Source organism: Nocardia cyriacigeorgica NBRC 100375, assembly GCF_000308555.1.
Taxonomy (GTDB): domain Bacteria; phylum Actinomycetota; class Actinomycetes; order Mycobacteriales; family Mycobacteriaceae; genus Nocardia; species Nocardia cyriacigeorgica.
In genome coordinates, this window is record NZ_BAFY01000078.1 from 1 (window position 1) to 50,701 (window position 50,701).

The window sequence follows — 50,701 nt, forward strand, 5'->3', positions numbered from 1 at the left end:
CCGGCGCTCGTCATCCGGCGGGCGCGCCGCGTGCGGGCCGGCCTCGCTACGACCGGGTCACCGTGTTCCATCCGGAGAATCCCGATGACGTGTACGTGCGCACCCTGGTCGCCGATGTGCTCGATGAGCTGGGTGCCCGTGGCATACCTTCCGGTACGTTCAGCTGGTCGAGGCAGCAGGAGCTCTACGGTTTTCCGCCGCCGTGCGCCGACAGCGTCTCCAGCGAGGGGGAACTGCTGTTCTTCGCGGGGCGCAACAATGATTTCGGTGCCTTCGTCAACGCCGTCACCCGAGAATGTCACGCCACCGAATCACCTCCGATTCTCGGCAACGACGCGGTCACCCGCTTCATCGCCGATCCCGTCGGCAGACAGGCGATACCGGCCGGGCTCTCGATTCGCTATGTGGCCAAGGGTGTTCCGGTGATGCTCGCCGGACCGGGCTGCGTCCGCGGCCGCGGGGTGCTCGGCGATGAGCGGGTCGGACTCGAATTCCAGGATCTGTGCGCCTCACTCGCGGAACTGATCGAGGACCTGGACCTGTATCGCACGCCGTGGCCGGGCGACCGGACCGGTCTGTCCTACGACGTGGCCGGTGCGTTCCTGCAAGCTGTGCGGGCCAATCGTGCGCGGCCGGAACAATCCTCGGGCGACATCGCGCTCAGCCGCACCGCTATCGCGTTGGAGTTACGCGGCGCCGATTACACCGGCATCACCGGGGTCCTGCGCCTGACCGAGTCCAGGATCGCCGAGGACGCCACCATCGGCGTGCTGATGGCCGAGGACCTCAGCAGCGACGAGGTCGCACCGCGGTGCCTGCTCATGTTCGGCGCCCCGATCGGCGATCCCTCGGCCAGGGGACCGGAGGGCTGCCCGGCCGGCACGCACAGCCCGACCGAGGGCTGGCAGCTACCACGGTGAACCCCGCGGACGGGACCTTTACTTGACGTCAGGTTCAATTTACTATGGCCTGGTTCACATCGTCCGTAAGGAACGGAGCCAGGCGATGGCCGAGATCTCGGGTCACTGCGATCCACGATTCGATAACCTGCGCGAAGCGCTGCGGGGCAACCTCGACACCGGGGAGGATCTCGGCGCTTCGATCGCCGTCACCATCGACGGCACGACGGTCGTCGACATCTGGGGCGGCTGGGCAGACGCCGACCGCACCACCGCGTGGCATCGCGACACGATCACCAATGTGTGGTCGTGCACCAAAACCGTCACCGCACTCGCGGTACTGATGCTGATAGATCGCGGCCGCATCGATCCCTACGCGCTGGTGTCGAAGTATTGGCCGGAGTTCGCGGCGAACGGCAAAGACACCGTCGAGGTCCGGCATCTGCTCTCCCACACTTCCGGGGTGTCGGGCTGGCATGAACCGCTCACCTGGGAGCAGATGTACGACCAGCCGCTGGCGTGCGCGCGGCTCGCCGCCCAGGCTCCGTGGTGGGAGCCGGGCACCGCGTCCGGATATCAGGCGCTGAACCACGGCCATCTGCTCGGCGAACTGATCCGTCGCGTCGACGGACGCGACCTGCGGCGATTCATCGCCGACGAGATCGCGGGCCCGCTCGACGCCGACTTTCGCATCGGCGTCGAGCGCGCCGACTACGGCCGTGTCGCCAATGTCGTGCCGCCTCCGCCGCTGCCCATCGACCTGGCCTCGCTCGACCCGGATTCGGTACTGGTCAAGACCTTCGGCAACCCGCTCGCCGACGCGGCGGTGGCGTGGACCGACGGCTGGCGCGGCGCACAGATCGGCGCGGCGAACGGGCACTCCAACGCTCGGGCGCTGGCGCGCATCCAATCAGCGGTCGCCTGCGGCGGCAGCGTCGACGGCGTCCGGCTGCTGTCTCCCGATACCGTCGAGTTGATCTTCGACAAACAATCCGACGGTGCCGATCTCGTGCTCGGCGTGCCGGTGCGGTTCGGGCTGGGATTCGCCTTGCCGACACCGGAATCGGTGTCGTACGTGCCGGAGGGCCGGATCTGTTTCTGGGGCGGTTGGGGCGGCTCGCAGATCATCATCGACACCGAACGCCGCGCGACGATCGCCTACACCATGAACAGGATGGGTGCCGGACTGCTCGGCTCGACACGCTCGGCCGAGTACGTCAGCGCCGCGTTCGCCGCGCTCGGCTGAGCGGGAAGTCCGCCGGTTGGGCTGATTCTCCGGCGGGTGGGCTGAATCTCTGGCGGTCGAGCCATAGGTCCGCCCGCCCAGCCGGAGCTCTGCCGGTCGGCGGCAACGTGGCCCGGGTTCGGCGATGGCTGGGCAATCACCACCAGGGTTCGGGCCGGTGCCGCTCCCAATGCAATTCCGATTCCAATTGCGCGGCCAGCGAAACCAGCATCGGCTCGGTGTTCGCCGTCCCCATCAATTGGGCGCCGACCGGCAGCCCGGAGCCGGTGAACCCGGCGGGCACGTTGATGCTCGGCCAGCCGAGTACATTCCACGGCCAGGTGTACGGGCAGGCCGCGGTGATCAGATTGTTGGTGGCGACCACGCCGATGCCGTCGATTTCCTCGGCGCGCGGCGGGGGAGTGGCCGTGGTCGGGGCGAGCACCACATCGAATTCGTCGAAGAATCCGCCGATCCGCCGGTGTAGCAACGCTTCTGCCTGCCGTGCCGCGAACAACGCCGGTCCGCTCAGCAGCATCCCGGTGCGCACATTGGCCATGGTTCGCGGATCGACTCGGGCGCCCGGCATCCGATCGTGCACCGCGCGGATGCCTGCCATCGAGCGCGGAAGAAACGACGCACCCATCAGCAGCCCGTAGTGCAGGTTGCGTACGGTGACCGAATGGCCCAGTTCACGTAGGGTTTTCGCGATCCGGTGCACACCGGCCTCGACCTCGGGATGCAGTGCGGTCCTGGTCGCCGTGAACGGGATGTTCAGCGACAGCGCGATGCGCAGCCGCCCCGGATCTCGTTCCACCGCGTCGGTGAGGGTCAGCGGCTCCGGTGTGTGCAGATCACCCGGATGCGGGCCCGCGGCCGCATCGAGCAGCAATGCCGCATCGGCGACCGTGCGCGCGAGCGGGCCGTTGACGGTGAGCCCGTTGAACGCCTCGGGTAGCGGCCAGGTGGAGATCCGGCCGCGCTGCGGCTTGATGCCCACCAGATTCGTCCACGCGGCCGGGATACGCACCGAGCCGGCACCATCGGAACCCAATGCGGCGGGCACCAGCCCGGCCGACACCGCGGCTGCCGACCCACCCGAGGAACCGCCCGGTGTGTACGGCTGACCCCACGGGTTGCGGGTGTGCCCGAATGCGGCGCCGCTGGTGAACGGCAGCTGTCCGTATTCGCAGGTATTTGTCTTCCCGACGATCACCGCGCCCGCGGCGCGCAGCCGGCGCACCGACTCGGCGTCCTCGGACTTCGGCTCGAAATCGCCGAGGACACCGAACGCCGTCGGCTCGCCCGCGATATCGGTGTCATCTTTGATCGCGATGGGCACGCCGAGCAGTGGCAACCGTTCCCCTGCCGCGATCCGCCGGTCCGCCGCCGCGGCCTCGGCCAGTGCCCGCTGCCGGCGCACGATCCGGAACGCGTTGAGCGCCGGCTGGCTGGCTTCGATGCGATCGAGCGCATCGGTGGTGGCGGATACCGAACTGATCGTCGCCTCGGCGATGGCCTCGGCCAGTTCGGCCAAGCCGAGTGCGTGCACAGGCGACCCCGTGCTGTTCATCGTGTCGTCCGGCACCGGCATGTGAGCTCCGTCTCTCGTTCCTCTGTTGCACGGTAGCGCGGGATCTGGTCACCCGTCCAGATTCTTTGCGGGCGGTAATCGTTCCAAGGCTGTAGACATACATACGGCATGTATGTAACAGTGGCGGAGTCAGCACAACAGGGGAGAAATCATGGGAATCAGTCCTTCGCTCGGCCCGGTTCGCGACGTCGATCTGCCCGCCGGGCGAATCCGGTACCACGAGACCGGCGACGGGCCGCCTGTCGTGTTCGTGCACGGTCTGCTGGTCAACGCCGATCTGTGGCGCAACGTTGTGCCCGCCGTCGCCGCCGCCGGCCACCGCTGCCTGGCTCCGGATTGGCCGCTCGGCTCGCACACCGTCGCCATGCCCGGCGCCGACCTCACACCAGCCGGCGTGGCCCGCATCATCGCCTCGTTCCTGGACCGACTCGACCTCACCGACGTCACGATCGTCGCCAACGACACCGGCGGCGCCATCACCCAGATCCTGATGACCCGTCACCCCGACCGCATCGGCCGCGTCGTGCTCGCCTCGGTCGACTGCTACGACAAGTTCCTGCCGCAGCCGTTCACGCTGCTCGGCACGCTCGCCCACCTGCCAGGTGTAGTCCGCGCCGCCACCGAACTCCTGCGTGTGCGTGCGCTGCACCGGCTTCCGGTCGCCTTCGGCTGGGTGGCCAAACATCCCGTGCCTGCCGACATCGTCGACTCCTACCTGTTGCCGAGCCGCACCTCGAAGGCCATCCGCGCCGACGTCCGCCGGTTCTTGAAGTCCGCGAACTCCCGCTACACGCTGGAGGCGGCCGCCCGTTTCCCGTCCGTCACCTTCCCGGTGCTCGTGGTGTGGGCCCGGGAGGAGAAGCTCTTCCCCGCCCCGCTCGCCGAACGCATGGTCCGCGAACTGCCGAACGCCACACTGAAACTCGTCGACGACTCCTACACCTTCCTTCCCGAAGATCAGCCGGAGGAGCTGACCCGGCACATCCTCGAGTTCATGCGCGAGCACGTAGTCCGATAGGGGATCGACCGTCGACTCGGCATCGGGCCTCAGTCTGACTTCGGCGGCCGCGCGCGGCGTTGTGCCATTTCCGGTGGTGCGGCCTTTCTCGCCAACAGGTGGCCAACCGCCGAGGCACGTCGGAAACGGGTTCGGCTCGAGCGCCGCCGAGTCGATCCGATTGTCTCGGTGCCTACCGGTGATCTTCGGGCCAGTGGTATTCCACCTGCTGATCGTCGATGGCGACGCCCTGCCTGCGGAGGCTGTCGACCACCTGAGCGGTGATATGCCGCGGCGGCCGGTAGTGGGTGCTGTGATCGGAGATGACCCGGATCACGCCGAACGACGCGGCCAGCTCACCGGCCCCGGCGCACGGCGCCCCGGCCAGGAAACTCGAATGGTGAAACCTGCCGAGGATGTGGTGCGGGGAGGAGTAGAGGACCCCGTCGGCGCCCATGACGAAAATCGCCCGCCCACCCTGCGGAGTCCACAGCGTACGCGCGACCGCGGTGTCGAAGAGCTGGCCGCGGCTGTCGTAGAGGCGGCCCGCGCGGATGTGCAGGCGGTAGGGTTTCCGCTCCTGTTCGCCCAGATAGGTCACCTGGCTGCCATTCCAGCGGCGGTTACCCGGGAGATGCTCGCCGACGAATTCGGGGTGGATCGGCGTGGTCCGGTACCGCCCGCCAGAGCCGGTCGCCAGCCGTAGGGCAGTGACCTGCCGCCGCTCGAGGCCGGTGCATTCGATCAGTTCCTCCAGCACATCCTCGGTCGCTCGCTCCCGACTGGTAGTGAGGATCGCGATGCTGCTGGACTCCGGCCAGAACGGCGCAATGAACCCGACCTCGGTGCCCGACCGCAAGCGCATCAGCAGGAAGTCCTGCTGAGAATCGTTGTGCCGCTGAAACGCTCGTCCGAGCACCTGCTCGATCCGCCACACCGGCCGATGCGACACCCCGATCACCGCACCGTTCACGAACTCGCCGAACCGGTCGCCGGGCAGGCGCCGATACGGCTGCTCCGCCCACGGCCGCATCCGATCCAGCTGCTCGACAACCGCCTCCAGAAACCGCCGAAATTCCTCTTCCCCATGGTCGTTCGGAATCGAGGATGTCAGCCGATCCCCGGATTTCACCCCCTCGACGAGCGCCCGATAGATCTCCTCGGGATCTGCCTCGAGAAACGGCCGCGTCACCGTCATCTCCACAACCTTCTGCGCAGTGCGCGGCGACTCGAGATCGTCGAACTGCACGCTGTACAGCACCGCATCGACGACGCTCCTGCTATCCACCCCGTGCCCCTCCCTGACGAAGCCGAGCCCAGAATCTACTCATCCCGCGGAGCCTGCACCGTCTCCCCTCGCGGCGCTATCACTCGTTGGCGGCCTCGCGTAGGTCCGCCAGCGACGGCGCGACGCCTTCGGGTGCGTCCGGTTCTATCCAGCCGGAGTATTCGTCGTAGGGGAACCTGCGGCAGTAGCGGATGGCGTCGACGGGGTGGCGTCCCTCTGCGAAGCGGTTGCTGAGCCGGGCGAGCCACAAACCGCGCCCGTTGATGCCTTCCAGGCCGGCATATCGGAGCGGCAGGTAGCCCGCAGCCTGCTCGGTCGGGGACGCCCACAAGAACCCAACGACTTCCCCGTTCTTGGTGACCTCGAGAAAGTGAACGGGTGTCGACGTTTCACCTGCGTAGGTAGGAGGGTTGGCAACATGCGGTGCGCTCCAGTGCCTGTCGGGGCCGGTCGGCGTTCCGTCTGGAAAGATGTCGTCCTGGACCAGTGGACCCGGACCCATCGGAGGGCCTTCAGGATTGAGCTGGTCCCAGAGAGCCTGAATGGAATTCGCCTGCCGCACCTCAGCTCCGGCCGGAACTCCGCCGCAACGAGGATCCTCTGGATATCCGATCCAGTGCAGGATAGCTTGTTCCGCGGTAAGCGAATTCCGGTGGTTCTCGAGGAGGCGTTCTTCCCAGAACCCCTCACAGGTGAGGTTGTCCGGATCGGCGATTATCCTGCGCATGTAGCCGGCAGCTTCGACACCCATACCCGCCCAGAGATACCCGACCAATGCGCGTCTCCGGAGGATCGGGAGATAGACGACCGGCCGCCGAGTCCACGCCTCGTAGGAATTCGAGGAATATGGAGATGGCGGGAACGGCGGCAGTTGCTGGTGGTCGTGATTGATCGGTGAAGTGATGGCCCTAGTCCATCGCCGATTCGTGTCGTCACGGCTCATCTGCTGGCGATGGCTTTCAGGTCATCGAGTGTCGGTGCCACCAGTTCACGGGCATCGTCCGGGATTTCGCCGGACATGTAGTCGTGGGGGTAGTTGCGGCATTGGCGAAGTGCATCCAGTGGCGGGGTTCCCGCGGCGTGGAAGTCGGAGAGACGCAGATGCCAGAGGCCAGCAGCGATTCTGGCCTGCTCGCCGGCGCTGGAGGTTGGGAGATAGTCTGCGGCTTGTTCGGTGGGGGAGGCCCAGAGGTAAGCAATGAGATTGCCGTCCTTGACAATCGGCAGATAGTGGACCGATGTAGATGTGTAGTCGGCGTATGTGGATGGGGTGATGGAACTCGGAGTGCTCCAACCCTTCGAGCGGTCGGCCGGTGTTCCGTCGGGGAGCTCGCCGTCTTGTATCCAGGGCCCTTCGCTCATCGGTGGGCCTTCTGGGTTGAGCTGATCCCACAGCGACTGCTTGCTCGCTGCCTGCTGTGGAGTGGCGTCGGCAGGAATTCCGCCGCAGCGGGTGTCCTCGGGCACCCCGATCCAATGTTGGATCGCCTGATCGGGGGTCATATTGCGCCGGTAACTCTCATCCAACCGGCCTGCCCAGAATCGCGGGCATCTTGCATTATCGGGATCTGCGGATATTCGACGCATGTATCCGGCCGAATCGCTCCCGATTCCCGCCCACAGATATCCGATCAGCTCACCTCGTCGGTAGACCGGCAGATAGACGACTGGCCGTCGTGTCCATCGTTCGTACCCATCTCGGGGCTGGGGGGCCGGCATCTGCGAAAAGTCGCTGAATTGATCATTCTGCATATCAGTGACTCCTATTGTCATGGACGATGTCAGTAGTGAACACGGCGGTTAAGGCCCTGGTGGAAGGACCTCGGCCCTGATCAGGTATCGGACGCCTGAATACCGATCACCCGGCGGGTTCTCTATGACATCGACGATTCGATAGCGGGTCCCGCGCTGAAGTATCAGCTCGCGCTGATCGGGAAATGCGCTTCGCGTACCCATCCAGACCCCTTGCGATCCCGCCGGTACGTCCATCTCCATGCGGATCGGACCGTCGAAGGCGGCTGGAGGCCTGGCACCAAGACTCGACGACGTGTAGCCAGGTTCTATTTGTGTTGTACCGATCAGTTGCCGTACATCGCCACTACTACCCAACTGCGTTCCGAACCTGTCGATCGTCAAGAAACTTATGTCTCGTAGACCTCGCACGGCCTCGACCCGTTCCGGAATGGGTCGGGCGAGCGCGTGATCAAGTCCTTCCCGGTGTGCATTGAGCAAATCCATAGTTGGCGGGCGGCCGAATTCTGCCGTCATCCTGTGGAAAGCGCCTGCGTTGCTCCACAGCTGCGGGATCCGGTCGTCGGGGTCGGGGTGCGTGAGGATCGAGCTGATGATCTGGCGTTGATGCGGAGTCAGGTCGGGTCGGCTCCAGAGCATCTCGATCTGCTCGCTGGTGGGCTCAGCAGGTGAGCCGAGCAGGCGCGCCAAGTTCTGATAGCTATCGAAATCCTGCCTGAATTCCCTCAGCCGCTGGTCCGGGTCGGGATGCCGCAAGAACGTGTTGATCCACGAGTTAACCGTGTACTGATGCAGCTCGGCAAAGTCGCGTGGGGGCAGGCTGTCACGGATAGGTCCGAGTTCGCGCTCGCCGTAGCGGCTTCCGGCATTGTCTGAACGAAATCGCCGCGGTGAGGACTCTTGGGCGTCCCCGCCGTTTCCAAACCAACTCCGCCACCCGCTTGGTCGGGAGGACGGTGGACTCGTCAGCGGTGTGTGCGGTGGCGCACCGGGTGGCCGCCATGTGGATGGTGCAGGTGGCCTGTATGCCGGGCCGGAACGAGCAGGACCGGCCGGGCGGGCCGCCGGACCAGCAGGTTCCGAAGGTGAATGTCGGGCGGGGCTTACCGTTGGCCCTGGATTGTGTGCTGCGAAGGGCGCGGGCCGGGGAGGCGGGCTCGACGGGGAGGGACGGGCGGTGGTTCCGACTGGATTAGTCGGCGGGGATGACGGGTAGCCCGGGCGGCTGTCCATCGGCCGTGAAGCGCTCGGCGGTGGTGTAGCACTCGGTGGTCTTGTGCCAGCGGGGTTTACGGGAGTCGGTGCGTGGGCTGGGGCAGGTGGTGGGGTCGGGCGCGGTGCGGGGGCCAGGTGCCGGGGTGGGGTGGGGTGGGTGGCCGGAGTTGAGTGTGGGCGTGCGGGGGTGCGCGGTGGGGGTGCCGCGGGTGTGGTGGGGTTCGGCCGGGGCGGCGTCGGCGTGTGGCCGGCTGGGCGGGGGCTTGGGGTGGATTCCGGGGCGCGGGTGATGTGTTCATCGCCGCGGGGTGGCATCGGGTTCGAGTGGCGTGGGGGCGGACCCGATGTCGGGTTGTGTGCCGGTGCTGTGGTGTGCGCCGGTGAGGGGTTGGGCGTCGGTGTTGTCGACGGCGTCGTCGGGTTGTTGCGGGGCCACCACTCGGGAAGTTGGGACCTGCGGCGGTGGAAGTCGGGGTCCTGGTGGGCGTAGAGGGGTGGGGTTGGTGTGGGGGTGCGGGTGGGGTCGGGGGTGAGCGAGCCGCCTACGACGCGATCATTCCGTTCTGGGGCCACTCCTTCTCGCGGCGGGCTCGGTGCACGATTCGGCCCGCTGTGGTCCGAAAAATCCCGTCCTCCGGTTGGTCCGAGCGGGCGGTTTCGGTCGCCTTGTCGATTGTCAGGGTCCGGTCCAGGTTGTCCCTGGTCTCCCCGAACTGGTACTCCACCTCGTTCGGGTCGTTCCTGATCTTGTTGTAGTACACCAGCAGTGCCACCGGGTTCGCTCCAATGCGTGTCGTAGCGTTCGCCGGTCCGCGGCGGGACGTCGCGGGACCAGTTGTGGGATTCGTTCGCGTGCGCGTGCGCTTCCTGGTAGGTCGCGCCCGGATGCTCGCGCATGTACGTCGATTCGGCCAGCTCGTGCTCCAGCAACACCATATCGGCTGGTAGCGGTCGTCCGGCGCGGAGCCGGATCCAGGCTTCGGCGATGTCCGGGTTGGCATCGAAACGCTGATGGACGATATTGCCGTCGTAGTCGACGCAGGCATGTATGGCTCGGAACAGATGGTTCTTGATCTGCTCGATGTCGTCGCGCGTGAAGGTCGAGCCGTCGGCTCGGCGGTGGTTCGCGAGATTCTGCGCGATCGGATCGATGTCGCTGTCGTCGGCGCGGAACCTGTCGTAGGCATCCTCGGCCCAATCGAAGGCCGAGGCGTCATCCCGGGGGCGGATTACACCGCCGGAGAAGGCCGTTTCGTCATCGGTCCGGTCGGATGACGAATCACGCTGCGCGGGGCTGTCGGTGGTTCGTTGCGTCGGCGGTGCCGCTGGAAACGGGTCTGTCGGCGCGGGTGTCGTCCGAGCAGGACCGGTTCCGGAATCGGCGGTGGTACGCGGGGACGTCTGCGGGTCGGATTCGGAGCGGGTGGCCGATGCCGTCGTCCGAGAACGGCTGTCGGCGGGCGCGACATCGCTCGAGGGGGACGAATCCGCGGTGCGCCCTTGCGAATTCGTCGCACCGTCGGCCGAGGTCCGAGTGGTCTGGTTACTCGGGACGTTCGGGTTCGAGTCGGGTGTGGCGTTGGCTCGGCTCCCGTTGGGCGCGCGGTTCGGGGTGGTGGGGGCCGACGTCGGATCGGACTGCGGCCGGTCGGCGCGGGCGGGCGTGGTCTGGTTGCCCGGGTTGGTCGTTGTGGGGTTCGACCCGGTGGACGTAAGGGGGTTGCGCGGCTGTGCCGAGGTTGTGTTGGCCGAATTCGGCCGGTTGTGGGGTGTGTCGGTGCGCGGGTCGGCCGGGTTTCCGGAGGGCGTGGTGTCCGGGCGGGACGTGGTCGGCGACTGGGCGGATTGCGCCGGGCGCTGGGTTCCACTCTGCTGGGCCGGCTGTGCCGATTGCGCGGGCGTGGTGGAGGGGTCGGCCGGTGTGGTGGACCTGGGTGAGTCGGTGGGGTGGGCCGGAGCCGCGAACGATGTGGGCGGTGTGGCTGTAGCGGTGGCGGCCGACGCTGCTGTGGTGGAGGAGTTCGTGGGGTCCTGAGGACGCGCCTGCGGGTCGGACGGGTCGCCGGGTCCGGCCGGGCCGGGGTTCTGGGCGGGTGGGGGCGTGGTGCTCGGCGCCGTCGACTGGGAAGGAGCGCTGGACGTGCCCGGCGACGACGGCAGGCCGGAGGTCGGTGCGCTGCTGGTCTGGCCGGTCGATGCGCTGTTCTGGGCGGGGGAGTCGCCGCTGCCGGCGGAGGTGTCCTGCGCAGGGAGGTCGAGCGGGGCGGTGGTCGAGCCGGCCGGGTTATCGCTCTGCACAGGCAGATCGAGCGACGGTCCCTGCCTCGGAGGTGCCGACTGCGGGTTGTCCTGGGCCGGGAGATCGAGCGGGTTGGTACCGGGAGGGCCGGAGGGAGGCTGCTGCTCGGGGAGGTCGAGCGAGTTCGGGGGTGTGTTGCCGGAGCCGGTGGTGTCGCCCTGATCGGGCAGGTCGAGCGAGCTCGGGGCCTGGGACGGCGGGTTGTCCTGGGCGGGTAGGTCGAGGGAGCTCGGGTTCTGGTTGGTGTTGTCGCCGGGCTGGTTCGATCCGTCGTTGTCATCGCCGTCGGTGGCGGCGGGCGGTTGGTTCGGCGGATCGGTGGGCGGCGGATTGTTGCCGGCGTCGGTGGTTCGGGCGCCGTCACCGGTGTTGTTGCCCGAATCGGTGTTTCCGGTTTCGCCCGCCGTCGGCTGTGATTGTTCCCTGGTGGCGGGACTGTCGGCGTCCTGGCCGCCACCCGGCGCCGCGGAGGTCGGCTCGGTGGTCCGGGACTGGTCGGCGGGTGGGATGTCGTCGCCGGCTGGGTTGCTTGTAGTGCGTGGCCCGTCGTTGCCGGTGCTGGTGGGGTCGTCGGTGGATGCGGGCTGCATGCGGGCCGGTGGCTCGTTGTTGTTTCCGGAGTCGTCGGTGCTGGTGTTGGCAGGGCTGGTCTGGTCGGGCTGGTTGCCGGTGTCGGTGTTGTCGGGTGCGTTCTCCCCGCCGCGATTGTTGTTGCCGCTGGTGTTGTCGCCGCCGCGCCCGCCGTCGTTGCCTGCGTTGTGGTTGGCCGGGTTCTGGTCGCTGCCGCGGTCGCTACCGTCGCCGCCGCGGTCGCCGTCGTTGCCGCCGTTGGCGTTGTTCTCCCCGCGGTCGGAGTTGTTGTTGTTTTGTGGTTCGAGGTCGTTACCGCCGGATTCGGGGTCGTTGTCCGGCCCGTACCCGGGTTCGTTGTCCCCGCTGTCGTTTCCGCCGCGGTCGAATTGGTTTTGGGCGGCGCCGGCGGCGGCGCTGGTGAAGGTGTCGGCGGATAGTTCGAACTCTTCGCCGGTGATGGCGGCCATGGCGGCTTGGGAGCCGATGTCGGAGGCGACTTCGGTGGTGTAGTCGGTGGCGAATTGTTTGGCGCGGTTGCCGACGGCGTTGCCGAGACCTTCACCGGCGGTCTCGCCGACGCCGTTGGTGAGCCCGCCTTCACGTCCGAGGCCGCCGGAGATGGCCCCGCCGATCGCCCCGCCGGCCGCGGACTGCCACACCGCGGTGAAGTCATCACGCGACAGTTCCCGATCGCCCTTGGCGGCCTGGATCAGTCGGATGCCGAGGTCGAGGCCGCCTTCTTCGAGCGCGCCGAGGGCGGCTTCTTTCACGACGCGGGTGAGGATCCGCTGGAGCAGCTGTTTCATCAGCATGCGGATGGTGATCTGGGTGGCCACGCGGGCGGCGGCTCCGGCGGCCGCGCCGGCGGGGGCGCCGACACCGGTGGCCATGGCGGCGAGGGCGGCGGCCATTTCGACGGCGAAGATCACCAGTTGGGCGATGATCATCAGTTTGGTGTGTTCGATGTCGTTGGCGCCGTCGTCGACCAGGTCGGCCTGATCGGTCAACAACCCGGTCAGCGCCGACAGGGCTCCCTCGTCGTTGCCGAGTTTCTTCCAGAACGCCTCGATCGCGTCGGCGGTCTGCCCGTCCAGTGCGGCGAGTAGTTGGTTGACTTGGCGTTGGGCGTCGTCGCCGAGGTCGTCGAGGGTGGTGGCGGCGGTGGTGTAGGCGTCGGCCATGCGTCGCATCGCGGTCTCATCGCCCTCGGGCCAATCACCGGCCCCGACGACGTACTTCGCGGCCCACTGCAACGCCTCTGGGATTTCGATTCCCACCCCGGCGCCCTCCCGTCTCGTTTTCGGCCAAGAACCTATCGACACAGACATAGACGTGGCGAATCAGGTTTCGGTTCCATCCGATCGCGGGTGAGTTGCCGATCGTGGTCGATCTGGAGTTCACTCGGCAGCATGCCGCGACGCAGCCAGGAGGATCGATCCCGGGCCACCAGGACGGCCCTGGAGGAGGCCGGGCTGCGGCTGTTCACCGAGCGGGGGTTCGCGGGGACGTCGGCGGAGGAGCTGGTGAGCGCGGCGGGGGTGACGCGCGGGGCCCTGCATCATCACTACGGCGACAAACGCGGGCTGTTCCTCGCGGTGCTCGAGCAGTTGGAGAGCGACGCGACGGCCGAGATCACCCAGGCGATCGCATCGGCCGACCCGGACGATCCGCTGACGGCCATGGCCACCGGTCTGGCGACGTTCCTCGAAATCTGCCGCCGCCCGTCGATGGTGCGCATCGCCCTCTCCGACGCGCCGGCGGTGCTCGGCTGGCAGGCCTGGCGGGAGTTCGAGGCCGAGCATGGGCTCGGGGTGATCATCGATCAGCTCGAGCGTGCTCGCGAAGCCGGCCTGATCACCGACGTCCCGGTGCGGGTGCTGGCACAGCTGATCCTGAGCGCGGTGGCCGAGTCGGGCCTGATCGTCGCGCATGCCGAGGATCCGGACACTGCGCGTATGGAGGCCCAGCAATCGCTGATGCTGCTGGTCGCGGGCATCCTGCGGACCGGGTGACGCCAACGGCCGGTTCGAACGGCACTACCCGGCCCGCATGCCTGACGCCGCCTGTCACCCATTCGTGAAAGACTGAGCACGTGCGTTTGTACCGTGACCATGCCGTCGTGCTCCGCCAGCACAAGCTGGGCGAGGCCGATCGCATCGTCACATTGCTGACCAGGCAGAACGGTCTCGTCCGTGCGGTAGCCAAGGGTGTGCGGCGCACGAAATCGCGCTTCGGTGCCCGGCTGGAGCCGTTCGCCTACATCGACGTGCAGCTGCATCCCGGCCGCAACCTCGACACCATCACCCAGGTGCACACGGTGGAGGCCAACGCCGCGGGCATCATCGACGATTACGGCCGCTACACCACCGCCTGCGCGGTCCTGGAAACCGCCGAACGGCTGGCCGGTGAGGAACGCGCCCCCGCGGCCCGCCTGCACATCCTCACCGCGGGCGCGCTGCGCGCGATCGCCGCCGGACAGCGCCCGCACGAACTGGTCCTCGACGCATTCCTGTTGCGCGCCATGGGTTTCGCCGGATGGGCGCCCGCGCTGGACGAATGCGCCCGTTGCGCCACTCCCGGCCCGCACCGCGCCTTCCACGTGGCGGCGGGCGGTGCGGTCTGCGTGCACTGCCGTCCGCCCGGCGCCGCGACGCCCGGCCCCGGGGTGCTTGACCTGATGGTCGCCCTGCACCGCGGCGAATGGGACTTCGTCGACACCGTCCCCGACGCCACGCGCCGCCAAGCCAGCGGTCTGATCGCCGCACATCTGCAATGGCATCTGGAACGGCAGTTGCGGACGTTGCCGCTGATCGAGCGGTCCCGCCCGGCGAACGATGCCGCCCTCGCCGGCTCCGCGGACCGAGTGGGCTGACGACGACCCGCAACGTTCCCGCGTGCCGACCGGTCGGCTACCCGAACGCGATGTCACCACGTCCGAGGCATCGGGCAGGATAGAGCCGTGATCCTCCGCCGAGACTCCTCCGCCGGTTCGGGCAACGCTGTCGAGCCGGGGGCGACCCGCACTGTCCGCCCGCCGTCGCCGCATCCGTCCGGTGCGCGCCCGCCGCAGCTGCCGCCGGAGTTGGTGCCCAACCACGTCGCGCTGGTCATGGACGGTAACGGCCGCTGGGCGCAGGAGCGTGGGCTGCCGCGCACCGCGGGCCACGAACGCGGCGAGGCGGTGCTCATGGACACCGTCGAGGGGTGCATCGAGATCGGCGTCAAGTGGCTGTCGGCCTATGCGTTCTCCACCGAGAACTGGCGGCGCAGCCCCGACGAGGTGCGGTTTCTGATGGGCTTCAATCGCGACGTCATCCGCCGCCGCCGCGACGAGATGCACGAGATGGGCGTGCGGGTGCGCTGGGCCGGGCGCAGGCCGCGGCTGTGGCGCAGCGTGATCAAGGAGCTCGAGACCGCGCAGGAGCTGACCAAGGACAACACCGTGATGACGCTCACCATGTGCGTCAACTACGGCGGTCGTGCCGAAATCGCCGATGCCGCACGGGAGATCGCGCGGCGGGTGGCGGCGGGTGAGATCGACCCGGAGAAGGTCGACGAGGCGACGCTCGCGCGTTACCTCGACGAACCGGACATGCCCGATGTGGACCTGTTCTTGCGCCCGTCGGGTGAGTTCCGTAGTTCGAACTTCCTGCTCTGGCAGTCCGCGTACGCCGAATTCGTCTACCAGGACACGCTGTTCCCCGATTTCGACCGGCGCAACCTGTGGGACGCCTGCCTCGAGTACGCCAAGCGCGACCGCCGCTTCGGTGGCACCAAATGACCGGAGGGGATATGGATTCCGCACTCGAGCCCGACCTGGAACTCCAGGCCAGGGCCGGCGCCTGCCTGTCGATGTACGACATCGACGTGCGCGTCGACAACGACGGATCGCTGCGCTTCGACTACGAGGGCGCGCTGTGCTCGCTGGGCGCGGTGAACCTGACCACCGGCCTCGATGTGCTGACGCTGACCTGCGTACTGGCCTGGGACCGGCCGCTCAAACCGCAGCTGCACAAGCGCGTCGCCGAACGCAACAGCACCTTGCAGTTCGGTTCGATCGTGGTGATCGGGCACGGCAAGCTCGCCGATATCGTGCTGCGCTATACCTTCCCCGCTGCCGGGCTCGACGATCATGCGCTGGCCACCATGCTGTTGCTGGTGCTGTCGGGGGCGGGGCAGGCGCGGCAGGGCCTGCTGCCCTGAGCCGGGCTCAGCTCGGCGGCGAACCGAACGGCAGCAGCGCCGCAACGCCGCGCACTGCCGCCTTCGGGTCGAAATCGCCGATGATCAACTGCTGCAACAGGAATCCGGGCAGGATGCCGAACAGCGCGACGGCGGTCGCCTCGATGTCGGTGTCCTCGGGTAGCCAGCCGGCCTCGACCATGCGGCCGATGTACTCCGCCCACATATCGCGGATCCCGCTCATCGCCCGGCGCACGTAGACGGCGGCGTCGGGATCGACCAACGCCAGCGACCACGCCTGCGGAGCCAGGCGCAGCCTGCCTTCGGGACCGGTCTGCGGTATGAGCCAGCCGAGCAGATGCTCGGCCACCTCGGCGGGGACCGGTAGGGGATCGCGGCGCACCACGTCGGCCATCAGCGCCCGCACGTCGACGGTTGCGTTCGACGCCAGTGCCGCCACCAGTTCGTCCTTGCTCTTGAAGTAGCGGTACACCGCGCCGGCGGAGAGCCCGGATTCGGCGAAGACGTCCTGCATGGACGTGTTGTAGAAGCCCTTGCGGGAGAAGCAGCGTTGCGCGGCTTCGACGATCTGTTGCCTGCGGCGTTCCAGGTGTTCTTCGCTGACTCGAGGCATGCCTCAAAAGTAAAACGAATATCCGTTCTAGACAACTCACACCTCCGGTGCGACCGTAGGTGCATCAAAAAGAACGAGCCTCCGATTTACAGGAGAACGTCATGAACGTCACCCAGCGCGCCGTGGCCATCGGCGCAGTCGCGGCCCTGATCCAAGCGCTGATGTTGATCGCCTTCGCCTGGCCCGCCGCCAACATGGCACCCAGGGACCTACCGGTAGCGGTGACGGGCCCACAGGCGGCGATGGTCGCCGAACGGCTGGCCGCGCATGACGCCGACGCCTTCGAGATCACCACGACGCCCGACGAGAGCGCGGCACGGGCCGCGATCACCGACCGCGAGGTCTACGGTGCGATCGTCACCGGCGGGGGAGCGCCGCGGGTGCTGATCGCCTCCGGAGCCAGCCCCGCCGTCGCCCAGCAGTTGACCCAGGTCGCCCAGCAGATGTCCGGCGTACCGGCGCCTGCGGTCGAGGATCTGGTTGCCGCCGACCCCGATGATCCGCGCGGTGTCGGATTCGGGGCGATGGCGCTGCCGCTGGTGATGTCGGGCATCGCCGCGGGTGTGCTGCTGACGCTGCTGGTGCCCTCGGCGATCGGCCGGATGACCGGCCTGCTGAGCTTCGCGGTGGCGGGTGGCCTGCTGAGCATGGCGATCGTGCAGGGCTGGCTGTCGTTGATCCCGGGCAACTACCTCGTCGTGTCCGCGGTCGCCGGGTTGGTGTCGTTCGCGGTGGCGGGCACGGTCACCGGTCTGGCTGCCGTGGTCGGCCGGGCGGGTATCGGCATCGCCGCGCTGACCATGCTGTTGATCGGTAACCCGTTCTCGGCCGCCACCTCGGCGCCGGAACTGCTGCCGCAGCCGTGGGGCGCCATCGGTCAGCTGCTGCCGCCTGGTGCGGCGGCGTCGCTGCTGCGCTCGGTGGCCTTCTTCGACGGTGCCGGTGCGACGGGTCCGTTGGTGGTGCTGCTGGTGTGGGCCGGTCTGGCGGTGGTGCTGCTGGCGATCGGTGCGGTCCGCGAACGGCGGGGCTCCGATGAGCGGGCCGCGGCACCGGTTCCCGCGATGGCGGGCTGAGCGCTCGCACCTGGGCTCGCGTGAGAGGCCGTCACCGGATTATCGGGTGACGGCCTTCTTCTGCGCTGATATGTGGTCTCAGCGAAGGCAGCCGGGCCGACGCCGCCGCTGGAGAACTGGCGCGACGATGCAGATGCCGGAGAACCTCAGCTGTCCGAATCGTCCGCGCAGGACCGGCAGGTGCCGAAGATTTCGAGGGTGTGGCTGATCTCGGTGAAACCGTGCTTGTCGGCGATGGACTCGGCCCAGGCCTCCACAGTCGGTCCCTCGACCTCGATGGTGCGGCCGCAGCGGCGGCACACCAGGTGATGATGGTGGCCGGTCGAGCACTGGCGGTAGATGGATTCGCCGGAGTCGGTGCGCAGTACGTCCACCATGCCCGCGTCGGCCAGGGACTGGAGCGTGCGGTAGACCGTGGTCAGGCCGATGCCTTCGCCGCGCCGACGCAGTTCGTCGTGCAGCTCCTGGGCGGAGCGGAATTCCTCGATATCCCCCAGGAGCGCGGCGATCGCGCTGCGCTGGCGGGTACTGCGGATACCCACCGGCTTCTGCGAAACGACCAACTTGTCCGACACGATCAACCTTCCTCCACATGCGCGACGGCATCGACGACGATATGGGCCAGATGGTCGTCGACGAGTTCGTAGAGCACCTCGCGTCCCGAACGTTCGCCGTGCACCACACCTGCCGACTTGAGAATGCGCAGATGCTGGCTGACCAGCGGCTGTGTGACGCCGAGCGCGTCGACCAACTCGTGCACGCAACGCGGCGACTCCCGCAGTTGTAGCACGATCGCGATGCGAACGGGGGCGGCGAGTGCGCGCAGTAGCTCTCCGGCGTCCTCCAGGACGGTCCGGGTGGGGACCGGCGCGGGGGCGGGGGACCGATACGGGTTGTGCGGGTGAGCGGTGGCCGCCTCGGCAGTCATGGAACCATCTCCTTATTGGAAAGCGATCCCATTTTGATATGCACAGGTGCGCATGTCAAATAGGCATGCCGTGGTGGTGCAAACCCGGTTGTGGAGAGTCGATAGGCTGTAGCCAGTCGGCGGATCCAATACGGTGTACTTCGCTACATCACAATGTATGGGGATCGGCCGCATGGGCCCGATCCGGCCGCCCGATTCCGACTCGTACTGGATGGAGAATTCTCGCGTGGCACCCAAGTCGAAGGTGGACACCGTTGCCAACCTCGCCAAGCGCCGGGGTCTGGTGTACCCGTGCGGTGAGATCTACGGAGGCACCAAGTCGGCCTGGGATTACGGTCCGCTCGGCGTCGAGCTGAAAGAGAACATCAAGAAGCAGTGGTGGCGCTCCATGGTCACCAGCCGCGAAGACGTCGTCGGCCTGGACTCCTCGGTGATCCTGCCGCGTCAGGTCTGGGAGGCCTCCGGCCACGTCGCCACCTTCACCGACCCGCTGGTCGAATCGCTGCACACGCACAAGCGCTACCGCGCCGACCATCTGCTCGAGGCGTACGAGGAAAAGCACGGCCACCCGCCGGCCAATGGCCTGGCCGATATCAACGACCCCGAGACCGGCCAGCCCGGCAAGTGGACCGAGCCGCGCAACTTCTCCGGCCTGCTCAAGACCTTCCTCGGCCCGGTCGACGATGAAGAGGGCCTGCACTACCTGCGCCCGGAGACCGCGCAGGGCATCTTCGTCAACTTCGCCAACGTGATGACCACCGCGCGCAAGAAGCCGCCGTTCGGTATCGCCCAGATCGGCAAGAGCTTCCGCAACGAGATCACCCCCGGCAACTTCATCTTCCGCACCCGCGAGTTCGAGCAGATGGAGATGGAGTTCTTCGTCAAGCCGGGTGAAGACGCCGAATGGCACAAGTACTGGATCGACACCCGCTTCTCCTGGTACACCGATCTCGGCATCGACCCGGACAACCTGCGGCTGTACGAACACCCGAAGGAAAAGCTGTCGCACTACTCGGCCGGGACCACCGACATCGAGTACCGCTTCCGCTTCCAGGGCGGCGAGTGGGGCGAGCTCGAGGGCATCGCCAACCGCACCGATTACGACCTGAAGACGCACTCCGAGCACTCCGGCACGGACCTGGTCTACTTCGACCAGAACACCAAGGAGCGCTACATCCCCTACGTCATCGAGCCGGCGGCCGGTCTGACCCGTTCGCTGATGGCGTTCCTGGTCGACGCCTACGCCGAGGACGAGGCGCCCAACGCCAAGGGCGGTGTGGACACTCGCACGGTGCTTCGGCTGGATCGCCGGCTGGCGCCGGTCAAGGCCGCGGTGCTGCCGCTCTCGCGTAACGCCGACCTGACGCCCAAGGCGAAAGACCTTGCCGCGCAACTGCGTAAGTACTGGAATGTCGAATTCGACGACGCCGGTGCGATCGGGCGCCGCTACCGTCGTCAGGACGAAATCGGTACCCCGTTCTGCATCACCGTCGATTTCGACACCCTCGACGACCAGGCTGTCACGATCCGTGAGCGGGACTCCATGACGCAGGAGCGGATCGCGCTGGACCAGGTGGAGGGCTATCTGGCCAAGCACCTGCTGGGCGCCTGATTCGTCTCGAAGGGCCGGTCACCGCACTGCGGTGACCGGCCCTCGTGCGTTGTGCGTCAGCCGATTCCGCTGCTGGCGCCGCTGCCGGTGGACATGGATTGGATCAGTCCCATCAGCAGGGCCAGGACTCCGCCGTCGGCGTTGCCGCCGGCCGCGCTACCGGTATTGACGTCGGTCCTGGTGGGGTGCTTGCGCATGTGTTCTCCTCATCGTGCAGTCGAGCGGGGCCCGACGCTCCCGGTCTTGGGCGGGGCGCCCGCGGGAGTGTGAGGGAGCGTATCGGCCGGAGCGAAGAGAAACGCTGCATTTTCAAAAATTTCTCTGCTGGAACCGCCAAGGGTCCTTGCGGCTGCGCTCAGGCCGGGACGTCCCAGAACGCCAGTTCGTGGCGCATGCCTTCCCGAAAGAAGTGTTCGGCCGTGGCCGGATCGACGTCGGTTTCGTCGAGCATGCGGGCGCAGCGGCGGGTGAGCGCCGCGAACTCGGGATCGGCGTAGGTCTCGACCCAGCGGCGGTAACGCGGTTCGGCGGGCGGGTTCTTGGCGAGGATGATGCCGAGCGTCGAATAGCCCCACATGCAGGGGTAGAGCGCGGCCAGGCCCGCGCCATAGGAGGCGGCGGCGTCCAGCAGGAACCGGGTGTAGGCCGCGCACGGCTCGCCTTTGACCGCGCCGTCGAGATCCGCGCCGAACTCGGCGGCCAGCGAGCGGTGCAGTGACAGCTCCTCGTGGTAGGTGGAATGGGCCAGGTCCACCAGGTCGCCGAGATGGCCCGCGGGCGCCTGCCAGGCCAGGCGGCTGAACACGCGGACGTAGTCGAGCAGGTACAGATAGTCCTGTTCCAGCCAGGAGCGGAACACCGGGTCCGGCAGATCACCGCGCGCGATTCCGGCGACCGTCGGGTGGGCCAGTTGTTCCTCGACCATCGGCCGGCCGAGCTCTTCCAGGTGTGCGGCGAGACTCATGCCGACAGTCTCGCGCATGCGCGGGCAACGGCTCGATGCGGTGCGGTGCGGTTCATCCCTGGACCTGTCGCGCCGGTGTTCCGGCGATCGGTGGATCGCGCCGTGGGCAGCCTCGGCTTCTCGTCGATGCCGAACCGTAATGTTTTCCGGCCCCGTGGATTTGCGCGTGAACAGCTGTTGCCGCACGCTTGCGGGGTGCTGTGGGATGCGGGTGATGTGGTGCGGTTGCTGGCGCCGTCGGAACAACGATTCGTCCGGCACGGCACCTACACCGGACGGTCGGTGACGGTCGCCGGGCTACTCGATATTCCGGCGCTGCGAGCTGCCTTCGCGACACTGCTGCGCGCGTATCCGATCCTGGTCTGTCGAATCGGGATCGATGAGTACGGACGCGGGCATCTGCTGCGGCCTGCGAGTTCCAGCCCGGTCGAGCTGTGGACGCGGGCGGGCGATCCTGCCGAACTCACCATGCCCGTACATCGCCTCGACCCGGCCGAGCAGATGGCCTACGTCGACGTCGTGTGCGGACCCGGCAAGCTGTCGCGCGTGACGATGTATGTGCACCACGGTGTTGCCGACGCCGGCCACTGCGTCGAATTGTTCGCCCGATTCTGGGATTGCTACACCGACCGGGTCATGGGTTTGCCCGGCGCCGTGGAGCCGTTCGGCCATCCGATGCCGCTGGAATGGCATGCCGAGCGACGTGGCATCGCACGGCACGGGCATTCGGGCTTCGAGGACGTCGCGCGTCCGCTGACGCCCGCGCCGCCGCCGGCCGGTGACGACGGCCCGGGCGAAGCAGTTCTGGTGCGGCCGCGACGGTTGCGCTTGGAACCGGCCGCCACCGCCCGCATCGTCGAGTTGAGCAAGCTGCACCGGGTGAGCGTCAACGCGTTGCTGACCGCAGGGCTGCTGCGGGCCTACGCCGCCACGGCCGGTGCCGGCGGTGCGGTCCCCGTCGGTTGTCTCTACCCGGTGGATCTGCGGTCGCGGCTCGATCCGCCGGTCGCGCCTGCCGCGGGCACGAACATGGCGGGCCTGGCCGCGTTCACCGCGGAGGTCGACGGTGCCGGCTGCATTGTCGAACTGGCACAAAGGATCTCGATACGACTGCGGTCGGACCTCGACTCCGGAACCGTGCAGCAGTCGGTGCTGCATTTCCCGGATTACTTCGGTGACAACCGGATCCACTCGCTCGCCGGGCACATCGCGATCACCAACACCGGGGTCGTTCCGCACTTCCGCACACCCGACGGGTTGCAGATCACCGACTACGAGATCGTCTACCTGTCGGCGCACCCACGTCGCTCACTCGGACCGTCGGCCGCCGTCACCTTCCTCGCCTACACCTTCGCCGCCCGGCTCACCGTCGCCATCCTCGGCGGCCCCGACCCGGCCCACCTCTACGAGCGTGTGCACACCGAGCTGACCGCCCCGATCCGTCCGGCGAGCGCACCGGCGCTGAGCGTACCGAGCTGACGGCCCCGAACCCTGCGGGTGAGCTGCTGTGCAGGCGGCGTCGGTCCGGGCGATCCGCCCGCATCCCTCTCCCTGATACCGGGCCGACCCGTCCGGACTGCGCGCCGATGATCAGTTGCCTGTGCGGACTGCCCCCATGGCCGGGCCGTACCGGCGCTGAGCCGATGGGGTCCTGATGGCGGCCGGTCAGAAGCGTCCGCCCCGGCTGATCCGCCGCGAGCCGGAGGACCCGCCGAACGACGGTGGGCGATATCCGCCGCCGTAACCGCGCCGGGAACCGCCGGCGGCTCCGCGCAGGAGGCCCTCGATCAGGATGCCGCCGAGTATCGCTCCCGCCTGCGCGGTTCCGGATGGTGCGCGCCCGGTTTCCCAGGCCTGGACGCCGGCCTTGGCCTCGTGCAGGGCGCGTCCGCCGAGGTCGGCGGCGGTGCGGGCGTGGGTGAGGGCGGTGGCCGGATCGCTGTCGCGCAGCCTTGTCGCGCCGTCGAGGTGGCGCTGGGCTTCGGCGAGGCGGGTGCGAGCAGTGGCGTCGACGCCGCCGCGGCGGGTGCTGATGTAGTCGGCGGCCGTACGCACCCGGGAGCCTGCGTCGAGGAGTGCCTGATCGAGACGGCGTCGCAGGTCTTCGGCGGCGAGTTTGCGTTCGGTGGCGTTCGCGAGGGCGCGATCGAGTTCGGCGTCGGCGGAGAGCACGTCGTGGAAGGCGCCCAAGGGATCGGTCGCCGCCGTGTTCTGTGCTTCCTCGAGGACGGTGTGCGCGCTCGCGGTGGCCGAGGCCAGCTCGGGCCCGCCGTGTGCGGTGAGTTCGGCCGCCGCCGTGAGATCGCTGCGCAGTTCGTCCAGCGCGGCGGGCAGACCGGCGCGTGCCTGTTCGATATTCGCCGCCGCGTGCAGGATGGCATCGAGCAACGTGCGGGCCTGCCCGATCGCGCCCTCAGCGGCCCGGATCGCCGCGACCGCGCCGCCCTGCTGACCGACCGGCCGTCGCAACGCGTCGCGCCCGGCGTCGATACTGCTTTCCGCGAAGGCGATACGTTCGCGCGCCATCGTGACGTTGGCGCGAATCGAGTCGAGTACCTGCGGGGGATGCGCGGCGACGAGGCGGTTGAGCTCCTTGTCGGCGGCTGGTAGCCGTCCGGTGAGGTCGACCAGATCCCGAGTCAGCGCGTCCAATCGATCGGTGGCGTTGATGAGCAGATCGCGCATCGCATCGAAGGCGGTGACTTGCTCGTCGAGTTCGCGATCGGCCCGGCCCAGAGTGCCGATCAGTTCTATCAGCAGTGCGCGCTGCTGATCGGGCGTTTCCGGGATGGCGTCGTCGAGTCGCTGCCGGATCGCGAACGCCTGTGCCAGTGCCGCTTTCGCCTGGTCGACGGCGGTTCGGAACGGGGTGACGGCGGTATCGCCGAATTCTCCGGTCGCCAGCTCCAATTCCTCGGAACTGGTGCGCACCGCATTGTCGACGTCCACCAGCAGCTCGCGCGACCTGGCGTGCAGGACGGGCAACGGCAGCACCGCCAGGGCACGGGAATCGGTCGGATCGATGGCCCGAGCCCGTTCCAGTTCCGCCCGATCGCGTCCTCGCCTGCGCCTGCGTGTGAACAGCACCAGTGCCCCGACCACGCCGACGATCAGCACGCCGATGATGAGCACCGGAACCAGCGTCACCCCGCCGCCGGACATCGCCGCCCCCAGCCCGTCGGCGGCGGCCACTCCCGCGTCGGCCCAGCGACTGTCACGCAGGGCGGGCTCGACCTCGGCGGTGAGAATCCGGTCGAGCTCGGATTCGCTGACGCCGCTGGGCGCCGCACCGTCGAAGGCGTAGGCCCGATCGTCGACGGCCACCGCCAGCAGCATGTCGCGGGTGCCGAACCCGGAGCGCTGCGCGGTCTGCGCCGCCCAGTCCTGCGGGCTCCGACCGGCGAAATCGCGGACGTAATACACCCACAGCCGCACCTGATGGTCGGCATAGAGCCGATCGACGGCCGCGCGCACCTCGGTGGCACCCGCGGCGCCGAGTGCGTTCGCCGAATCGACCACATAGGTGTCCATCCGCGTCGGCGGCTCGGCTCGCGCCGGTGCCGAGACCAGCGGCAGCGGGGCGCATACCAGCCCCACCCCGAGCACGACCAGCAGCGACCAGCGGACCACCCGATGCAGCGCCATGGCATCGAATCTATCGCGCACCCAGCGCCGCGCGGCCGCCGTCGGGCGCGGGTCGCGCGAGCGCGGCCGTCGCATCGATCGCGCAGCGGGCACCGGCCGCGGGCCGCGGCTACGCGCGGCAGCATGCGACGAGATCCGAGTCTCGCCGCGTGTGCGCCTGCCGCCACGCAAGGTTCATCCCGCCATCGGCCCGTCGATTTCCCCGCCCGTCATCCCGAACGCGAGCGACGGGCATCGTCTGCGCCATCCAGCCGGCGATAACATCGAGACCGTGGTCACCATCGACAGCACCTACACCGGTCACGTTTCCGCCGACTCGGCCGCCCAGCAGCGTGAGGTACCCGGCGCGCGGATCATCAAGATGTCGGTCGGGCCGATGGACAACAACAGCTACCTGGTGCAGTGCACCGCTACCGGCGCCGCCGTGCTCATCGACGCCGCCAATGACGCCGACCGCCTCATCGCCCTGATCGATCAGGAGACGCCTGGCATGGTCCGCTACATCGTCACCACCCACCGGCACCCCGACCACTGGCAGGCGCTGGCCCAGGTCGCCGCCGCGACCACCGCCGCGACCACCGCGCACACCCTCGACGCCGCAGACCTGCCCATCACACCGACCGAGACCCTCGCCGACGGCGACACCCTGACGATCGGCAAGCTGAACGTCGAGATCATCCACCTGACCGGCCACACGCCCGGTTCGATCGCGCTCGCCCTCACCGACGGTTCCGGCCGGACCCACCTGTTCACCGGCGACTCACTGTTCCCGGGCGGGCTGGGCAAGACCGGCAGCCCGCAGGACTTCGCCACTCTCTACGCCGACGTCACCACCAAACTCTTCGACCGCTACCCCGACGACACCGTCGTCTACCCGGGCCACGGCGACGACACCACGCTGGGCGCCGAACGGCCGCAGCTGGGGGAGTGGAAGGAGCGGGGCTGGTAGTTCGCCCCGACGTCGACGGGCAGAGCACCCGGTCCGCACCGGAAAAGCGGGCCCCCGGGAAAGAAAACGGGCCGGTAACCTCCGTTCGCTGTGCACTTTCGTGGCGCGAGCGTGCACACTACGGCCCAACTATGAAACCCCGTCCGTCGGCCGGGTCCGTGCTGAAGGGAAAGGAGTCGGCGAGAGTGTTCAGCCGCATCGCCATCGTGAACCGGGGTGAGGCCGCCATGCGCCTCATCCACGCCGTCCGAGATCTGGCCGCGGCTACCGCGCAGCCGATCGAAACCGTCGCGCTCTACACCGACGTCGACCGCAATGCCACATTCGTGCGCGAAGCCGATATCACCTACGACCTCGGCCCCGCCTCCGCGCGCCCCTACCTCGATCTGAAAGCGCTCGAACGCGCCCTCGTGGCGACCAAGGCCGACGCCGCGTGGGTGGGCTGGGGTTTCGTCGCGGAGGACCCGGCCTTCGCCGAATTGTGCGAACAGATCGGTGTCACATTCATCGGCCCGAGCCCGGACGCGATGCGCAAGCTCGGTGACAAGATCGGCGCGAAGCTCATCGCCGAGGAGGTCGGTGTACCGGTCGCGCCGTGGAGTCGCGGCGCGGTCGAGTCGGTGGAGGCGGCCGTCGCTGCCGCGGCCGAGATCGGCTACCCGCTGATGCTGAAGGCCACCGCGGGCGGCGGCGGCCGCGGAATCCGGAAGATCAACGACGAAGCCGAGCTCGTCGACGCCTACGAACGCACCAGCCAGGAGGCCGCGCGCGCCTTCGGCAGCGGCGTCGTCTTCCTGGAGCGCCTGGTCACCGGCGCCCGCCACGTCGAGGTCCAGGTGATCGCCGACGGTCAGGGCACCGCGTGGGCGCTGGGTGTGCGCGACTGCTCGGTGCAGCGGCGCAACCAGAAGATCATCGAGGAATCGGCCTCGCCGGTGCTGAGCCAGGAGCAGGCCGCCGAGCTGAAGGCCTCGGCGGAGCGGCTCGCGGTCGCGGTCGGTTACCGCGGCGCGGCCACCGTCGAGTTCCTCTACCACCCCGGTGACCAGCTGTTCGCCTTCCTCGAGGTCAACACCCGCCTCCAGGTCGAACATCCGATCACCGAATACACCACCGGCTTCGACCTCGTGCACGCGCAGCTGCATGTGGCCTCCGGTGGAAAGCTCGAAGGCGAGCCGCCGGCCGAACGCGGCCACGCCATCGAAGCCCGCCTGAACGCCGAAGACCCCGACCGCGATTTCGCGCCCGCTCCCGGCCGCATCGCACTGCTCGATCTGCCGGCCGGTCCGGGCATCCGCGTCGACACCGGCGTCAGCGAGGGCGACACCATCCCGGCCGACTTCGACTCGATGATCGCCAAGATCATCGCCTACGGCCGCGACCGCGAGCAGGCCCTCGGCCGGCTGCGCCGGGCGGTCTCGCAGACCCGCGTCATCATCGAAGGCGGCGCCACCAACAAGAGCTTCGTGCTCGACCTGCTCGATCAGCCCGAGGTGATCGACGCCAGCGCCGACACCGGTTGGATCGACCGGGTGCGCGGCGAGGGCCGGCTGGTCTCGCAGCGGCATTCGGCCGTCGCGCTGGCCGCCGCCGCGATCGAGGCCTATGAGGAAGAAGAGCGCGCCGAGCGGCACCGGCTGCTGTCCACGGCCTCCGGTGGACGTCCGCAGGTGCAGCACGAGAGCGGCCGCCCGCTCGATCTGAAGCTGCGCGGCGTCGGCTACCGGGTGCGGGTGGCGCGGATCGGCGCGCACCGGTTCCGCATCGGCATCGAGGCCGGCAGCGATATCCGCACCGCCGACGTCGACCTCGAACGCTTCGATCAGCACACCGGGCAGATCGTCGTCAACGGCATCCGCTATCGCCTGGTCACCGGCACCCACGGTCCGGTGCACCTGGTCGACGTCGACGGGGTGACCCACCGGGTCAGCCGCGATGAGGGCGGTGTCGTCCGCTCGCCCGCGCCCGCGCTGGTCGTCGCGACGCCGCTGCAGGTCGGCGACGAGGTCGAGGCCGGTGCCCCGGTGCTGGTGCTGGAGAGCATGAAGATGGAAACGGTGCTGCGCGCGCCGTTCCGGGCCCGGCTCAAGGAATGCTCGGTGTCGGTCGGCACCCAGGTGGAGGCCGGTGCGCCGATGCTGCGGCTGGAGCCGCTCGGCGACGACACCGAGGCCGTCGGCACCACCGCGAACGAGCCGGTGGAGCTGGACCTGCCCGCCAGCCAGGCCGGCACCCAGCCGCACGAGCGGCTGGTGCGTGGCCAGCAGGACATGCGCAGCCTGCTGCTCGGCTTCGACGTCGACCCGCACGACGACCGCCGCGTCGTCCAGGACTATCTGGCCGCGCGCCGGGAAGCCATCGCCGACAACCGCAGGCCGCTGGCCGAGGAACTCGAGCTGATCGAGGTGTTCGCCGACCTCGCCGAGTTGAGCCACAACCGGACCTGGGGCGACGACGGCGGCCACGCGCACGTGCACAGTGCCCGCGAGTACTTCCACACCTATCTGCAGAGCCTCGACGTGGAGCGGGCCGGGCTGCCGGAGTCGTACCGCGCCAAGCTCGCCCGGGCGCTCGGGCATTACGGCGTCACCGAACTGGATCGCACGCCCGATCTGGAAGCCGCGGTGTTCCGGATCTTCCTCGCCCAGCAGCGTCCCGCCGACACCGTCATGGTGATCACCACCCTGCTGCGCGAGTGGCTCGGCGAGCCGGTGCCGGACGCGGCCCTGCGTGAGCCGGTCGGCCTGGCGCTGGAACGACTGGTGGCGGCGACGCAGGTGCGGTTCCCGGTGATCGCCGACCTGACCCGCGGACTGGTCTACGCCTGGTACGGCCAGCCGCTGCTGCGGCGCAACCGTGCCCGCGTGTACGCCAACGTCCGCAAGCACCTGAGCTACCTGGACGCCAATCCGCAGGCTCCCGATCGCGCCGAACGCCTCGGCGAGATGGTGCGCAGCACCGAACCGCTGGTGCGGCTGCTCGGACAGCGGCTGGTGCGTGGCGCCGCCGACAACACGGTCATGCTCGAGGTGCTGACCCGGCGCTACTACGGCAACAAGGACCTCGTCGACGTCCGCACGCACGAGGCGAACGGCTGCACCTTCGTGATCGCCGAGCGTCGCGGGCTGACGCTGGTGTCGGCCGCGGTGAGCTTCGACGCCCTCGACTCGGTGGTGGCCGGGCTGGCCGAGCTCGCCGATGGCGCCGCCTCCATCGAGGCCGATATCTACCTGGCCTGGGAACGGCAGCCGGAGGACTTCGACGAGATGGCCGCGGCGCTGCAAGACAAGTTCAGCGCGCAACAGCTGCCGAACCAGGTGCATCGCATCACCGCCACGGTCGCGGGCAGCAACGGTGCGGTTATGCACCACCACTTCACCTTCCGTCCGTCGGCCACCGGGATGGACGAGGAGCGGCTGATCCGCGGTCTGCACCCGTACATCGCGGAGCGGATGCAGATGAAGCGGCTGCGCAAGTTCGACCTGACGCGGCTGCCGTCCTCGGATGAAGAGGTCTATCTGTTCCGCTGCGTCGCCAAGGAGAACGCCTCCGACGAGCGGCTGATCGCCTTCACCCAGGTGCGTGACCTGGCCGCGCTGCGTGAACACGACGGCAGGCTGCTCGCCCTGCCGACCGCCGAGTCCACCCTCGCCGCCTGCGTCGACGGCATCCGCCGCGCGCAGTCGCTGCGGGGCTCGGGCAACCGGCTGCACACCAACCGCATCGTGATGTACATCTGGCCGCCGCTGGATCTCACCGAGGCGGAGCTGGGGACGATCGTCGAACGCGTGGAACCGACCACCGCAGGCGCCGGGCTGGAGGAGATCCTGCTCATCGCGCGCCGCCCCGATCCGAAGACCGGCGAGCTGGTCAAGATCGTGGTGCGGATCGGTTTCGATGCTCCCGGCTGGACCCAGGTCACCGTCGGTGAACGGACCGACGATCCGGTCGAGCCGATCGACGAGTACCGCCAGAAGGTGTTGCGCGCCGCGGCCCGCAACACCGTCTACCCGTACGAGCTCACCGGTCTGCTCGGCGACTTCACCGAGTACGACCTCGACGAGAACCATGCGCTGGTTCCGGTCGATCGGCCCAAGGGCCGCAACACTGCCGCGATGGTCGCCGGTGTGGTCACCGCGCCGACCGAGCGGCATCCACAGGGTGTCACCCGGGTGGTGCTGCTCGGCGATCCGACCAAGTCGCTGGGCGCGCTGTCGGAGCCGGAGTGCCGCCGGGTGATCGCCGCCCTGGGTCTGGCCGAGCAGATGCAGGTGCCGCTGGAGTGGTACGCCCTGTCCTCCGGTGCGCGGATCTCGATGAAGTCCGGTACCGAGAACATGGACTGGGTGGCGGCCGCGCTCAAGCGCATCGTCGAATTCACCCAGGACGGTGGCGAGATCAATATCGTCGTCGCGGGCATCAACGTCGGTGCGCAGCCGTACTGGAACGCCGAGGCGACGATGCTCATGCACACCAAGGGCATCCTGGTGATGACGCCGGATTCGGCGATGGTGCTCACCGGCAAGCAGGCGCTCGACTTCTCCGGCGGTGTGTCGGCCGAGGACAACTTCGGCATCGGCGGGTACGACCGGGTGATGGGTCCCAACGGGCAGGCGCAGTACTGGGCGCCGAACCTGGCCGCGGCACAGGAGATCCTGATGTCGCACTACGACCACACCTACATCGCACCCGGCGAGCAGGCGCCGCGGCGGGCGCAGACCTCCGATCCGTTCGATCGCGACGTCTCCGGTTTCCCGCACACGATGGCCGACAGCGACTTCACCACCGTCGGCGAGATCTTCTCCGCGACCGCCAACCCGGATCGCAAGAAGCCCTTCGATATTCGCACGGTCATGCGGGCGCTGTCGGACCAGGATCATCCGGTGCTCGAGCGGTGGGCAGGCATGGCGGACGCGGAGACGGCCGTCGTGCAGGACGCGCATCTCGGCGGAATCCCGGTGTGCCTGCTCGGTATCGAGTCGCGCAGTATTCCGCGGCGCGGTTTCCCGTCCACGGACGGCCCGGATACCTACACCGCGGGCACGCTGTTCCCGCGCTCGTCGAAGAAGGCCGCGCGGGCGATCAACGCGGCCAGCGGCAATCGTCCGCTGGTGGTGCTGGCGAACCTGTCGGGCTTCGACGGCTCACCGGAGTCGATGCGCAAACTGCAGTTGGAGTACGGCGCCGAGATCGGCCGCGCGATCGTCAACTTCCGTGGGCCGATCGTGTTCTGCGTGATCTCGCGCTATCACGGCGGCGCGTTCGTGGTGTTCTCCAAGGCGCTCAACCCGAATATGACGGTGCTGGCGCTGGAGGGCTCGTTCGCCTCGGTGCTCGGCGGTGCACCGGCCGCCGCGGCCGTGTTCTCCGGTGAGGTGAACGCGCGCACCGCGGCCGATCCGCGCATCCAGGATCTGGAGACGCGCGCCGCCAACGCCGCGGGCACCGATCGTGCCGAGCTCACCGCCGAACTCGACGAGCTCAGGTCGTCGGTGCGCGCGGAGAAACTCGGTGATGTGGCAGCGGAATTCGACAAGGTGCACAACATCCACCGGGCCGTGGAGGTGGGCTCGGTGGACGCGGTGATCCGCGCCGCCGAACTGCGTCCGCGCATCATCGAAGCGATCGAGGCGCGTCTGGGGAGCTGATCCGGTCGACCGCTGATCAGCGGTTGGATCGAGCGAAGTGACGGTGGTCAGGCTGAGGCAGCCTGACCACCGTCGTCATTTCGCGACACGACGTCGACCGCTCGGCACGCGATCCTGGCCGCGGGGCCGGCCCTCACGCAGGCCGGGACTCGCGGCCGGTCGACTCGTCCGAGCGGGCGGAACCGGCTCGCCGCGCCCGCTTCCCACGCGCCACTTCCGTGGCCAGCGCGTCGAGGGGTTGCGCGAACTGCGCCAGCGGGTCGGCCAGCCCGGCCAGCCACGCCCGAGCCGCCTCGACGCCCACCGGATCCACCGCGTACAGCCTGCGGTTTCCCTCGGCGCGGACGGTGACCAGCCCGGCATCGCGCAGCACCTTCAGATGCTGGGAGACGCCGGGCTGGGAGATCGCGGTGTGCTCCTGAACGGCGGCGACGACCGTGCCGGCCGGCTGTTCGCCACCGGCCACCAGTTCGAGGATGCGGCGGCGCACCGGGTCGCCGAGCGCCTCGAAGATCTTCTTCGCAGCTGAGCTCATCAGGATTCGGGGCCCTCCTCGGGCTCCACGGTGTAGAAGGTGATGGTCTGCTCGGCGGCGGCGTGCGCCTCGGCCGGATCGTCACCGGCGGCGATGGCCGCCTCGGCCCAGCCGGTCGCGGCCGTGCGGACGAATTCCGTTCCTTCGGGTGTGGTCGGGAACGTCAAGCCCTCGTTGGGATCGACCGGCTCCCCGGTGGACAGGTGCAGGCCGAGTGCCATCATCACCAGGTCCCAGCCCACGCCCACCGCGCCGGGTCCGTACTGCTTCCACATGCCCGGATCGACCGGCGCCTCGTGCGTCAATTGCAGCAGTGTGCCGGCATCGGTGGCGGCGAGGCTGACCTCCACCCACGACACCTGCGGGCCCATCTCCCAGGTCAGCGCGAAGGACTCCGGCTCCGCACACCGTTCGATCACCCCGCCGGCATTCCCCTCGAGCTGATAGCGTCCGCCGACCTTCAGCTCCCCGGTGACCGGAAGGAACCATCGGGGGATCCGCTCGGCGGTGGTCAGCGCGTCCCACAGATCCTCCCGATCCGTGGGGTAGCTCCGTCGCGCGATCGCGATCTTGGTCGGCGCTCCATCCCGTTCGCCGTTTCGTACCTCACGTACCACGAGCCCGGCAACGGCAACGGGGTCGGTCAGCAATGGCATGTCAACAACCTCCTTGTATAAGTTAGAACTTATAGTAGCGCGGATGCCTGATCGTGTCACCAGTCGAAGAAGATCGGTGTCGTCGTGGTTTGTGGTGGCAGATGCCGGGTAGTAGCCACCGTGTAGCTGATCATGGCGTCACCGCCGCTGAGGCTACCGACGAGACCGCCGGACAGGCGCCGTCTCGTCGATGGGCCGGACCGTCCGGCTCGACAGATATCGGCGCATCGATGTGCCGACACAGCAGACCGCGGCGTAAGGCCGCATACCCGGCCCGTCGTCGCTCCTTCGCTCCACAACGAGGAGGAAGACATGGCTCAACAAGTAGAAGATCTGATCGGCGATGTCGTCTACGACCCTGGTGGCGACAAGATCGGCAAAGTCAAACGCGTATACGTCGACAACAGTTCGGGTCAGCCGACCTGGGCGGCAGTGAGTACCGGCCTGTTCCGAGACGATTCTCTCGTGCCGCTGGCGGGTGCCCGCGTCCGGGAGGACTCCGACGAGGTACAGGTGAGTGTCGGAAAAGAAGCGGTGAAGTCGGCGCCGCACCTCGAACGGGACGGCCTGATCACTCCGGAAGCCGAATCGGAGCTGTTCGTCCACTACGGCATCGACCCCGGCCATGCCGGCTGGGAAGAGTACGGCAGGCATGCCGCACCCGCCGGTGGAGCCGCCGGAATGGCAGGAACCGAACAAGGTATCGCCGGCCGCACCGGCCGCGCCGACAGCGATGACGCCATGGTGCGCTCGGAGGAACGACTGGACGTCGACACCGAGCAGCAAGTGGCCGGCAAGGCCCGGCTGCGCAAGTACGTGGTGACCGAGGAACAATCCATCACCGTGCCGACGACGCATGAGGAGGTCCGGATCGAACGCGAGCCGATCACCGACCCCTCCGCGGTCTCCGGTGATATCGGGGATGACGAGCGCGAGGTCACGCTGCACGAGGACCGCGTGACGGCGCACAAGGAATCGGTGCCGGTCGAACAGGTCCGGCTCGCGGTGGACGAGGTCCCCGAGGAGCAAACCGTCTCCGACACCGTCCGCAAGGAACGTATCGACACCGAAGGAGTCGACCCGGAGCAGCGGCACCGCCGCTGACCCGGTATCGACCGCCGCCGAAGCGGCCCGGGGCATTCGGGTCCCGGGCCGCTCGGTTCAGTCGAATGTGCAGCCTGCCACGGGCTTTCCGGCGAGGCGGTCGAGCAGATAGGTGATCGCGTTGTCGGGGCCGAAGCCGTCGATGATCTCGGGCCCGAAGTGGTTGCCGAAGGTGGTGCCGGGGGCGATGGGCGGTAGGTCGTTGGTGCGGAAGGTGACCGTCGCGCCCTTGGCGCACCAGTCCTGAGCCAGTTGGCGACCCTGTCCGTAGGGGACGGTGTCGTCATTGCGGCCGTGGGTGATGAAGACCGGGCTGGTGGGGGTGAGGCTGCCGATGCGCTGCTCGCGCAGGATGCGGTCGGCGGCGGGCAGCTCACGCAGATGGTCGAGCAGCGGCCTGCCGTCGACGGTCATATCGCTGGTCCGGGCGAAGGGATGTTTGGCGATGATGTCGGCGATGCATTCGGTGCGCACGCTGTCGAGTAGGGCGCGCCCGGCCGGCGTCGTCAATTCGTCGACGATCCTGCGCAGTTCGGGGTAGCGGTCGGTGAAACCGTTGATCGCGAAGCCGATGGCGGCACCGATCAGGTTGCCGTCGATCTGGCCGACCACCTGCATCAGGTCGGCGGTCGGCGCACCGGCCCACGTGCCCTTCAGGTTGAGTTCGGGCGCGTAGCTCGGCTGCATTTCCGCTGCTGCCGCTGCCGCTCCGCCGCCCTGGGAGTAGCCCCAGATGGCAAGCGGCGTATCGGATCCGCTGCCGGCCAGGACGTTGGCGGCGCGGGCGGCGTCGAGCACGGCGTGCGCCTGTTCGATCCGATTGGCGTAGGTGTGCACGCCCGGCGTGCCGAGCCCGATGTAATCGGTGACGAATACGCGCGCGCCCAGCGCGTTCCACGCCGCGGCCGACATCGATTCCTGATTCGCCGACAGCGACACCGGCTCGGTGCTGACGTGCATTCCGGTGCTGAAGGCCAGCGACAGTGCGCACTGATCGCCCTGCCCGACCGTGCCCGGCGCGATGACGATGGTCGGACGTTCGCCGGCACCTCGCCACGGCTGGGTCGCGTCGATGAAGGTTCCGGTGACGGGCACCGGCACGTCGTGCTGGGTGCGCGAGCTGAACATGACTCGCTGCGCCTGCACCGGCCGGCCCTCGGCGCCGGGAGCCATCGTGAACAGCGGCATCGGCTCGGTCTTGACGATCGCGCCGCGCTCGGCGGGAATCTCGGCCGGGGGAGTATAGAAATCGGGGACGGCGGTGGCGGTCGCGGCGGTATGGACGCCGGCCGCCATGCTCAGGCAGGCGACCACGCCTGCGGTGATCGCCTGCCGGATGCGCCGGTGTCGTCTGCGGGTCGGGTGCGTGCCATGGTGCTGTGGCTGCATGGATCTTCTTTCTGAGGCCAGGCGCCCCTCGGCTGCCTGCGCGATGGCCGGATCCGGTGGATCACGGTGCGGCGTCGCGGAATTCGGCGTCGGGTTGGCCGACCCCCCGGCAACGCGTGGTGGATAGCCGCACTCATCGGCCCATGTGACGGGCCGCGGATGTGAAGCGGCTCACCAGAGGGTAACACGGTTACCCAGAGCTGGTAACCCCGTTACCGAGCGGCCGGATTACTGTCACCATGGTGGGTAGCGGGCGAGAAACCGAGATATCGGCACAGATCATCGCGGTCGTGCTCGACGTGCTCGAGTCCGACGGATACGACGCGGTGCAACTGCGGTTGATCGCCCGTCGCGCGCACGTCTCGCTCGCGACCGTCTACAAACTCTTCCCGACCCGCGACGAGCTGATCGTCTCCGCGGTCGAGCGGTGGATGGCCGACAACACCTATAAGGAGATGACGCCACTACCCGCCGACATCACCGTCCGCGACGGGCTGACGATGGTGCTGCGGACGGTCTTCGAGCCGTGGGAGCGCAACCCCAAGATGCTCGAGGCCTACCACCGGGCCCGCCTCGGACCCGGCGGCCAGCGCTTGGATACCCAGGGCTTCAACGCGGTCCTGCCGGTCGCGCTCGGCCTGCTCAGCGATCTCGACCCGGGCTACGCCGAGGATGTGGCGTTGATCATGACCAATATGACGTTGGCGCTGATCGGCGCCTTCGCCATCGGTTCCATCGAGATCACCGATATCCTGCCCACCCTCGAACGCACCATCTACCGGCTGACCGCCGATAACGAAAGCGCGGCCCTCGGCCGGAAATCCCCAGCCCACCATGGCGAGCGCACCTGAGCCGAGATCAGTAACGATTCGATGGAGAACCCTCGCCCGGATGGAACGGCGCAACCCAGCTGGCAAACTCGAGGAGTGAATTCGGCACCACTGCGCACACGGACGGGCACTGTCACCGAACCCGCGGTGGCGCGGGGAGTAGGAGCGGGCATGCTGCGATGGGGGTGGCGGCTGGTCGCGGGGGTGGTGCTGATGGGAATGGTGCTGGTGTTCGGCACGGCGTTCCGGGTATGGCAGGTGGCGCGGATCGACGATTACCGCAAGGCCGACGCCATCGTGGTGCTCGGCGCCGCCCAGTACTCCGGCACACCGTCGTCGGTGTTCGAGGCCAGGCTCGACCAGGCCTACAACCTGTTCGAGGCCGGGGTCGCGCCGCGGGTGATCACCGTCGGCGGAAAACAGGAGGGGGATCTGTATACCGAGGCCGCATCGGGGAAGAACTATCTGATGGACCGAGGCATACCCGCCGACCGGATCCTCGCCGTGGAGACCGGATCGGACACCCTGCGCAGCGTCGAAGCCGTCGCCACCGCCATGCGGGCCCGCGATATGGGGTCGGCGGTACTCGTCAGCGACCCATGGCATTCGCTGCGCACCCGGACCATGGCCCGCGACGCCGGCCTGGACGCCTGGACCGCCCCCACCCGCACCGGCCCCGCCGTCTACACCAGGGAATCGCAGGCCCACGGCATCTTCCGGGAGACGTTCGCACTGCTGTGGTACCAGCTCACCCACTTCTCCGCCGACTTCGGCTACACCGCGGGGCAATGAGATGAGCGCCGACGGCTACAGCGCGCGCGACCGCGAGCGCCTTGTCCTTGAGGGCCCGAAAACCGCCGGGCTCACCAGCGACGGCAACGGCCACCGCAGCGATTTCTCCCGCGACCGCGCCCGCGTCCTGCATTCGGCCGCGCTGCGCAGACTGGCCGACAAAACCCAGGTCATGGGCCCGCGCGACGGTGACACCCCGCGCACCCGACTCACTCATTCGATCGAGGTCGCCCAGATCGGGCGTGGCATCGCCGACGGGCTCGGCTGCGATCCCGACCTGGTCGACCTGGCCGGGCTCGCCCACGACATCGGCCACCCGCCCTACGGCCACAACGGCGAGCAGGCCCTCGACATCTGGGCCGACCGCTACGGCGGCTTCGAGGGCAACGCCCAGAACCTGCGCATCCTCACCCGCCTGGAACCCAAGGTGCTCGAGGCCGACGGCACCAGCGCGGGTCTCAACCTCACCAGGGCCGCTCTCGATGCCGCCATCAAATACCCGTGGCAGCGCGCCGGTTCCGGCACCAAGTTCGGCGCCTACGACATCGACGCCGACCGGCTGGCCTGGGTCCGCAAGGGCGCTCCGCCACGTCGTCAGACCCTGGAATGCCAGATCATGGACTGGTCCGACGACGTCGCCTATTCGGTGCACGATGTCGAGGACGGCATCATCGCCGGGCGCATCGACCTGCGTGCGCTGGCCGACCGGGTCGAGCAACGCGCGCTCGCCGAGATGGGGCATGTGCATCATCGGTCGCTCACCGTCGACGAACTCGTCGCGGCCGCGCAGCGGCTGTCGGAGCTGCCGGTGGTGCGCCGGGTCTTCACCTATGACGGCTCGCTCACCGATTCGGTCGCGTTGAAGCGGTTGACCAGCGAACTCGTCGGCCGGTTCGCCACCGCCGCGGTGGTCGACACCCGCCGCGTCGCCGGTCCGGGTCCGCTCACTCGGTACGCCGCCGACCTGGAGATATCGCCCATCGTCGCCGCCGAGGTCGCCATCCTCAAAACGGTGGCGCTGCGCTACGTCATGTCCGATCCGGATCACAAACTGCGTCAGGCCGCCCAGCGCGACCGCATCATCGCCGTCGCGGAGAGCCTGCTCGCGGCCGCGCCTGCGGGCCTCGACCCGCTGTTGCTGCCGTGGTGGGACGCCGCCGCCGACGACACCGCGCGGGTGCGGGTGATCGTCGATCAGATCGCCTCCTATACCGAGAGCAGGCTGGAACGGATTGCCGCTCGACTCTCGCACTGAGCCTCGGCCGGTGCGCGCACCGATCGCGGCCCGTCCGAGCCGGTTCCTGGCAACGACGGCTCCGCGGCCCGCGTCCGGCGCCGCCCGCTAGACTTCAACAGTGCCCGGACGAATCCCAGATCGCGATATCGCTGCGATACGCGAACGCGTCCGGATCGAGGACGTGGTGGGGGAGTACGTCGCGCTCAAGCGGGGCGGCGCCGACTCCATGAAGGGCCTGTGCCCGTTCCACGACGAGAAGTCGCCGTCGTTCCATGTGCGGCCCAACCACGGCCTGTTCCATTGCTTCGGCTGCGGCGAGGGCGGCGACGTCTACGCCTTCATCCAGAAGATCGAGCACGTCGGTTTCGTCGAGGCCGTCGAGCAGCTCGCCGACAAGGTCGGCTACCAGATCAACTACGAAGGCGGCGGCACCTCGGTCCAGCGCGACCGCGGCACCCGCGCCCGGCTCGTCGCCGCCAATGCCGCGGCCCACGAGTTCTATATGGCCCGACTGCGCGAACCCGAAGCCGAAGCGGCGCGCGCCTACCTCACCGAACGCAATTTCGATGCCGCCGCGGCCGCCCAATTCGGTTGTGGCTACGCCCCTGCGGGCTGGGACACCCTCACCAAGTACCTGATGCGGAAAGGCTTCGAGTTCAAGGAACTCGAAGCGGCGGGCCTGTCGAGGGAGGGGCGGCGCGGCCCCATCGACCGCTTCCACCGCCGTCTGCTCTGGCCCATCCGCAACCTGGCGGGCGAGGTCATCGGCTTCGGCGCCCGCAAACTCTTCGACGACGACACCATGCCGGGCAAGTACGTCAACACGCCGGAAACGTTGCTGTACAAGAAGTCTCAGGTGTTGTTCGGGCTCGATCACGCCAAACGGGAGATCGCCAAGGGGCATCAGGCGGTGGTCGTCGAGGGCTACACCGACGTCATGGCCATGCACCTGGCCGGGGTGAAAACCGCTGTCGCGGCGTGCGGTACGGCCTTCGGCGACGACCATCTGGCCATCCTGCGGCGCCTGCTCATGGACGACAACTTCTGGCGCGGTGAGATCATCTTCACCTTCGACGGTGACGCGGCGGGCCAGGCGGCGGCGCTCAAGGCCTTCCTCAATGATCAGAAGGTCGCCGCCCAGATCTACGTCGCCACCACACCCGACGGCCAGGACCCGTGCGAGCTGCGTCAGCATTCCGGCGACGCCGCCCTGCGCGATGTGGTGGCCAAACGCCGCCTGCTGTTCGAATTCGCCCTCGACAGCGAGATCGAGAAGCGCAAGGACCCGCGGATCAACGACCTGACCCGCGACGGCCAGGTCGAGGTACTGCGCTGGGGTGTGCCGCTGGTGGCACAGATCAAAGACCACGGCCGACGCAAGCGCTACGCCACCGACCTGGCCGACCGCACCGGCTGGCTCGATGTGCAGACCGTCTACCGCCGCGTCGAAGAAGAGGCCAAACGGTTGCGCACCGGCGGCGCGGCGACCGGTTCCGGTCGTCGTCCGCGCGAGCAGAACGGCACCTCGGATGCGCCGGTGGCGCGGCCGAATCCGAACGACCCCACGCTGTTGCCGCAACGGCAAGCGCTCGCGGCCGGGCTGCAATACCCGTCGATCGCGGGCCCATCGTTCGACGCGTTGGAAACCGAGGCCTTCACCCACCCCGCCTACGTGACCATCCGAACCCTCATCGCCGAGGCCGGCGGCACCGCGGCGGGTCTGGCGGGCGCCGAATGGGTCGGCGCGGTATCCGACCGCACCGACGACCTCACCGTGCGCGCGCTGATCTCGGAATTGGCGAGCGAACCGCTGCCGGTGAAGTCGGCCGACGACATCCCCCGCTTCGTCACCGGCGTGCTGGCCAGGGCGCAGGAGGGCTTCGTCGGCCGCCAGATCGCGGAACTGAAGTCGAAGCTGCACCGAGTGTCGTCCACCGAACAATCCGAGGCCTACCTGGCGCTGTTCGGCGACCTCGTGGCGTTGGAGCAATACCGCAAGAGTCTGCTCGAGCAGGCCATGGGCAATTCGGACGACTTCGCCCCGCACTGAGCGGCTTTCCGTGAACTCTTCGTCGATTCACCGAGCGACGGCTCCACCAATGGCGGGAGCGTGCGCGGGGAGACGATCGTCGCGGCACTGCGTGCACATCGACCGGTGGCCGCTGCGATCGGGCCGGGCACGGCTCCATGATCGCCGCGGACCGGCAGGATCTCTATTCGGGCGCGCGGTTCAGCGGCGGAGCTGATCGTGCGGCACCAGCACGGTGGTGCGCTCGTCGATCGGCTCCATCGGCTCCAGCGCCGGCCGTGTGCTGAGCTTGTCCGACAGTTTCTGCCTGCTCACCTGGACGAGCTTGCGGGTGACCGGGCTCCCCGTGACGGCGCGAGTGGCCGCGCTGATCTGCTCATAGCGCGCCCGCCCGGCCTTGCTGCCGAGCACATACCCGGCCGCGATGCCGATCATCAACCGCAGCATCTGTTCGAGCTCCTCCCGTTCGCCTGTCCGCGGCCTACATCCTGCCCGACGCCCACCACACCTGTCGATCCGCCCACCCCACAGACTCCCCGCTCAGCGCCCCCTCAACCCCCTCTGACGACACGATTTGGGCCCCCGCCCACCCATACGCTAAAGTTTCACCTCGGCTCGCCCAGTACAGGAAGAGTCCACAGGATAGTCCCCTATAGCTCAATTGGCAGAGCAGCCGACTGTTAATCGGCAGGTTTCTGGTTCGAGTCCAGATGGGGGAGCACCAAAACAACCCCTACCAGCGCAAGCCGGTAGGGGGTTGACCTTTTCTAGGGTATGTGCGTGCCGATTTCCCCTGATTTTCCCCTGATTTTCAATCCCGTACTTTCCCGGACGCGAACCGATCGAGCACCGCGCGCACGTCCGGCCCGACCGTACGGCGCTCGACGTAGTGCTGTTCGGTAGTCGACTGCCGAGCGTGTGAGAGCTGATGCTGTGCGGCGGCTAGACCGAGTTCGGCATCGACGACCGTTCCGACCGTTCGCCGGAATGAATACGGCGTGACCCAGCTCAGTTCCTCGGGCAGTGCGGCCCGCAACGCGCGCCGGAGATTCGCGAGACTCACCCATCCGCCGTCGCGGTTGGCGAACACCTGGCCGTACTCGCCCGCTTGGCCGACCATCTCGGTAAGGGCCGCGACAGCCTGCGCGGGCAGGATGAGCGTGTGAGGCGGCGCGCCGCCCTTGCGCTTGTCCTGGCGATGCACGGGCAGGGGATTGCCCTCGGCGTCCTCCTCCTGGCCGTGGTCGATGACCGTCCCGGTGAGCGTCAACGTCGGTGGGTCGCTGAGTAGGTCGACCTCGTGCCAGTAGACCGCGAGCAGTTCGTTCGGACGGCAACGGGTCGCGCCGAGCACATCGACGACGACGGGCAGCAACCGGCCGGGCTTCGGTCCGTTTCGCCGAGGGCGGCCGCAGTACTCCCGGACCGCCGCGCGAATCGCCTTGTACTCGGCGGGGGTTGCCGCGCGTGCCTCGGACTTCGTGACCTGTACGGTTGCCGTCTCCCGAATCGGGTTCACCTTCAGCACGTCGTAGCGCACCGCCAAGGCGAACATGCCGACGAGGATGGTGCGCAGCTGTTTTCCGGCCGACGCGCTGCGCTCGGTAATCTGCTTGAGGTGCGCCTCGGCACGACTAGTTGGGAACTCCCGGACCCGAAGCGCGCCAATCTGCTTGTCGGCGTTGCGTTTCCAGCCACGTCGGTACTGCGTTGCCGACTGTCCCATGATCTTGGTCTTGGTGGTGAGCCCCAGGCCTCGAACAGCTCAGACAAGGTTGTCTTGTCGGTGACGAGCGCTGTAGCTGGCACCGGAGTAGGACGAGATTGCAACTCTCGCAACACTTTTCGCCTAGCATCCTCCCAGCTCTTGGAACTGGATTTTTCGACCTAGCGGCGGCGTCCGTCGAGGTCACGCACGTAGCAGTGCGCGATGTGTAGCCCCTCCTGGCCCTTCCGTGGCTTCTTCGGCTTGATCTCGCCCCACTCGCCGGGCGCCATGCGCTGTCTAGGCATCGGACTGTCTTGTGTGCGGGACGGTTGGCAGTTCGGCGCGTACCTCGCCGACGACGCCGCCGTGCTGGCGTATCGCCGCGGCAAGATCATCGCGACGGGCGGTTAGCTCGTCGGCATTCTCCCGGTAGCGCCGTTCAATCTCGTCGGAGCCGTCCGGGTCACGACGAATTTCCGTAATCGCCTTCACGCGAAGACTTCTCAGCTCTGAATCAAGATCACGCAGCATTCGCGATGCCTTGAGAAGATCAAACGTCTCTGGTACGTCCGGCTCCTCGCCATCGGGGGCGGGCTGCGTCCAGGCCGGAGGGAACCAGTACAGCCCAGTCAGCCAGTCGGCCGCGTCGACGCTGCGGATATGGCGGCCGGGCACTGCCTCTACCTTGCCGTCGGGCAGGTCCGGGAACAGTAGCCAGGCTGGCCACACATTCAGGGCGGACGCAAGCACGAGTAGCTCGGGGACCGTGACAGTCTTCTTGCGTCCAAGCTCAAGGTCGCTGATCTGCGCCTTAGTGAGTGCGTACCCGGAGTCGGCCGTTCGTTGGGCCAGCTTCGCGGCGGACAGCTTCGGCTGTTCGGCTTCCCGGAGGTGCCTCACCGCCTGACCGACTCGCCGCGCTACGTCAGCATCCCAATTTGTCGTCATGGGTACGACATTACCCCTTGCTTGCGTTTTCCACACGAATCAGGTAGGACTCGTATGGGCAACGTCATATCTAACGATTGTCGTTACAGCAACGAAAGGGCCTGGAATGTCTAGCCAGCAGAAGCGCATGTACCAGATTCCTGCCGCTGCCGACCTGCTTGGAGTGAGTCGGGCGACGCTGTACGTCCTCATCCGTGACGGCGCGGTGCGCTCGGTCAAGGTCGGCGGGCGTCGCCTCATCTCGTCTGACGCCATCGCGGAGTTCGTCGAGCGGGCCGACCAAGGGGCGGCGTGATGCAGCCGCCGCGCGCCACCGACGAAAGCGGCCCGGGAGCGGGGGCAACCGCTCGCCGGGCCTACGAACCCCGCCAACTCTCCAGAGAAGTGGAATCCGTCATGAACGATACCTGCCGCACCACCACGAACGGGCCCGCGCTCGTCTACGTCATGCGCGCGTTCTGGCTCATCGTCGGCGAACACCTCGCCGCGTCGGCCATGACGTTCGACGAGGTTGCGCTGATGCTTGGCGAGCGCGGCGAGCGGCTGCGCGAGTACATCGCTGACCCGTTGGAGACCCCGGCTCGCTACCTCGTCGCGTTCACAACCATGTTCGATTTGCGCGCGTCGGAGCTGTGGGAGCAAGCCAACGAGCGAGGCCGATTGATCGAGCGGCAGGTAGTCGACGGCGTGGCCTGCCACCGGTGCGGGCGTGCGTTCCGGGTCGGCTCGACCTTGAGCCCGGACGGGTTCGGCGAGCACGGGCAACTGTTCCGCTGCTCGGGTGAATTCGGGTGTGCGGAGTCGGGGCGGTGACCGCGCAGCAGGCCGCCGCGGGCTCGGGGCGGTTCACCGCCCCGGCGCGGGCCCGGCGTCGAGCTCGCCGCCGCGCGAGTGCCGAGCTGGATTGGCGTTTGGCCGACGAGTACGGCGAGGGGCGGGTGTACGCGCCCGGCGAGTATTACCCGGCCGCGGCGCCGAGGATGCTCGACGCGATCGACGCCGAACATGTTGCGCTGGAACGTATTCGGAACTTCGCCGCCGGTGTCGCGTGGGCGGTTGATCGGGGGGATTCGTTGGCCGAGGTGCGCGCCCGGATCGAGCGGGCCGCGGCCGTGGTCCTGGGGTGCGCGTTGGTCCCCATCGACAGAAGGGATACCGCGTGAAGCCGTTCCTATCGCCGACGGCGGTCGAGATTCGCCAGCAGTTGAACGGGAGCGCTCAGGACCACTCTCAGGACCAGCCGGGCGCCGGTGGTCCTGGTTCTGAGCCCCGGGGGGTGAGGACCAAGGACCACGGACCCGGAAGCGCCCGCGAGCTGCGAAAACAACGCCGAAACGTGGTCCTGGCACCCCAGAGCCCGAGGACGGTTCGCAGGACCGCGCCGAACAGTGGTCCGGGACCACTCAGGACCGTTCTCAGGACCACGCCGAACAGGTGGACTACGGCCGGTATTTCGACGTGGCCGCGCTGCTCGCCGGTGGCCTGCCGGAACCACCCGCCCCGACCTACGGGATTCGCGACGATCAACGCGCGCTGTTCTACGCCGGTGAGGTCAACCTCGTATTCGGTGACCCGGAATCGGGCAAGACGTGGCTTGCGCTCGTCGCCGCGCGGGAACTGCTCGGCGAACACGGCGACGGCCGGGTGTTGGTGATCGACCTCGACCACAACGGGCCTGGCCCCACGGTCGGGCGCCTGCTCGCGCTCGGCGCCGACGTGGCCGCACTCAGCAACCCTGAGCGGTTTCTCTACGTCGAGCCCGAGGACCGGCTACACCTGGCCGCCATCGTCGCCGACATGCGCACGTGGGCGCCGGGCGTGGTGGTGCTCGACTCGCTCGGCGAACTGCTACCGCTGTTCGGTTCGTCGTCGAACTCAGCCGACGAGTACACCAACGCGCACCGGTCGGTGCTCAAGCCACTTGCAAAGTCCGGCGCCGCGGTGCTGGTCATCGACCATCTCGCCAAGGGCACCGAGTCGCGCACGCTCGGGCCGGGCGGTACCGCGGCCAAGCGGCGCACCATCGGCGGTGTCTCGCTGCGCGTCACGATCAACGAACCATTCGCCCCCGGCAAGGGCGGCTCGGCATGGCTCACGGTGAACAAGGACCGGCACGGCGGCCTACGCCAGCACTGCCCAGGCTCAGGCAAGGAACCGGCCGCCGGGCTGCTGCGCCTCGATCCACACGCCACCGTCGACGGGCTGCTCGAGCCGGTCATTCGGGCGCCGACCATGGACGACCAGCCCCCGACGAGTTGGGGAATCAGTGTCACGGACTCGGCAGGCATGGCCGACGACGTGGCCGCCCTCGACGCCCTCGATCCGCCGCCGAAGTCCAAGCGTGACGTACAAGCTCGCATGAAATGGGGTGCCCCTCGCGCGAACTCGGCACTCCGGGCGTGGCGCGAGGAACGGGGCGAATCGTGAGCTGGCCGAAGGTGCGCGAGCTGGCCGCCGACCTCGCCGACGAGCGGCTCGTCGGGGCCGCGTGCGTGGGCCGGGCACCGCTGTTCGATGCCGAAGTGCCCGGCGAGGACGACGACGACCGGCGATACCGACTCGACGCCGCGGCGAGGATCTGCGAGTCCTGTCCGGTGCTCGCCGAGTGCAGCGGCGTCGCTCGTGAGCTGGGCCGCCTCGCCGTCGGCGTGTGGGCCGGGCGCGGCCGACAACTGCCCGCACCCGTCGGCCGGCCACGGGAAGGCGCCGCGTGACCCCCAGGGGGGTGCGAATCTCTGGCACCCGCCGGGCGGACACCGGCGGTTCAGCTCTCTTTTTCCGCGCTCAACAAATGGACCTAGGGGGGTACCTCGCGCCGGGAATTTCCTACCCATCCTGAGCAGGGAAAACGGCGGCTAACCGCCCGGTGTCCGACCGTTCGGCGTTAGCGAATATCACCCCATCGCCCCACCAAACAAGGAGGAACCCGAGATGAACCCAACCGATCAACGCCGCGCCGCCGCTCTGATGGTCGCCTGCTTCGACGGCAACGAGAATGGCATGAACCGCGTTCTCGACGAGGCCGCCGCGGCCCCCGGTGGTATTCAGGGCGTCATGGCTGCGTTGGCCGCGTGGCTAATGCAATGCCTGATCGTCACGACCGGCGGCGAAGCGCAGGCGCGGCGCGTGCTCGAGGGCACGCTTCTCGACGCCAGCGTCGCCGAATAGTCCCTACCGCCTGTTATCTTCGTTGGTGGAGCGTCGCCACTGACGCGGCCGGTCAGCCCAGCGGGCGACCCGCCAGCGTCACCGCGAACATTCCGCCGGAGTCCCGCCAGCGCAGCGCGCGGCCAGTGACCGCGGATTCTCTGTCTCCGATTCTGTCGACCCCGGGGAGGGGTAATTCATGCACCGAAAACTGTGCCTCTCGCAGGCATCAAGACCGCTGGTCTCGCCGACGGCGAGTTCATCGGCTACGCGAGCGTGTTCGGCAATGTCGACGCACACGGCGACATCGTGCAGCGCGGCGCGTTCTCCAAAGCGCTCAGCTCCGGCGCCACGGTTCCCCTGATCTGGGAGCACAAGGCCGACGACCCCCGCAACTTCGTCGGCGAGGTAGTCACCGCCGAGGAGACAGCCGAGGGATTGCAGATCAAGGGCCGGTTCGACCTCGAATCCGACTTCGGCGCCGCCGCCTACCGGCAGGTCAAGGGCCGCCGGGTCAACGGGTTGTCGATCGGCTACTACGTGCGCCGGGCCGAGAAGTCCGCAGCGGGCGCGAATCTGCTGCTCGACGTCGACCTCGTCGAGGTCTCCGTCGTTGCCCGCGGCGCGAACGACCGGGCGTTGATCGGCGCCGTCAAGACCGCCGCCGACCGCTCGACTACCGGGTTCCGGGCCGCACTGGCTCGCGACGCCCTCACTCGCTACCACTCCGATACCAAAGGAAATCTCATGTACGGCAATCGAATTCAGACATTGACCAAGGAACGCGACGCCCACCTCGCCACTGCGAAGAGCATCCTCGACGCCGCCGACAGCGACGGGCGCGAACTGACCGCCGACGAGGTTCAGCGGGTCGAGCACGCGACCGCGCAGGCAAAAGCGCTCGACGAGCCGATCCAGCACGCGCAGCGAGACGCCGAGGTGTACAACACCGCGAAGTCGCTCGCCGCCGAGATCGGCGAACCGCTCAACGGGCGCGACGAGCGTCCGGCGGACGGTACCGGCGCACACCTGGCGCTCACCGGTGCCGCGGCGAAGACCCTCGCGCGCCGCATCGCAACCCAGATGACACCGCAGGACGCGAAGGGGCGTAAGGCACTGCTGCCCAGCGGTTCGACGGTGACCGATGTTCCGATGGTCGCCGAATCGCCGTTCGCGCTGGGCCGGGTCGCGCTGTCGGTGCTCGACGTGCTCACGGTCACGGCGCAGTCGCCGAAGTACAGCTACCTGCGGCAGACCCTGCGCACCAACAACGCCGCCCCGGTCGCCGACGGCGCGACCAAGCCGACCTCGGTGCTCGGTCTGATCGAGGTCGAGGCCGCGTTGCACGTCATCGCGCACATGTCCGAGCCGATCCCGAAGTACTGGCTCGCCGACGCCGCGGGGCTTGAGCGGTTCGTCGCCGACGAACTGCTCTACGGGCTGCGGCAGGCCCTCGAGGCGCAGGTGCTCAACGGCGACGGGCTCGGCGATAACCTGACCGGCATCGCCAACGTCACCGGGATTCAGACGCAGGCGTTCGCGACCGATCTGCTCACCACCACCCGCGCCGCAATCACCAAGGTCGAGGTGCAGGGCCACACGCCGGGCACGTTCGTCCTCTCGCCCGCCGATTGGGAAAAGCTCGAGCTCGCCCGCACCGACACGGCCGGACAGCTCGAGCTCGGCGGACCGATCGACCGCGCCGCCCGCAAGCTGTGGGGCGTGCCGGTCACGCTCTCGCTCGGACTGCCTGCCAGCACTGGCCTACTGCTCGACCTGTCGGCCGCCGACATCTCGACCGATCACGCCGGGATCGAAACCATCTGGCAGGACAGCCACGCCGACGACTTCGCCAAGAACCAGCTCCGCGCCCGCGTCGAAGGCCGGTTCGAGGTCAACGTCACGAATCCGCTCGGCGTGGTGAAGATCGCCACCGTCGCCACCCCGTAGGCGCACGGTGCACGACGAGGGCGACGGGTGCCTACTCGTCGCCCTCGTCGTCTGTCTGCACGGCCGCAAGCGCCGCCTCGACATCGGCATGTAGTTCGGCGAGCTCGCGCGCCAGCGGGTCGCCGAGAACGCCGTCGGCGTACACCGGCCGCCACTGGCCTGCGTCATCTTCCATCCACCCCACCCGATGCCACCCGGTCACATCGAGCCGTTGGCCGGGCGCGGCACGATCCGGCCCGCGTCGACGAGCGCGCCCCACGCGGCGGCCTTGCGAGCGCACCGTACGCGATCACACGCGCGGTGCAGTTGCAGCACCCGGTGCGCCGCGTCGCGAGTGAGCGGCTCGCGCGGCGAGCTGTGGTCGAGCACCGGCGACGGCTGCCCCTGCTGCTCTGCCTCGCTCGCCAACCGCGCGATGATGTCCCACACGGTCGGCTGCTCCGGCACAGATGATTTCGGCCCCCACATGGCGCGCCCTCTCTGTCGAGTTGAGGTGCCCCGCCGCCGGGGATTCATGGTCGACCCGGCGGCGCGGCCTGGAATCAGAGTCGCCGCAGGCAAGAGCGCCGGGGGACAGTAAAGGGACAGTGACACCGCAGACACGAGCGGACGCCTACACGTACGCTCGGACGTATGGGGACGCATGTAGGCCAAGCCATCGCGACCGAACGCAAGATTGCCGGGCTGAACCAACGTCAGCTCGCGACCCGCGCCGCGTACAGCCTGAGCATGGTCAAGGCCGTAGAGCAGGGCCGCGAACTCGCCTCACCGGGGTTCGTGTCCGCCGTCGCGCGCGCCCTGCGCGTCACTCCCGAGCAGCTGACCGGCGCCCCGTTCGACGACGGCAAGCCCCTCGCCGACGCGGTAAACGGGCTGTCGATACTGCTCGCCGAAGGGCGCTACGCGCGCGCCGAGGAACCGGGCGCACTCGCTCAGCTCGAGGCGGACCTCGCCGCCGCTCAGGACTTGTACCGCCGCGACCGCACCCGCCAGACCATCGAGGTACTGCCCGGCATCATCCGTCGGCTACACGGTGCGGTTCGCGAACTCCGCGACGACGACCGGGCGCACGCCTATTCGCTGCTCGCGTCGGCCTACATCCTGGCCGAATGGTCGGCCCGCCGGACCGGGCACCTCATGCTCGCGTTGCCCGCGCTCGACCTCGCCGACAGCTACGCACCCCACGGCGACGACCCGAATCACAGCGCGTTCTCCGCGCTCGCCCGCGCTCGCATCCTCACCCATTACGGCGAATCCGAAGTAGCCGCGCAGCTCATCGAGCAGGCGATCGGCGCGGCCGACGACACCCGGCCGGGCATGGTTCTGGCCGGATACTCGCACCTCGCCGGGGCGATCAACGACGCCCGCAAGCTCGACTACTCCGGCGCCGTCGCCCACGTCGACGCCGCCCGCGAGCTGGCCGCCTACACGGGCGAAACCGACCTGTACATGACCGCGTTCGGTCCGCTGAACGTCGACATTCACGCGCACGCGATCGAGCTCGAGGCGGGCGACCCGAACCGCGCCGCGGTCGACGGCGCGGCGCTCACCTACGGCACCGACGCACCGCCAACCCGCGTCGCCCATCACTGGCAGGACAACGCCCGCGCGTGGCTCATGAGCGGCAAGCCGGATCGTGCGCTCGCCGCACTCAACAAGGCCCGCGCCGCGGCGCCGCAGCAGACCCGCCTACACCCGTCGGTGCGCGAAACGGTCTACGGCATCGCCGCCGCCCAGCGTCGACAGTCCGAGGGGCTGCTCGGGTTCGCGCACTGGCTCGGCGCCACGCTCTAGCGTCGGCGGCCGATACGACTCCCGTACTTTCCCCGGATAAACGCGCCCGGATTCGGGTGGATTCGGGTGGACGGTTGGGACGCGGTCAATCTCGAAAGTCGTTGCGGCACTGGACAAATGTAGACGTTTCTAGACAACTCAAGTCCGGGGATGGCTCCGAAAATTCACCGGCAGGTTTCTGGTTCGAGTCCAGATGGGGGAGCAGGAAAAGGCCCCTGACCAGCAGATCACTCTGCATGGTCAGGGGCCATTTTCGTACTACGGCCGCCGAAATCGCAACTAAGTCTCAAGAAAGTCGCGTCACGTCCGATTGCGGCGTCATCCTGCGCCGGCTTGCCGAGCCCGGTCATCACCGCACTGTGGACGACCGCAGCCGCGGTGTGATGCACCCGCCCTCGGGCCATGTACTTTCGCTGAGTCATGGCCGGATCGGCGTGCTGCAGGACGTCGGCGGTGACCCTCGCCGACAACCCTTCGTCATCCAAGATCATTGCTACGAGTTTGCGGAACGAGTACGGGACGACATCGTCCGGTAGCCCGAGGGCCTCGCGGACACGTTGCCATTGATGGTTGACGTTCACCGGGTCGCGCAGTGTCCATTTCGATGTCGGGAAGATCAGGTCCACGTCGTAGTTGCCAGGGGGTGGGCAGTCCCGCTTCCTCTTCCGTAGCAGCTCCCACCGTCGGTCGAGGACCTCAACGGCGAAATCGGGGAGCGCAATCGTGCCTTGGGGATTCTTCGGGTCGTCGTCGTTGACGACGCGGACCAGTCCCTTTCCCGGGATGCGCACGACCTTGCCGACAGTCCGGATTGTCCGGCGTTCCCGGTCGTAGAACGGCCATGCGAGGCCGAGCACCTGGCTGGGGCGTTGGCCGGTTGCGCCCATGATCGCGATAACGTCGGCGAGGTCTGCGCCCTCGCAGAATTGTGCGACCGTCGGGGGGGTATAGGAACGGATCCCTCGCTTCTCCTCGGCTTTGGTCAGTTTCCGCGGGCATGGCACCGTGGACCAATACACCGATGCCAAGATGAAGCAGAACTCATCGACACCAATGTGCGCTGCTCCGCCGACGCGACCCTTCGGGGCGACGTTCTCTGGGA

45 protein-coding genes, 1 tRNA gene and 1 pseudogene are annotated in these 50,701 nt (G+C 68.2%); 26 read left to right on the plus strand and 21 right to left on the minus strand.

Going from position 1 to position 50,701, the window contains the following annotated elements; translation table 11 throughout:
- Positions 1-920, plus strand: a pseudogene (locus RJ05_RS31330) (hypothetical protein); the annotation flags it as partial.
- An 85-nt stretch (positions 921-1,005) separates the two neighbouring features.
- Positions 1,006-2,145: an EstA family serine hydrolase gene (locus RJ05_RS07590; protein ID WP_036534795.1), complete on the plus strand. Its 1,140-nt coding sequence runs from the start codon at positions 1,006-1,008 to the stop codon at positions 2,143-2,145.
- A gap of 136 nt (positions 2,146-2,281) precedes the next feature.
- On the opposite strand, the gene RJ05_RS07595 is transcribed toward RJ05_RS07590, so the two are convergent.
- Positions 2,282-3,718: an amidase gene (locus RJ05_RS07595; protein ID WP_174343909.1), complete on the minus strand. Its 1,437-nt coding sequence runs from the start codon at positions 3,716-3,718 to the stop codon at positions 2,282-2,284.
- A gap of 151 nt (positions 3,719-3,869) precedes the next feature.
- Here RJ05_RS07595 and RJ05_RS07600 point away from each other — a divergent pair, with 151 nt between their 5' ends.
- Entirely contained in the window at positions 3,870-4,736 is an 867-nt protein-coding gene (locus RJ05_RS07600; RefSeq protein ID WP_036534796.1) for an alpha/beta fold hydrolase, read from the plus strand.
- A 172-nt stretch (positions 4,737-4,908) separates the two neighbouring features.
- On the opposite strand, the gene RJ05_RS07605 is transcribed toward RJ05_RS07600, so the two are convergent.
- From RJ05_RS07605 to RJ05_RS07620, 4 genes are all read right to left on the minus strand, one after another.
- Positions 4,909-6,003: an IQM protein middle domain-containing protein gene (locus tag RJ05_RS07605; protein WP_138445776.1), complete on the minus strand. Its 1,095-nt coding sequence runs from the start codon at positions 6,001-6,003 to the stop codon at positions 4,909-4,911.
- Positions 6,004-6,082: 79 nt separating this feature from the next.
- The gene (locus RJ05_RS30735) at positions 6,083-6,754 is read right to left on the minus strand and encodes a hypothetical protein (protein ID WP_138445775.1); all 672 of its coding nucleotides are present in this window, start codon (positions 6,752-6,754) and stop codon (positions 6,083-6,085) included.
- Positions 6,755-6,942: 188 nt separating this feature from the next.
- Complete coding sequence (locus tag RJ05_RS29270) at positions 6,943-7,755, minus strand: hypothetical protein (RefSeq protein ID WP_138445774.1); 813 nt, start codon at positions 7,753-7,755, stop codon at positions 6,943-6,945.
- A 48-nt stretch (positions 7,756-7,803) separates the two neighbouring features.
- Positions 7,804-13,119, minus strand: coding sequence for a WXG100-like domain-containing protein (locus RJ05_RS07620; protein WP_156090804.1), 5,316 nt, complete (start codon positions 13,117-13,119; stop codon positions 7,804-7,806).
- Positions 13,120-13,251: 132 nt separating this feature from the next.
- Here RJ05_RS07620 and RJ05_RS07625 point away from each other — a divergent pair, with 132 nt between their 5' ends.
- From RJ05_RS07625 to RJ05_RS07640, 4 genes are all read left to right on the plus strand, one after another.
- A complete protein-coding gene (locus tag RJ05_RS07625) occupies positions 13,252-13,854 on the plus strand; it encodes a TetR/AcrR family transcriptional regulator (RefSeq protein ID WP_036534801.1) in 603 nt (200 codons plus the stop codon).
- 80 nt (positions 13,855-13,934) lie between these two features.
- Positions 13,935-14,714, plus strand: a complete 780-nt coding sequence (gene recO / locus RJ05_RS07630) for a DNA repair protein RecO (RefSeq protein ID WP_036534802.1) — start codon at positions 13,935-13,937, stop codon at positions 14,712-14,714.
- 87 nt (positions 14,715-14,801) lie between these two features.
- Positions 14,802-15,623, plus strand: coding sequence for an isoprenyl transferase (locus tag RJ05_RS07635; RefSeq protein ID WP_036534805.1), 822 nt, complete (start codon positions 14,802-14,804; stop codon positions 15,621-15,623).
- Entirely contained in the window at positions 15,620-16,045 is a 426-nt protein-coding gene (locus RJ05_RS07640; RefSeq protein ID WP_036534807.1) for a YbjN domain-containing protein, read from the plus strand. Before RJ05_RS07635 ends, RJ05_RS07640 begins: the two co-directional genes overlap by 4 nt.
- Positions 16,046-16,052: 7 nt before the next feature.
- Here RJ05_RS07640 and RJ05_RS07645 read toward each other — a convergent pair whose 3' ends face one another.
- Positions 16,053-16,658, minus strand: coding sequence for a TetR/AcrR family transcriptional regulator (locus RJ05_RS07645; protein WP_036534810.1), 606 nt, complete (start codon positions 16,656-16,658; stop codon positions 16,053-16,055).
- A 101-nt stretch (positions 16,659-16,759) separates the two neighbouring features.
- Between RJ05_RS07645 and RJ05_RS07650 the strand changes: the two genes are divergently transcribed.
- On the plus strand, positions 16,760-17,734 hold the full coding sequence (locus RJ05_RS07650) for an ABC transporter permease (RefSeq protein WP_036534812.1): 975 nt from the start codon (positions 16,760-16,762) through the stop codon (positions 17,732-17,734).
- A 146-nt stretch (positions 17,735-17,880) separates the two neighbouring features.
- Here the strand turns inward: RJ05_RS07650 and RJ05_RS07655 are convergent, their stop codons facing one another.
- Together RJ05_RS07655 and RJ05_RS07660 are read right to left on the minus strand one after the other, a co-directional pair.
- Positions 17,881-18,309, minus strand: coding sequence for a Fur family transcriptional regulator (locus RJ05_RS07655; protein ID WP_051016336.1), 429 nt, complete (start codon positions 18,307-18,309; stop codon positions 17,881-17,883).
- A 2-nt stretch (positions 18,310-18,311) separates the two neighbouring features.
- The gene (locus RJ05_RS07660) at positions 18,312-18,662 is read right to left on the minus strand and encodes an ArsR/SmtB family transcription factor (RefSeq protein WP_036534814.1); all 351 of its coding nucleotides are present in this window, start codon (positions 18,660-18,662) and stop codon (positions 18,312-18,314) included.
- Between the two features lie 211 nt (positions 18,663-18,873).
- Between RJ05_RS07660 and RJ05_RS07665 the strand changes: the two genes are divergently transcribed.
- A complete protein-coding gene (locus RJ05_RS07665) occupies positions 18,874-20,274 on the plus strand; it encodes a glycine--tRNA ligase (protein ID WP_174343910.1) in 1,401 nt (466 codons plus the stop codon).
- Positions 20,275-20,330: 56 nt separating this feature from the next.
- Here the strand turns inward: RJ05_RS07665 and RJ05_RS30740 are convergent, their stop codons facing one another.
- Positions 20,331-20,471, minus strand: a complete 141-nt coding sequence (locus RJ05_RS30740) for a hypothetical protein (protein WP_156090805.1) — start codon at positions 20,469-20,471, stop codon at positions 20,331-20,333.
- A gap of 158 nt (positions 20,472-20,629) precedes the next feature.
- On the minus strand, positions 20,630-21,238 hold the full coding sequence (locus RJ05_RS07670) for a TenA family protein (RefSeq protein WP_036534867.1): 609 nt from the start codon (positions 21,236-21,238) through the stop codon (positions 20,630-20,632).
- Between the two features lie 195 nt (positions 21,239-21,433).
- On the opposite strand from RJ05_RS07670, the gene RJ05_RS07675 reads away from it, so the two are divergent.
- Positions 21,434-22,717, plus strand: a complete 1,284-nt coding sequence (locus RJ05_RS07675; RefSeq protein WP_249040619.1) for a phthiocerol/phthiodiolone dimycocerosyl transferase family protein — start codon at positions 21,434-21,436, stop codon at positions 22,715-22,717.
- A 186-nt stretch (positions 22,718-22,903) separates the two neighbouring features.
- Here the strand turns inward: RJ05_RS07675 and RJ05_RS07680 are convergent, their stop codons facing one another.
- Positions 22,904-24,883, minus strand: coding sequence for a TPM domain-containing protein (locus RJ05_RS07680; protein WP_036534816.1), 1,980 nt, complete (start codon positions 24,881-24,883; stop codon positions 22,904-22,906).
- Between the two features lie 271 nt (positions 24,884-25,154).
- On the opposite strand from RJ05_RS07680, the gene RJ05_RS07685 reads away from it, so the two are divergent.
- On the plus strand, positions 25,155-25,832 hold the full coding sequence (locus RJ05_RS07685) for an MBL fold metallo-hydrolase (protein WP_036534871.1): 678 nt from the start codon (positions 25,155-25,157) through the stop codon (positions 25,830-25,832).
- A 185-nt stretch (positions 25,833-26,017) separates the two neighbouring features.
- Positions 26,018-31,480 (plus strand): ATP-binding protein, encoded by a 5,463-nt coding sequence (locus tag RJ05_RS07690; protein ID WP_036534818.1) that lies wholly within the window; start codon positions 26,018-26,020, stop codon positions 31,478-31,480.
- Positions 31,481-31,613: 133 nt separating this feature from the next.
- Here RJ05_RS07690 and RJ05_RS07695 read toward each other — a convergent pair whose 3' ends face one another.
- Both RJ05_RS07695 and RJ05_RS07700 read right to left on the minus strand, forming a co-directional pair.
- On the minus strand, positions 31,614-32,015 hold the full coding sequence (locus RJ05_RS07695) for an ArsR/SmtB family transcription factor (protein ID WP_036534820.1): 402 nt from the start codon (positions 32,013-32,015) through the stop codon (positions 31,614-31,616).
- On the minus strand, positions 32,015-32,671 hold the full coding sequence (locus RJ05_RS07700) for an SRPBCC family protein (protein ID WP_036534822.1): 657 nt from the start codon (positions 32,669-32,671) through the stop codon (positions 32,015-32,017). The genes RJ05_RS07695 and RJ05_RS07700 overlap by 1 nt, the downstream gene beginning before the upstream one ends.
- Positions 32,672-32,983: 312 nt before the next feature.
- Here RJ05_RS07700 and RJ05_RS07705 point away from each other — a divergent pair, with 312 nt between their 5' ends.
- Positions 32,984-33,775 (plus strand): PRC and DUF2382 domain-containing protein, encoded by a 792-nt coding sequence (locus RJ05_RS07705; protein WP_036534825.1) that lies wholly within the window; start codon positions 32,984-32,986, stop codon positions 33,773-33,775.
- Positions 33,776-33,832: 57 nt separating this feature from the next.
- On the opposite strand, the gene RJ05_RS07710 is transcribed toward RJ05_RS07705, so the two are convergent.
- The gene (locus RJ05_RS07710) at positions 33,833-35,164 is read right to left on the minus strand and encodes a lipase family protein (RefSeq protein WP_174343911.1); all 1,332 of its coding nucleotides are present in this window, start codon (positions 35,162-35,164) and stop codon (positions 33,833-33,835) included.
- 242 nt (positions 35,165-35,406) lie between these two features.
- Here RJ05_RS07710 and RJ05_RS07715 point away from each other — a divergent pair, with 242 nt between their 5' ends.
- The 4 genes from RJ05_RS07715 (at position 35,407) to dnaG (ending at position 40,073) form a co-directional block, all read left to right on the plus strand.
- The gene (locus tag RJ05_RS07715) at positions 35,407-36,015 is read left to right on the plus strand and encodes a TetR/AcrR family transcriptional regulator (protein WP_280230365.1); all 609 of its coding nucleotides are present in this window, start codon (positions 35,407-35,409) and stop codon (positions 36,013-36,015) included.
- A gap of 75 nt (positions 36,016-36,090) precedes the next feature.
- Positions 36,091-36,786, plus strand: coding sequence for a YdcF family protein (locus tag RJ05_RS07720; protein WP_036534830.1), 696 nt, complete (start codon positions 36,091-36,093; stop codon positions 36,784-36,786).
- A gap of 1 nt (position 36,787) precedes the next feature.
- Entirely contained in the window at positions 36,788-38,041 is a 1,254-nt protein-coding gene (locus tag RJ05_RS07725; protein WP_036534831.1) for a deoxyguanosinetriphosphate triphosphohydrolase, read from the plus strand.
- A 100-nt stretch (positions 38,042-38,141) separates the two neighbouring features.
- Positions 38,142-40,073, plus strand: coding sequence for a DNA primase (gene dnaG / locus RJ05_RS07730; protein ID WP_036534833.1), 1,932 nt, complete (start codon positions 38,142-38,144; stop codon positions 40,071-40,073).
- 180 nt (positions 40,074-40,253) lie between these two features.
- Here the strand turns inward: dnaG and RJ05_RS07735 are convergent, their stop codons facing one another.
- The gene (locus RJ05_RS07735; RefSeq protein WP_014349793.1) at positions 40,254-40,499 is read right to left on the minus strand and encodes a hypothetical protein; all 246 of its coding nucleotides are present in this window, start codon (positions 40,497-40,499) and stop codon (positions 40,254-40,256) included.
- Positions 40,500-40,698: 199 nt separating this feature from the next.
- Between RJ05_RS07735 and RJ05_RS07740 the strand changes: the two genes are divergently transcribed.
- Positions 40,699-40,771, plus strand: a tRNA-Asn gene (locus RJ05_RS07740).
- Between the two features lie 92 nt (positions 40,772-40,863).
- Here RJ05_RS07740 and RJ05_RS07745 read toward each other — a convergent pair.
- The 3 genes from RJ05_RS07745 to RJ05_RS29275 all read right to left on the minus strand — a co-directional run bounded on the left by RJ05_RS07745 (position 40,864) and on the right by RJ05_RS29275 (position 42,708).
- Positions 40,864-41,778: a site-specific integrase gene (locus RJ05_RS07745; RefSeq protein ID WP_306306379.1), complete on the minus strand. Its 915-nt coding sequence runs from the start codon at positions 41,776-41,778 to the stop codon at positions 40,864-40,866.
- Between the two features lie 161 nt (positions 41,779-41,939).
- A complete protein-coding gene (locus RJ05_RS32810) occupies positions 41,940-42,065 on the minus strand; it encodes a hypothetical protein (protein WP_280471630.1) in 126 nt (41 codons plus the stop codon).
- Complete coding sequence (locus RJ05_RS29275; RefSeq protein ID WP_138445840.1) at positions 42,058-42,708, minus strand: helix-turn-helix domain-containing protein; 651 nt, start codon at positions 42,706-42,708, stop codon at positions 42,058-42,060. Before RJ05_RS29275 ends, RJ05_RS32810 begins: the two co-directional genes overlap by 8 nt.
- A 106-nt stretch (positions 42,709-42,814) precedes the next feature.
- Between RJ05_RS29275 and RJ05_RS07755 the strand changes: the two genes are divergently transcribed.
- The 7 genes from RJ05_RS07755 (at position 42,815) to RJ05_RS07785 (ending at position 47,805) form a co-directional block, all read left to right on the plus strand.
- Positions 42,815-43,003, plus strand: coding sequence for a helix-turn-helix domain-containing protein (locus RJ05_RS07755; RefSeq protein WP_036534836.1), 189 nt, complete (start codon positions 42,815-42,817; stop codon positions 43,001-43,003).
- Positions 43,003-43,521, plus strand: a complete 519-nt coding sequence (locus tag RJ05_RS07760; RefSeq protein ID WP_217998998.1) for a hypothetical protein — start codon at positions 43,003-43,005, stop codon at positions 43,519-43,521. The genes RJ05_RS07755 and RJ05_RS07760 overlap by 1 nt, the downstream gene beginning before the upstream one ends.
- Complete coding sequence (locus RJ05_RS07765) at positions 43,518-43,871, plus strand: hypothetical protein (RefSeq protein ID WP_036534840.1); 354 nt, start codon at positions 43,518-43,520, stop codon at positions 43,869-43,871. The genes RJ05_RS07760 and RJ05_RS07765 overlap by 4 nt, the downstream gene beginning before the upstream one ends.
- A 271-nt stretch (positions 43,872-44,142) precedes the next feature.
- Positions 44,143-45,135 carry an AAA family ATPase gene (locus tag RJ05_RS07770; RefSeq protein WP_036534843.1) on the plus strand — a complete coding sequence of 331 codons (993 nt, stop codon included), beginning with the start codon at positions 44,143-44,145 and terminating at the stop codon, positions 45,133-45,135.
- Positions 45,132-45,422, plus strand: a complete 291-nt coding sequence (locus RJ05_RS07775) for a WhiB family transcriptional regulator (RefSeq protein WP_036534845.1) — start codon at positions 45,132-45,134, stop codon at positions 45,420-45,422. The genes RJ05_RS07770 and RJ05_RS07775 overlap by 4 nt, the downstream gene beginning before the upstream one ends.
- Before the next feature lie 217 nt (positions 45,423-45,639).
- Positions 45,640-45,876 (plus strand): hypothetical protein, encoded by a 237-nt coding sequence (locus tag RJ05_RS07780; RefSeq protein WP_036534848.1) that lies wholly within the window; start codon positions 45,640-45,642, stop codon positions 45,874-45,876.
- 192 nt (positions 45,877-46,068) lie between these two features.
- Entirely contained in the window at positions 46,069-47,805 is a 1,737-nt protein-coding gene (locus RJ05_RS07785) for an HK97 family phage prohead protease (protein ID WP_051016338.1), read from the plus strand.
- A gap of 31 nt (positions 47,806-47,836) precedes the next feature.
- Here RJ05_RS07785 and RJ05_RS30745 read toward each other — a convergent pair whose 3' ends face one another.
- Both RJ05_RS30745 and RJ05_RS07790 read right to left on the minus strand, forming a co-directional pair.
- Positions 47,837-47,980 carry a hypothetical protein gene (locus RJ05_RS30745; protein WP_156090806.1) on the minus strand — a complete coding sequence of 48 codons (144 nt, stop codon included), beginning with the start codon at positions 47,978-47,980 and terminating at the stop codon, positions 47,837-47,839.
- 23 nt (positions 47,981-48,003) lie between these two features.
- A complete protein-coding gene (locus RJ05_RS07790) occupies positions 48,004-48,213 on the minus strand; it encodes a hypothetical protein (protein ID WP_138445838.1) in 210 nt (69 codons plus the stop codon).
- A 225-nt stretch (positions 48,214-48,438) separates the two neighbouring features.
- Here RJ05_RS07790 and RJ05_RS07795 point away from each other — a divergent pair, with 225 nt between their 5' ends.
- Positions 48,439-49,599, plus strand: coding sequence for a helix-turn-helix domain-containing protein (locus tag RJ05_RS07795; protein ID WP_036534855.1), 1,161 nt, complete (start codon positions 48,439-48,441; stop codon positions 49,597-49,599).
- Between the two features lie 227 nt (positions 49,600-49,826).
- Here RJ05_RS07795 and RJ05_RS07800 read toward each other — a convergent pair.
- A partial coding sequence (locus tag RJ05_RS07800) for a tyrosine-type recombinase/integrase (protein ID WP_081597220.1) occupies positions 49,827-50,701 on the minus strand: 875 nt, incomplete at its 5' end.

Bases quoted from the DNA above. Each gene is read 5' to 3' on its own strand.
- RJ05_RS07695 (WP_036534820.1), bottom strand. From the start codon at position 32,015: ATGAGCTCAGCTGCGAAGAAGATCTTCGAGGCGCTCGGCGACCCGGTG.
- RJ05_RS07625 (WP_036534801.1), top strand. From the start codon at position 13,252: ATGCCGCGACGCAGCCAGGAGGATCGATCCCGGGCCACCAGGACGGCC.
- RJ05_RS29270 (WP_138445774.1), bottom strand. From the start codon at position 7,755: ATGCAGAATGATCAATTCAGCGACTTTTCGCAGATGCCGGCCCCCCAG.
- RJ05_RS30735 (WP_138445775.1), bottom strand. From the start codon at position 6,754: ATGGGTGTCGAAGCTGCCGGCTACATGCGCAGGATAATCGCCGATCCG.
- RJ05_RS07795 (WP_036534855.1), top strand. From the start codon at position 48,439: ATGGGGACGCATGTAGGCCAAGCCATCGCGACCGAACGCAAGATTGCC.
- RJ05_RS29275 (WP_138445840.1), bottom strand. From the start codon at position 42,708: ATGACGACAAATTGGGATGCTGACGTAGCGCGGCGAGTCGGTCAGGCG.
- RJ05_RS30740 (WP_156090805.1), bottom strand. From the start codon at position 20,471: ATGCGCAAGCACCCCACCAGGACCGACGTCAATACCGGTAGCGCGGCC.
- RJ05_RS07735 (WP_014349793.1), bottom strand. From the start codon at position 40,499: ATGCTGCGGTTGATGATCGGCATCGCGGCCGGGTATGTGCTCGGCAGC.
- RJ05_RS07595 (WP_174343909.1), bottom strand. From the start codon at position 3,718: ATGCCGGTGCCGGACGACACGATGAACAGCACGGGGTCGCCTGTGCAC.
- RJ05_RS07725 (WP_036534831.1), top strand. From the start codon at position 36,788: ATGAGCGCCGACGGCTACAGCGCGCGCGACCGCGAGCGCCTTGTCCTT.
- RJ05_RS07710 (WP_174343911.1), bottom strand. From the start codon at position 35,164: ATGCAGCCACAGCACCATGGCACGCACCCGACCCGCAGACGACACCGG.
- RJ05_RS07640 (WP_036534807.1), top strand. From the start codon at position 15,620: ATGACCGGAGGGGATATGGATTCCGCACTCGAGCCCGACCTGGAACTC.
- RJ05_RS07745 (WP_306306379.1), bottom strand. From the start codon at position 41,778: ATGGGACAGTCGGCAACGCAGTACCGACGTGGCTGGAAACGCAACGCC.
- RJ05_RS07760 (WP_217998998.1), top strand. From the start codon at position 43,003: ATGCAGCCGCCGCGCGCCACCGACGAAAGCGGCCCGGGAGCGGGGGCA.
- RJ05_RS07755 (WP_036534836.1), top strand. From the start codon at position 42,815: ATGTCTAGCCAGCAGAAGCGCATGTACCAGATTCCTGCCGCTGCCGAC.
- RJ05_RS07670 (WP_036534867.1), bottom strand. From the start codon at position 21,238: ATGAGTCTCGCCGCACACCTGGAAGAGCTCGGCCGGCCGATGGTCGAG.
- RJ05_RS07590 (WP_036534795.1), top strand. From the start codon at position 1,006: ATGGCCGAGATCTCGGGTCACTGCGATCCACGATTCGATAACCTGCGC.
- RJ05_RS07600 (WP_036534796.1), top strand. From the start codon at position 3,870: ATGGGAATCAGTCCTTCGCTCGGCCCGGTTCGCGACGTCGATCTGCCC.
- RJ05_RS32810 (WP_280471630.1), bottom strand. From the start codon at position 42,065: ATGCCTAGACAGCGCATGGCGCCCGGCGAGTGGGGCGAGATCAAGCCG.
- RJ05_RS07650 (WP_036534812.1), top strand. From the start codon at position 16,760: ATGAACGTCACCCAGCGCGCCGTGGCCATCGGCGCAGTCGCGGCCCTG.
- RJ05_RS07700 (WP_036534822.1), bottom strand. From the start codon at position 32,671: ATGCCATTGCTGACCGACCCCGTTGCCGTTGCCGGGCTCGTGGTACGT.
- RJ05_RS07780 (WP_036534848.1), top strand. From the start codon at position 45,640: ATGAACCCAACCGATCAACGCCGCGCCGCCGCTCTGATGGTCGCCTGC.
- RJ05_RS07680 (WP_036534816.1), bottom strand. From the start codon at position 24,883: ATGGCGCTGCATCGGGTGGTCCGCTGGTCGCTGCTGGTCGTGCTCGGG.
- RJ05_RS07645 (WP_036534810.1), bottom strand. From the start codon at position 16,658: ATGCCTCGAGTCAGCGAAGAACACCTGGAACGCCGCAGGCAACAGATC.
- RJ05_RS07665 (WP_174343910.1), top strand. From the start codon at position 18,874: ATGGAGAATTCTCGCGTGGCACCCAAGTCGAAGGTGGACACCGTTGCC.
- RJ05_RS07705 (WP_036534825.1), top strand. From the start codon at position 32,984: ATGGCTCAACAAGTAGAAGATCTGATCGGCGATGTCGTCTACGACCCT.
- RJ05_RS07660 (WP_036534814.1), bottom strand. From the start codon at position 18,662: ATGACTGCCGAGGCGGCCACCGCTCACCCGCACAACCCGTATCGGTCC.
- RJ05_RS30745 (WP_156090806.1), bottom strand. From the start codon at position 47,980: ATGGAAGATGACGCAGGCCAGTGGCGGCCGGTGTACGCCGACGGCGTT.